The following is a 55,797-nucleotide window of genomic DNA, read 5'->3' on the forward strand; positions in this document are numbered from 1 at the left end:
CCTGCCGAAGCAGGCCGGGGTATCAACATATCTGGCGTTGACTTTTGGCACGCTGTTGAGTTCTCAAGGAACGGACGCTTCCTTTGTACTCACCCTCTCGGGCTTTCCTCCGGGCGCTTCCCTTCGGTCTTGCGTTTTCGAATCTATCAGACTCTTTCGTGTCCGATTCCCGGTCGAAGCGGGTCTTTCTTTTTGCCTTTCGGCGGTTTCAACCTTACCAGACTCATTTCGTTCCGTTTCCGGTTCGAATTTGATTCCGGCGGCCGTTGAAGTGGCCTTGCCTTTCGGCTGATTCGACTTTATCAGAAGCGTTTCGGCCGAACCTAATCGGCTTCAACTTCAGAAGGTGGGAATCGAATGGCTCTACGGAAATTCAATTTCCGGTGAGAGCGAGACAGATATTAACTGGCTGAACCCGAACTTGTCCAGTTCGAGGCAACCGTTTAAATCTACCTCCCCCACGTCACCGTGTCAACGGTTTTTTGGGGCGAAGAGGAGACTAGCAGGCCAAGGACGCCGGATGCACATCAGGCAGCGATCGGCAGCTCGGCGCTTCGTTCGACCGCATCCAGGTCGCCCACCTCGCCGGCGCGGGCCGCACGGCCGCCGAGCACGTAGACGTACAGGAGGAACAGCAGCTCGGCGGCAGTGCCCAGTGCGATGCGGGCCCATGTCGGCAGGCCGGACGGGGTCACGAAGGCTTCGATCACCCCGGAAACGAGCAGCACCAGCGCCAGGCCCATAGCCATGCCGAGCGCGGCGCGTCCCCGTTCTGCCAAGGCCGCGCGGCGGGTCTGCGGGCCCGGGTCGATGACGGTCCAGCCGAGGCGCAGACCGGTCCCGGCGGCGACGAACACGGCCGTCAGCTCCAGCAGTCCGTGCGGAAGGATCAGGCCCAGGAACGTGTCGAGGCGGCCCGCCGAGGACATCAGGCCGATGCCGACCGCCAGGTTGACCACGTTCATGAAGAGGACCCACAGCACCGGTACGCAGAGGAAGGCTCCCAGGACCAGGCACATGGCGGCGGCCTGCGCGTTGTTCGTCCAGACCTGCGCGGCGAAGGAGGTCGCGGGGTGACTGGAGTAGTACGTCTCGTACTCGCCGCCCGGGACGGTCATGCGGCGCAGGTCCTCGGGGGCCGCGATGGTCGACTGGACCTCCGGATGCGTGCCGATCCACCAGCCCATGAGCGCGACCAGGAGCGTCGAGAGGACAGCGGTCGGTATCCACCAGTGCCTGGAGCGGTAGACCGCGGCGGGGAAGCCGGCCGTGAGGAAACGCGTGACGTCGCGCCAGGACGCACGGCGCGTGCCGGTCACCAGGGACCGGGCACGCGCGACCAGCTGTGTGAGCCGCGCGACGAGCAGGGCGTCCGGAGTACTGGACTGGATGAGGGAGAGATGGGTCGCCGTGCGCTGGTAGAGGTCGACCAGTTCGTCGGCTTCCGCGCCCGTCAGCCGGCGCCCTCGGCGCAGGAGGTGGTCCAGCCGGTCCCACTCGACGCGGTGGGTGTGGACGAAGACATCGAGGTCCATGGTCGGCTGCTGCTCCAGGCATGGGTGCGTACCGGGTCGGACGACTGTGGCGTCGCGGGTCAGCTTGGCAGACTGTGGGGCCGCCGGGCAGGGGCCTGCGGACAAGGGGTGGGGCGATGAGTGAACTCGTGACCGGGGACGCGGTCGTACTGGGGCTCCGGCCGGCGAAGCTGCCGAGCCGTGCGCTGGCTCTGGCCATCGATCTGGTCGTGGCTGGAACGGTCTTCGGTCTGGTGGTGCTGGGGCTCGCCCTCGTCAGTGGCTCCTTGGACGACGCCGCCTGGGCCGCCGTGTCCGTCGCCGCCTTTCTGCTGGTCCCGGTGGGTGGTCCGATAGCGGTCGAAACGCTGAGCCACGGCCGTTCGCTGGGGAAGCTGGCGTGCGGCCTGCGGGTCGTACGGGACGACGGAGGGCCCATCAGGTTCCGTCACGCGCTCGTGCGTGGCGCGATGGGGGTCGTGGAGGTCCTGATGACGTTCGGGGTCGTCGCCGTCGTCGCGTCGCTGGTCTCGGCGCGCGGCCGACGGCTCGGGGACGTCTTCGCGGGAACGCTCGTCGTACGGGAACGGGTGCCGGCGGGACGGGCCGCGGCCGTTCCGCCGCCTCCGCCGTGGCTGGTCGGGCGGTTCGCCGGGCTGGATCTGTCGGCGGTTCCGGATGAGCTGTGGCTCGCGGTACGGCAGTACTTGACGCGGATGCATCAGCTCGACGCCTCCGTGGGCACGGCCATGGCGGAACGGCTCGGCGGGGAGCTCGCCGCGCGCACCGGGGCCCCGCCCCCGCCGGGCGTCCCGGCCGCTGCCTACTTGGCCGCCGTGGTGCAGGAACGACAGGTACGGGACGCGCACAGGGCGTGGCAGGGAGCCCATGCCGGTGCGGGTCCGGGGCGGATCGCGCAGGAGCCCCAGGTCGGCGCACGAACGGCGGAGGATGCCGTGCGCCCTGGTGCCGGCACCTCCGACGAGGCGAGGGGGCGTCCGCCTGCCACCGGGTTCGTGCCACCCGTCTGAGGGCTGGGACCGTTCATTCGGGTCGGCGGCCCACGAGCCCGGCATGGTCCGAACGAAAGGCCCTAGCGGTCGGAGGGTGGGGATTCCAGGTCTTCGAGTTCGATGCCGGGGGCGGACAGGACCACGTCGCCGGCGAGGTGGATCGTGTGCCGTTCGCCCGTGTCCAGGGCGCTGACCTGGTATTCGTCCACGGTCAGGGGGCCGTTGTCAGTGGGGTGCGCTTCACTGTTCACCAGGGCCCAGGACTGGTCGAGGGTACGGGGGGCGAGGACCGGGTCCGTGAAGGTGACGACCCGGACGCGGGTCTCGGGGGACGCGGGGGTGAGGCGCAGCAGGCGAGCGGTCGCGACGAGAAAGGCGGGGGACGTGCCGCTGAAGGCGTGGGCACGGACATTGCCTTCGGTGGCGTGGGTGCCCGTCGGATCGGTACGGACCCAGGTGAGGCCCTCCAGGGCGGCGCCGCGGACCTGCCAGTCGGCGGAATGGAGTTCGAGTCGGAGGGGGCGGCCGAGTTCATCGAGGGTGAGGTCGACGGATCCCAGGTGACTGCCGGACGGGGCGGTCGTTTGGGAGATGTAGCGCCAACCGGACGGGCCGGGCGCGCAGTGGAAGTGTTCTTCGCCGAGAGGGGTGTGGTCGTGGACATCGTGGAGCGAATATCGGCCGCGGGGCATGGGGTCCTTCGAGTCCTCGGCTCGTGCGGGTGCGGTACGGCGCAGGCCCCCGACACGGGGGTGCGGGGGCCTGCGTTCGTCGCTGCTGCTGGTCGGCCCGGGCCGCGCTGAGCGCCCGGTGCCGGACCGGATCGGCCGGACCGTTCGAGGTCCGGCCGGTTCCGGGCCGGCAGGGGATCAGTAGCGGTAGTGGTCGGGCTTGTACGGGCCCTCGACCTCGACACCGATGTACGCCGCCTGCTCCGGGCGCAGGGTCGTGAGCTTGACGCCGAGGGCGTCGAGGTGGAGGCGGGCGACCTTCTCGTCGAGGTGCTTGGGCAGCACGTAGACGTCGGTCGGGTAGTCCTCGGGCTTGGTGAACAGCTCGATCTGGGCCAGGGTCTGGTCCGCGAACGAGTTCGACATCACGAAGGAGGGGTGCCCGGTCGCGTTGCCCAGGTTCAGCAGACGGCCCTCGGAGAGCACGATGAGGACCTTGCCGTCGGGGAACGTCCAGGTGTGGACCTGGGGCTTGACCTCGTCCTTGACGATGCCGTCGATCCTCGCCAGACCGGCCATGTCGATCTCGTTGTCGAAGTGACCGATGTTCCCCACGATGGCCTGGTGCTTCATCCGGGCCATGTCCGAGGCCATGATGATGTCCTTGTTGCCCGTCGTCGTGACGAAGATGTCCGCCTGCTCCACCACGTCATCCAGAGTGGCGACCTGGTAGCCGTCCATCGCCGCCTGCAACGCGCAGATCGGGTCGATCTCGGTGATGATCACCCGGGCGCCCTGGCCCCGCAGCGACTCCGCACAGCCCTTGCCCACGTCGCCGTAACCGCAGACGACGGCGGTCTTCCCGCCGATCAGGACGTCGGTGGCGCGGTTGATGCCATCGATCAGCGAGTGCCGGCAGCCGTACTTGTTGTCGAACTTCGACTTCGTCACCGCGTCGTTCACATTGATCGCGGGGAACAGAAGGCTGCCGTCACGGTGCATCTCGTACAGGCGGTGCACACCCGTCGTGGTCTCCTCCGTCACACCACGGATCTCGGAAGCCAGCTGCGTCCACTTCTGCGGGGACTCGCCGAGCGTGCGGTTGAGGAGCGTGAGGATGTGCGCGTACTCCTCGCTGTCCGCCGTCGCCGGGTCCGGGGCCGCGCCCGCCTTCTCGAACTCGACGCCCTTGTGGACCAGCAGGGTGGCGTCACCGCCGTCGTCCAGAATCATGTTCGGACCACCGGTCGGCGTGTTCGGCCAGGTCAGCGCCTGCTCCGTGCACCACCAGTACTCCTCCAGCGTCTCGCCCTTCCAGGCGAAGACGGGGACGCCGGCGGGCGCCTCGGGGGTGCCGTTCGGGCCGACCGCGATCGCCGCGGCCGCGTGGTCCTGCGTGGAGAAGATGTTGCAGGAAGCCCAGCGGACCTCGGCGCCGAGGGCGACCAGGGTCTCGATCAGCACGGCGGTCTGCACGGTCATGTGCAGCGAGCCGGTGATGCGAGCACCCGCCAGCGGCTGCGCGGCGGCGTACTCCTTGCGGATCGACATCAGACCGGGCATCTCATGCTCGGCAAGCGTGATCTCCTTCCGCCCGAAAGCGGCGAGAGAGAGGTCGGCGACCTTGAAGTCCTGTCGATTGGCGACCGTCGTCATAACGGGCTGCTCCTCGTTGTGGAGTCGAGGGTGGGTAGGGCGGCTCTGCGGCGGCGGGCACACGAATGCCCGGGCGCTCGCAGCGCAGTCCGTCGGAGGCCCTCTCTCCCTCGGCCGGTCCGGTGTACGGACCGATCGACCGCCATCAGCAGCGACGTCTGACACTGCCGTCGAATCTACACCGAACGGCGCAGCCGCTCCCAGTCCACCGGGGCGGGTCCGGGGCGGGAGCGGCTGGTTCGGGTGCGCGATGGCGGGTCCGGTGCGGTCAGTGACCGGATTCCGCCGGGCCGGTGTCCTCCGTGCCCGCCGGGGTGTCGGCCGCCCCGGAGCCGGGCTCGGCGGCTCCCGGTTCGGGGGCTTCCGGGCCCGGGGTTTCCTCGCCGGGGACGGTGTGGGCGCCGCCCGGGGCCTTGGCGGGGTTGGTGCCGGCCGCTGCCGCCGCCGCGTTGTAGATGTCCGGCTCCAGGTAGATCACCCGGGCGATCGGGACGGCGGCTCGGATGCGGGACTCGGCGGCGTTGATGGCGTTGGCGACCTCGTCGGCGGTGTCGTCGTGCTGGACCGCGATCTTGGCGGCGACCAGCAGTTCTTCCGGGCCGAGGTGGAGCGTGCGCATGTGGATGATCTTGGTGACGGTGTCGCCGTCGACCACCGCGGCCTTGATCTTCTCGACCTGGTCGGTGCCGGCGGCCTCGCCGAGCAGCAGGGACTTGGTCTCGGCGGCCAGCACGATCGCGATGGCGATCAGCAGGATGCCGATGCAGAGGGTGCCGATGCCGTCCCAGACGCCGTTGCCCGTGCCGAGGGCCAGGCCGACGCCGCCGAGGGCAAGGATCAGACCGATGAGAGCGCCGAAGTCCTCAAGGAGCACGACGGGCAGTTCAGGGGCCTTGGCGCGGCGGATGAAGTCCGTCCAGCTGAGCGAGCCCCGGGTCTCGTTGGACTCCTTGATCGCCGTGCGGAAGGAGAAGCCCTCGGCGATGATCGCGAAGACCAGGACGCCGACCGGCCAGTACCAGGCCTCCAGCTCGTGGGGGTGCCGGATCTTCTCGTAGCCCTCGTACACCGCGAACATGCCGCCGACGGAGAACAGGACGATGGAGACGAGGAAGGCGTAGATGTAGCGCTCGCGGCCGTAGCCGAAGGGGTGCTGCGGGGTGGCCTCGCGCTGGGCCCGCTTGCCGCCGAGGAGCAGCAGGCCCTGGTTGCCGGAGTCGGCGAGCGAGTGGACGCTCTCCGCGAGCATCGACGAGGAGCCGCTGAACAGGAACGCCACGAATTTGGCCACTGCGATCGCGAGGTTGGCGCCGAGTGCCGCCACGATCGCCTTGGTTCCGCCTGACGCACTCATGGGTTTCCTGGTGTCCCTTCTTCGGTCTGCGGCTCCGGCGGCCGCGGTGTGGCGGCATATTGTTGCAGCCGCCGTCGCGGACGGTGCGTCAGGCCACCACTGTCGCACGGAACAGCGTGCCCGCTCCGGACGCGTGTACCCGCTCGCCCGCCGGTACGAAGACCGATTCGCCGGGCGCGAGTGCGAGGTCGCCGGCGCTCGGGGCGCCCGCCGTGCACAGCAGGATCTGCGGTGTGGGCGCGGTCAGGTCGGTGGGGGCGGCGCCGGGTGACAGGTCGAAGCGGGAGAGGCGGAACTCGTCCACCGGCGTCTCGTACAGCTCCTCGCCCGACGGGGACGCCTCCGGGCGCAGGACGCCCGGGTCGGTCGCCTCGAAGCGGACGATGCGCAGGAGTTCGGGGACGTCGATGTGCTTGGGCGTCAGGCCGCAGCGCAGCACGTTGTCCGAGTTGGCCATGATCTCGACGCCGAGGCCGTCGAGGTACGCGTGCGGGACGCCCGCGCCGAGGAAGAGCGCCTCGCCGGGCTGGAGCCGTACGTAGTTGAGCAGCATGGCCGCGATGACGCCCGCGTCACCGGGGAAGTGGTGGGCGATGCGGGCGTACGGGGCGTAGGAGCCGCCGATCCGCTCGGCGGCGGCCGCTGCGGCGGTCACCGTCTCGGCCATCTCGTCGGGGTCCGCGGTGAGGATCGCCGTCAGCACCTCGCGCAGGGCGGCCTCCTCGGGCTGGGCGCGGAGCAGGTCCGCGTACGGCTTGAGGGAGTCGACGCCCAGGCCCTCCATCGCCTCGGCCGCCTCCAGGGGCCGGCGGAATCCGCACAGGCCGTCGAAGGGGGTGAGCGCGCAGATCAGCTCGGGCTTGTGGTTGGCGTCCTTGTACGTGCGGTGGGGTGCGTCGATCGGGACGGACCGGCGCTCCTCGTCCGCGTAACCCGCCCTGGCCTGGTCCAGGTTCGGGTGCACCTGGAGGGAGAGGGGGGCGCCCGCGGCGAGCAGCTTGAGGAGGAAGGGCAGGCGGGGGCCGAACTTCTCGACGGTCGCCGTGCCGAGTTCGCGGGCGGGGTCGGCGTCGATGACGTCGGTGAGGGACTGTTCGGCGGCGGCGCCGGATGCGGTGCGGGCGATCCGGGAAGGGGCGCCCGGGTGGGCGCCCATCCACATCTCCGCCTGCGGTTCGCCGGTGGGGGCGACGCCCAGCAGGGCGGGGATCGCGGTGGTCGAGCCCCAGGCATACGGGCGCACGGTGTTGGAGAGCCGGTCCATGGATCAGTCCTTGTGTTGCTGTGCTGTCTTGGCGGGGTGCGGGTGTGTCTCAGGCGCCGGGGGCCGAGGCGAGCGACAGGTAGACCGCGGCGAAGTCGGTGACGGCGAGCAGTTCCGCGAGGGATTCGAGGGTGCTGCCCTCCTCCGGTTCGAGCTCGCTGATCGCGGTGTCGTGGCCGAGGGCCAGTTCGCGGGCGGCCGGGGCGGCGCTCAGGCCGCCGGTCGGGCGGTCGCGGAGCAGCACCACCCGGGCGTGCAGGGGCTCCGACTCCTCGACGCGGTCCCGGAAGAAGTCGTCGGGGTCCGCGCCCGCGGCGAAGGCGCCCGCCAGCAGGCCGCCGTGTGCCGGAAGCGCCTCCGGGAGTGCGGCCGCGAGGGCCGGGCGGCCCGAGAGCTCCGCCAGGACCGCGGCGAACCGGCGTCCGACGGGGCCGGCCGCTTCGCCCTCCGTCCAGATCAGCGGAAGGGTGTCCGCGAGTTCGGCGGCGAGGGTCTTGGCCGGGTTGCTGTACGTGGCGGTGGCCGGGCCGCAGCGCTCCGCCGTGCGGTCCAGGCGGTCCGCGACGCTCTGGAGCGCTTCGGCGGGGGCGGTGACCAGGCCGACGCGGTCGAGGAGGGCGAGGAGCGGGGTGAGCAGGGCCCAGAGCGTGCCGGGGCCGGCGGCCGATGTCTCGGCGTCGTACTCGCCGTGCGGGGCGGAGGCCATCGGGACGACGACGCCGTGCACCCCGTGCACCGCCTCCCGCAGCGGGGAGCGGAGCGGGGCGACGGCGACGACCGTGCAGCCGCGGCGGTACGCCTGTTCCGCGAGGAGGGCGAGGCCCGGTTCGGAGCCGTCCGCCGTGGCGATGAGCAGCAGGTCCACGGAGCCGGCCCAGCCGGGCAGGGTCCAGCGGAGCGCGCCGGGGGCGGGGGCGACGCCGGTCGGGGGGATGCGGGTGACCGGGGCGGAGGCGCCGGCGAGGGCGGCGATGAGGTCCGCGACACCGGTGGCGGCGGTGCCGGGGCCCGCGACGAGGACGGCGCGCGGGCGGCCCTCCGGCTTCAGCTCGGTGATCCCGGCCTCCGCCGCGTGCCGGGCGGCGGTGCGGACCCGGGCCCCGGCCTCGGCGGCGCCGCGGAGCAGGTCGCGGCGGTCGGCTCGGGCCAGGGCGTCGGGGGCGTCGAGCAACGACTCGTCGAGCATGGGGCGGTCCTCCGGTGCGGGTGCGGTGCGGCCGCTTCGGGCCGGTTACGCCGGTCGAGCCGGTTACGCCGGGCGGCGGGCCTCGTCGACGAGGAGTACGGGGATGCCGTCCCGGACCGGGTAGGCGAGGCCGCAGTCGGTGCCGGTGCAGATGAGTTCCGGGGTGTCGGCTGCCGTCTGGTCGTCCAGGGGGGCGTGGCAGGCGGGGCAGGCCAGGATCTCCAGGAGGCCGGCTTCGAGCGGCATGGGGTGTCCCTTCGGGCGGTCTGTTGTCGGAGCCCTTTGGGGGGCGGGGTCAGCCTACCGCTGGGGTGGGGTGGGGTGCGTGTCGTGGGGGCGGGGGGGCGGGTGCGGGTGCGTTGCGCCTGCGGCGGGCCCTTGTCCCCTACCCGCCCCTTCCCGAAACCGGGGCGCTGCCCCGGACCCCGCGCCTCAAGCGCCGGCGGGGCTGGCGGGGGAAACGCCGGAGGGGGTGGAAGGGCTGGATCGGATCAGGGTCAGGACCTCGTCCCGTACTCGCCTCATCGTCTCCTCGTCCTTCGCCTCCACGTTCAGGCGCAGCAGCGGTTCCGTGTTGGAGGGGCGGAGGTTGAACCACCAGGTGGGGGTGGTCACCGTGAGGCCGTCCAGGGTGTCCGTGGTGGCGTCCTCCTGGTGGGCGTAGGCGGAAGCGGCCTTCGCCGTGCTGGCCTTCTGGTCGTCGACCGTGGAGTTGATCTCGCCGGAGGCGGCGTAGCGGTCGTACTGGGCGACCAGGTCCGAGAGAGGGCCCGCCTGGCCGCCGAGGGCGGCGAGTACGTGGAGGGCGGCGAGCATGCCCGTGTCGGCGTTCCAGAAGTCGCGGAAGTAGTAGTGGGCCGAGTGCTCGCCGCCGAAGATCGCGCCGTGGGCGGCCATCTCGGCCTTGATGAAGGAGTGGCCGACCCTGGTGCGGACGGGGGTGCCGCCGTGCTCGCGTACGACCTCGGGGACGGAGTGGGAGGTGATCAGGTTGTGGATGATCGTGCCCCGGCCGCCGTTGCGGGCCAGTTCGCGGGCCGCGACCAGGGCGGTGATGGCCGACGGGGAGACGCCTTCGCCCCGTTCGTCCACCACGAAGCAGCGGTCCGCGTCGCCGTCGAAGGCCAGGCCCAGGTCGGCGCCCTCGGCCACCACGCGGGCCTGGAGGTCCGTGATGTTCTTCGGGTCCAGGGGGTTGGCCTCGTGGTTCGGGAAGGTGCCGTCCAGCTCGAAGTACATCGGGACCAGGTCCACGGGCAGCCCGGCGAAGACCGTGGGGACGGTGTGGCCGCCCATGCCGTTGCCCGCGTCCACGACGACCTTGAGGGGGCGGATCTCCGTCAGGTCGACCAGGGAGAGCAGGTGCGCGGCGTAGTCCGTGAGCGTGTCGCGCTCGGTGAGCGTCCCCGGGGTCGCGACCGGCTCGGGGGCGCCCTTCCCGGACCACTCCTCCACCAGCGCGCGGATCTCGCCCAGGCCCGTGTCCTGGCCCACCGGGGCCGCGCCCGCCCGGCACATCTTGATGCCGTTGTACTGCGCGGGGTTGTGCGAGGCGGTGAACATCGCGCCGGGCAGGTCCAGCGCCCCGGACGCGTAGTAGAGCTGGTCCGTCGAGCAGAGGCCGATCATCGTGACATCGGCACCGCGCTCCGCCGCGCCGCGGGCGAACGCCCCGGACAGGACCGGGGAGGTGGGGCGCATGTCGTGGCCGATGACGATCGCGTCCGCGCCGGTCACCTCGGCGAAGGCCGCCCCGAAGAGTCCGGCCAGCTCCTCGTCCCACTGGTCGGGCACGACTCCGCGCACGTCGTACGCCTTCACGAGCTGCGACAGGTCTGCGGTCACGGGCCGGTCCTCCAGGGGGTTGCTTCGGACCGCCAAACTACCCGGCGACCGGCGGTTCCTCAGGAGTCGGGTGAGCGCAGGACGCGGAGGTGGCCCCTGCGGGCGACCTCCATCGGGTCGGCGGTCCGGCGGCCGCCTCCCTGGGTGCCGTCGCCCCGCTCCTGCGGACGCGCGGCTTCCCGTACGGCGTTGGCCAGTGCTTCCAGGTCGTCGCCGCTGGGACGGCTGGGCGCGGAGGGGTCGGAGAGCCGGACGACCTCCCAGCCCCGTGGCGCGGTCAGCCGCTCGCTGTGCTCGGCACAGAGGTCGTAGCAGTGGGGCTCGGCGTAGGTGGCGAGCGGGCCGAGGACCGCAGTCGAGTCGGCATAGACGTACGTCAGTGTCGCGACGGCAGGGCGGCCGCACGCGGTGCGCGAACAGCGACGTACAGGGCTCACGATGTTGGACGGTACCGCACTCTTGAGCGGGCTGCGACGACTCTCCCCCGGCTCACCCCTCCGTGTCGCCCTGTGACATCCGGCACACGCGCCCCCCGGGCAACTCCCCTGACCTGCGCGGAAGGAGAAGGCGAGGGCTTTGGCGGCGATGGTTCCGGTCACCGCCGTGCCGCGAACCTTTCACAAGGCGTCGGCCCGGCGGTCGCGAGCGGGGCTGGAAACGGGCTCCGGTGTGGCCGGATCGCTCAAGAGCGGACAGGGCGGCGTGGGCCCGCTCACCCTCCGGCCGGGCGGGCCGTCGGGGGTTAGGCTGCGTCGGTGATGGACAGTTCCGTACCGCCCAGCCCGTCCGAGCCGCGTCCGCGGCGCCGGGACCGACACGGCCGAGGCATGCGCGGGCCCGTCGCGCCGCCGCAGGTGCCGCTGTCGACGAGCCGCGCGGACAGCTTCCGCGATCTCGTCCAGGACTCGGTGGAGCGGCTGGAGCGGCGCTGGCCGCAGCTGGCGGAGGTCGACTTCGTCGTCCTGGAGGTGCCGGACACGGCGGAGGAGACGGTTCCGCTCGGCGCCGCGGTCTCCGCCGAGAAGGGGCGGCCCGCCCGCATCACCGTCTACCGGCGCCCCGTCGAGCTGCGCACCAAGAGCCGTGACGAGCGCGCCCTGCTCGTCCACGAGATCGTGGTCGAGCAGGTCGCCGAGCTCCTGGGCCTGGCGCCCGAGTCCGTCGATCCGCGGTACGGCCAGGAGTAGGGCCGCTCACTCGTCCAGCACCGACAGGTCCTGACGGGCCGCCGGGACCTCCACCGTGCCCCGGTCGTCCGGCAGCGTCTGGACCGTGAACATCTGGATGCCGTTCACCGTCTCGGTGAGCGTGCGCGCGGCGTGCACCGGGCCACCCGACTGCGACTCGACAGTCAGGGCGTAGGTGCCCTTGAGGCCGGTCGGCACGGGCGGGGTGACCGCCGCGGTCGTGCCCGCCGCGATCTTGTACGTCTTGCTGACCGGCGTGCCGCCGCCGCTGCCGGCCGACGCCGTGACCTTGACCGTCGCGGCGGCGCCGGGGGCGGTGAGGGAGAGGACCGAGCCCTTGGACCGGTTGTCGGCGACGGTCGCGCGCGCGCCGACCGGGGCGGTCGCCGGGATGTAGGCGACCTCCTGCTTGTCGCCCTTGCCCCGGACCACGCGCAGGGCGGCGACGACCGGGGTGGCCCTGCCCTTCTCGGAGGGCACCAGCATCAGCGAGCCCGCCTCGCCGCGGGTGATGTCCTTGAGGTCCATTCCGGCGGTCATGTGCGACTTGACGTGCAGCTCCTCGTGGCCCGCCGGGGTGACCGCGCCGGTCTTGCCGAGCAGCTTCAGGCCGAGGTCGGCGTCGTCGTCGCCGGGGGCGAAGGCCACCAGGCGGACGGAGGTCGCGTCGGCCGGGATGCCGGGCAGCACGACCGTGCCGGCCGGTTCGGCGGAGGCCGTGAGCCAGTCGCTGCCGGTCGTGTCGTCCGCTGTCCTGACGGCCGCGCCGACCCTGCCCGTACGCGTCGTGACGTGGACGGTGACGTCGTCGGCGGCCTTGCTCGTGAGCGTCGAGATCAGGACCCGCACGCCGGAGCCCGCCGGGACCGTGATGCCCTCGCCGACGTCGGACTTGAGGGAGCCGTCCGGGCCGTACAGCTCGATGTCGGCGACGGCCGCGGTGTCGTCCGGGTTGGTGAGGTGGACGTAGTCCTCGCGGGTCTTGGCGGTGCTCGCCGCCGGGAACCAGAAGTCGGTGTCGGGCGCGGTGCAGCTGATGCCGAGCAGGCCGCGGCCGTCGCCCGCCTCGATGGTGGTGGTCTGCTGGGCGGTCCAGCCGGGGGCGAACCGGCCGGTCGCGGTGCCGACGAGGGCGGGCGAGTCCGCGCCCGACGCCTCTCCGGTCGCGGGCTTGCCGGGCTCCTTGAGGGAGACCACCGGCTTGTCCGCCTTGTCCTTCTTGTCCTTGCCCTTGTCCTTCTTGTCCTTGTCGTCGGACTTGCCGTCGGCCGTCGCCTCGTCGTCCTTCGCGGAGGACAGGAGCTCGGCGGTGCCGGCTGTGGCTGAGCCGCCGCTTCCGCCGGACGGGGTGAAGGCCGTGTACGCCGTCTCCGAGAGGTCGGAGAGGCCGGGCGCCGGGCAGAGCAGGCTGGTGCGTTCGACGGGCAGCCGTGCGGCCGTCCCCGCTTCGGCCGTACTGCCGCCGGACGGTTCGTTGAGCGCGGCGAATCCGGTGACGGCCGCCAGGGCGACCGCTCCGGCGATGAGGGACAGGGCGCTGGTGGACTTCACTCGGACTCGCCTCGCGATGCGTTACCGGTCGGCCACGGGTTCTGGCCCGGGGCGGGGTTCTCGGGGTTCTGCGGGTCGTACGGGTGCTGCTCGCCGTACTGCCCGGCCTCGGGGCCGTACCCGTTCGGGTCATAGGACTGCGGGTCGTACGCGGGCGGGTCGTAGGGGCCCGCGTACTGGCCGTCCTGGTACTGGCCCTCCTGGTACTGCGGATAGCCGTACGGGTCGTAGCCGCCGGTGCCCGTCTGCTGCTGCCCCTCGGCGTACTGCGGGTCCTGGTATGGAGCACCGTCCTGGTACTGCGGGTAGGCCGGGTCCTGGTACTGGCCCTGGCCGTTGTCCCAGTCGCCGTACTGCTGCTGCGGCACGAAGACGTTGTCGTCGTCCTCCGCGCCCGTGACGTCGGTTCCGGCGCTCTGCTGGGCGGGAACGTACGCGGGCTGCTCGCCGGTCCCGTCCAGGTCCGGGACGCCCTCCGCATCCTGCTGCCCGGGGGCCCCGGCGGCCTCCGCGGCCTCGCTCTCGGCCAGCGCGGCGGCACGCAGCCTGCGGGCGCGGCGGCCCTCGCCCGCGACCGGTTCGGCGGCGACCGCCTCGGCCTCCTCCGGCAGGTCGTCGTCGATCTCGCGGCGGCGGCCGGGCAGGGCCATGACCACGAGGACCACGGCGAGCGCGATCTGTGCCCAGATCCACACGGTGTGGGTGAAGGGCTCCTCGTACGTGAGGTCCAGGGTGCCGCCCTCGGCGGGCAGTTCGAAGCCCTGGGCCCAGCCGTCGACGGTCTTGGCGGTCAGCGCGCGCCCGTTGAGCGTGGCCTGCCAGCCGGGGTCGGCCGCGTCGGCGATCCGCAGCACCCGGCCGTTGCCGCCCGCCGGGATCCTGGTGTGCGCCTCGACGGGCTGCGAGCCCACGGGAAGCGGCTCGTCGCCCGCGGCGGACGGGACGATCATGATCCGGGCGACCTGCCGGTCCACCCGCCACAGGGCGCTGCCGTCGAGCTGGCTGAGCCGGCTCAGGCCCGGCGTGGCGTCGAGCACCCGGCTCATCTGCTTGGGTGCCCCGTCGCGCACGAGGACGTAACGGATCGCGAAGCCGCTGAGCTGGCTGCCCTGGTCGGCGCCGGAGCCGGCGACCAGGTTGGCGACGACCTTGTCGAGGTGGCTGTTGCCGTCCTGGGCCTCGGCCAGCTCCGCGTCGCCGAGCCTGGCGCCCGAGCCGCGGACGAGGGTGTAGTCGACGGAGGCGGACGAGGTGCCGCCCAGGACCAGGGTGCGCGGCTGGTCGCGGGTGCCGCTCTCCTCCGCGACGAACGCGGGCACCTGGACCGGGTCGCGGCGTTCCAGCGGGCCCGCCGCGCCACCGATCATCCAGCCGGCGGCGGCCAGCACGGGGGCCACGCCCGCCGCGAGGGCGATCAGGGCGGCGACCGGCTGGCGCCAGCCGAAGCTCAGTTCGGCGACGCGGATGCGGGCGCCGTCCGCGCCGACGAGCGCGGCGGCGATGAGGGCCGCGCCGTAGACCAGGGTCGCGGGCCCGGCCCAGCCGGAGCCGTTGGCGAGCCCGGCGAACGCGAGGGAGACCAGCGCGGCCACCCAGGCGGTCCGGACGGCGAACTGCCGCTCCCCGCGCAGCAGGGCTGCCAGCGCGGCGAGGACGATGCCGAGGAGCAGGACGCCGCCCGCCGCCTTGGGCCCGCCGGGGCTGATGCCCAGGAGGTTCAGGGCCGAGGCGGAGCCCGTACCGGTCTCAAGGCCGGCTTCCTTCAGGAACGCGGACGGGCTGCTCAGCAGCGAGAGCGACCAGGGCGCGAGGACCAGGACCGGGGTGCCGACGGCGGCGAGGAAGCGCAGCGCGTACGCCGTGATGTCGCCGCGCCGCAGGACCAGGACGCCGAGGCCGAGGACCACGGCGAGCGGCCACACGACCGGCGTGAACGCCATGGCGAGGGTGAGGAGCAGGGTGTACGCCCAGGTGGCGCGCCAGCTGCCGCGGGCGTCGCCGGAGGCGCGCATGCCGTGCGCGGAGACGGCGGTGCGCGCGATCAGCGGCAGCAGGACGGCCAGGACGGCGGTGCCGAGGCGGCCGGTCGCCAGGGCGCCGGTCGCCGCGGGCAGGAAGGCGTACGCGACGCTCGCCCAGGCCCGCAGCAGCCGCGAGGGCAGCAGCGGGCGGGTCACGAAGTACGCGGTGAGCCCGGCGAGCGGGACCGAGCAGACCAGCAGCAGGGTGAGCGCGAAGCCGGTGGAGCCGAGGAAGAGCGCCGACAGGGCGGAGATGACGGCGAGGTAGGGCGGGGCGGTCTGGGTGCCGCCGGTGCCGACGGTGTGCCAGCCGTCCGCGTAACGCGCCCACAGGTCGGAGACGTCGCCGGGGGCGGGCAGCAGGGCGCCGCCCGCCAGCGCGCCGCCGCCGATGAGGTCGCGGCAGGCGACGAGGGAGACCAGGAGGAGCAGCGCGAAGAGGACCGGTCCGGGCTTGCGGCCGACCTTCTTCAGCCGGGCGAACTGGTCGATCTCCAGATAGTCGGCGTCGTCACCGCCCGGTCCGGACTCGACGGCGCCGTGCCGGGAGCCGCCGGAGTCGGCGTCGGAGCCGCCGCCGAAGTTTCCGGCGACCTGTTCGACGGTGGCGCGGACGGTGGCGCCGGGTGCGGGGAAGAGGCCGCGCAGTTCGGCGGCGTCGACGGCGCCCTTCCCCCGGGCGCGGCGGGCGGCCAGGATGCGGCCGGGGCGCAGCAGGGTGCTCAGGAGTCCGGTGACCTCGTCGAGGGCCTGGCCCGGGACCTTGCCGACGAGGTAGGCGAGGGTGCGCAGCAGGGTGCCGAGGACGAGCCGGAGCATGACCCAGGGCAGCTTCTTGCCGCGGGCGTTGACGAGCATCGTGTAGACGGCGCCCGCCTTGTCCACGCGGTGCGGGCTGGCGACACTGCGGCCGGCGCAGTCGATGGGGCGGCGTTCCCGCGCGGACGCCTCGGCGTGCCGCAGGACGGCGTCGGGGGCGACGAGCACCCGGTGGCCGGCCATGTGGGCGCGCCAGCACAGGTCGACGTCGTCACGCATGAGCGGGAGCCTGCGGTCGAAGCCGCCCAGCTCCTCCCAGACGTCGCGCCGGACGAGCATGCCCGCGGTGGAGACGGAGAGGACGGTACGGACCTGGTCGTGCTGGCCCTGGTCCTGCTCGCGGCGGTCGAGGCCGGTCCAGCGGCGGCCGCTGTTGGCGATGGAGACGCCGACTTCGAGGAGCTGGCGGCGGTCGTACCAGCCGCGCAGCTTGGGCCCGACGATCGCTGCGTGCCGGTCGTTGTCCACGACGCGCAGCATCTCGGCGAGGGCGTCGGGCGCGGGTGCGCAGTCGTCGTGGAGCAGCCAGAGCCACTGCACCGGCTCGCCGTGCGGCAGCTCCGGCATCTCGTACGCCTCGTCGCGCCAGGTCCGGGTGACCGGGTCCCAGCCGCTGGGCCGCTTCAGGTAGGGCAGGTCGTCCGGGGTGAGGACGCCGGCCGTGCGGCTCGCCTCGTCCACGGCGGTGCCGAAGCTCGTACGCCGTGCCAGGTGCAGGACGCGGTCGGCGCCGAGGGCCTCGGTGACCAGGCGCGCGGAATCGTCGGCGCTGCCCGTGTCGGCGGCGATGACGTTCTGTACGGGGCGTTCCTGGCCGAGCAGTCCGGCGAGCGCGTCGGGCAGCCAGCGTGCGCCGTCGTGGGAGACGAGCACGGCGGTGACGACATGCCGGGGGAACTCGGGGGCGGCGGCGGCCGCGTACGGCGCCGTTGATTGGCTGTGCACGGACATCGAGGTACGGGCCCTCCGGCCGGGTCCGGGGGAGGTCCCCCCGGGGGCTGCATCGGTGTACACGCGCGCTCTGTCGGGTCGTTGGCGCGTCTCGGACGGGGCCCCACACTAACGGTAGGGCCAACCGGGGTGGCGCGGAGCGGTTGAACGAGGGCGCGCGAGGGTACGGGCCGGCGCGGATTCCGGGTGTGGCCGTGGCGCTTGCCGGGTACGGCGACGGCCCGCCGCCTGCGGGTGCAGGCGGCGGGCCGCGGTGTTCGTGTTGCGGTGGGCCGGGCCGGCCGGCCCGGTCAGACCGCAGCCTTCTTCAGGCGTCGGCGTTCGCGCTCGGAGAGACCGCCCCAGATGCCGAACCGCTCGTCCTTCGAGAGGGCGTACTCCAGGCACTCGGACCGGACTTCACAGGCGAGACAGACCTTCTTCGCCTCGCGGGTCGATCCACCCTTCTCGGGGAAGAAGGACTCGGGGTCGGTCTGGGCGCACAGCGCGCGCTCCTGCCAGCCGAGCTCTTCGTCCGCGTCCTCGACCAGCAGTTGCTGGAACAGCTCGGTCATGTGCGCCCCTCGTCTGTCTCTTGCGTCCCGTGATGCGGCCGTTACCGAATCGGCCGAACGACACGGGTGAAATTACAAGCGTGTAGCTCTGGCTGGTCAAGCCCGGATCTGCTATTGGCCCCGGTATTCACCCTGCGGCACCAACCGTATGCGTTAAGTGTTCAAATCACCAAAAACCTGACATATGCCATGGGCGCTAACGGGTACCCGTCCGCCATGGAGACAAACTGCTGCGGACGCGGACACGTTTCGATTCGATCACTGAAGCGACCAAGATCACATTCGGGTCACGGTGCCGCGCCCACGTTTGGCAGCGCGGTTGTTGCGCCACCTGTCCCCGTCATCGGCCGCTAAAACCTTTCTCCGCGCGGAGTAACCGGATGAGGTGAAACATTGCCGCCAAACCGGGCATTGGGTTGACACCGGGCGGCTCTTTGGTTCTCCTTGATGGCATGCCAGTGACCTCAGCGACGCACGCGACCCGCGCCCGTGGGTTCCGCAGCGCTGTCCAGGCTCGCTGTTGCTGTTCCAGCTGTCTCAGCTGTTGATGCCGCCGACGCCGTCGTAGCCCTTCCGCTCCGGCCCGGCACCGCTCGTCCCGCACCTTCCCCCGCGCCGCCCTCCGGTCTCCCGGCCCCCGGCGTCCATGGACCTCGCGACGAGCCCCGCACCGTATGCCGCACTCGCCCCCCGCCGAGGAACCACCGCTCCCATGAACAGCAGCGACAGCGACCTCCAGATCGCCGGCGACCTCCTCGAGGTCCAGCACCTACTTCGCCCCGCCCCCGAACACCCCGCCACCGTCGCGGAGTTCGTCGGCCTCGCCCGTACCATCGCGGCCGACCGCGACCGGTGGGCCCCGCTCGTCCGGTACGACGCCACCACCCGCTGGTACCACCGCCTGCACACAGTTCCCCAAGGTCTCGGCTCCGCTCGACCAGGGGAGACCCCACTCGGCTACGAGGTCTGGCTGCTGAGCTGGGTGCCCGGGCAGGGCAGCGGGCTGCACGACCACGGACCGTCCTCCGGCGTCCTGACCGTGCTCGACGGTGAACTGACGGAACGTACGGACCGGGTCAAGCGGGCGCTGGGCGCGGGCGCGCAGCGCGTGTTCGCGCCCGGCTACGTCCACGAGGTCGTCAACGACTCCCTGGAACCGGCCGTCAGCCTCCACATCTACTACCCGGGCCTCACCGACATGCCGATGCACGCCGCGCAGTGCGCCCCGGCGGCCGCGACTGCCTGACCGGCCCCCCGGCGAGGATCAGGCCGCACCTGACAAACTGTTTGCATGCGCATTGTGGTTCTGGCCGGCGGTATCGGTGGTGCTCGGTTCCTGCGGGGTCTCAAGGAGGCCTCGCCCGACGCGGACATCACGGTCATCGGCAACACCGGTGACGACATCCATCTGTTCGGGCTCAAGGTCTGTCCCGACCTCGACACCGTGATGTACACCCTCGGCGGGGGCATCAACGAGGAGCAGGGCTGGGGCCGTACCGACGAGACGTTCCGCGTCAAGGAGGAGCTCGCCGCCTACGGCGTGGGCCCCGAGTGGTTCGGGCTCGGCGACCGCGACTTCGCGACGCACATCGTCCGTACGCAGATGCTCGGCGCGGGCTACCCGCTCAGCGCCGTCACCGAGGCGCTCTGCGCCCGCTGGAAGCCGGGCGTCCGGCTGCTGCCCATGTCCGACGACCGCGTCGAGACGCACGTGGCGATCGAGGAGGACGGCGAGAGCAGGGCCGTGCACTTCCAGGAGTACTGGGTGAAGTTGCGGGCGGCCGTGCCGGCGCGGGCGATCGTGCCCGTCGGCGCGGAGCAGGCGAAGCCGGCGCCCGGGGTCCTGGAGGCCATCGCCGGGGCCGACGTCATCCTCTTCCCGCCGTCCAACCCGGTCGTGTCCGTCGGCACGATCCTCGCCGTGCCCGGCATCCGCGAGGCCATCGCCGAGGCCGGGGTGCCGGTCGTCGGCCTCTCCCCCATCGTCGGCGACGCGCCGGTGCGCGGAATGGCCGACAAGGTCCTCGCGGCCGTGGGCGTCGAGTCGACCGCCGCCGCCGTCGCCGAGCACTACGGGTCCGGGCTGCTCGACGGCTGGCTCGTCGACACCGTCGACGCGGGGGCGGTCGGACGGGTGGAGTCGGCGGGCATCCGCTGCCGGTCCGTGCCGCTGATGATGACCGATGTCGCCGCCACCGCCGAGATGGCGCGGCAGGCGCTGGCCCTCGCAGAGGAGGTCCGCGCGTGAGCGCCGCCGACGCCCCCTCCTACCGGGTGTGGGCCCTGCCCGGGATGCCCGAGGTGCGCCCCGGGGACGACCTCGCGAAGCTGATCGCGGCGTGCGACCCGGGGCTCGTGGACGGCGACGTCCTGCTCGTCACCTCGAAGATCGTCTCCAAGGCGGAGGGCCGGATCGTCGAGGCCACCGACCGGGAAGCGGCCATAGACGCCGAGACGGTACGGGTGGTGGCGCGGCGCGGTCCGCTGCGGATCGTGGAGAACCGGCAGGGCCTGGTCATGGCCGCCGCCGGCGTCGACGCCTCGAACACCCCCGCCGGGACGGTCCTGCTGCTCCCGGAGGACTCCGACGCCTCGGCCCGGGCGATCCGGGACGGACTGCGGGCGGCGCTCGGCGTGGAGGTCGGCGTCCTCGTCACGGACACCTTCGGGCGGCCCTGGCGCAACGGGCTGACCGATGTCGCCATCGGGGCGGCGGGGGTGCGGGTGCTGGACGACCTGCGGGGCGGGCGGGACGCGCACGGCAATCCGTTGAGCGCGACCGTGATCGCCACCGCCGACGAGCTGGCCGCCGCGGGTGACCTGGTCAAGGGCAAGACGGACGGGCTGCCCGTCGCCGTCGTGCGCGGGCTCGGGCATGTCGTGGACGCGGCGGACGAGCAGGGCGCCCGGGCGATGGTGCGGGTCGCGGCCGACGACATGTTCCGGCTGGGGACCTCGGAGGCGGTCCGGGAGGCGGTGACGCAGCGGCGTACGGTGCGCGAGTTCACGGACGAGCCGGTGGACCCGGGGGCGGTACGGCGGGCGGTCGCGGCCGCGGTGACCGCACCGGCGCCGCACCACACGACGCCGTGGCGCTTCGTCCTGCTGGAGTCCCCGGAGTCGCGGACCCGGCTGCTCGACGCGATGCGGGACGCGTGGGTCGCGGATCTGCGGCGCGACGGCAAGAGCGAGGAGTCGATCGCCAAGCGGGTGCGGCGGGGCGAGGTGCTGCGCCGGGCGCCGTATCTGGTGGTGCCGTGCATGGTGATGGACGGTTCGCACACGTACGGGGACGAGCGGCGGGACGGCGCGGAGCGCGAGATGTTCGTGGTCGCGGCGGGGGCGGGAATCCAGAACTTCCTGGTGGCGCTGGCCGGGGAGCGGCTGGGGTCCGCGTGGGTGTCCTCGACGATGTTCTGCCGGGATGTGGTGCGGTCCGTTCTGGGGCTGCCCGAGTCCTGGGACCCATTGGGCGCGGTCGCGGTGGGGCACGCGGTGGCGGCTCCCGGGCCGCGGGTGGATCGGTCCGCGTCGGACTTCGTCGTGGTGCGGTGAGCTTGACGTGGCCGCGGGGGGTTTCGGGGCTCTGCCCCGGGCCCCGGTCCTCAATCGCCGGACGGGCTTGACCTGCCCGGCCCGGTTCTCACAGCCGTGCGATGTCCCTCGGCTGGAAGCGCGGGGCTCTCCGCGGCGGTGTCGCGCCCGAGAGCAGGATCAGGCGGGTCGCCCGGTGGCGCTGGCCCTCGTACGGGGCGAGGAGGGTCAGCATCTCTTCGTCGTCCGCGTGGCGGTTGCCCGCCAGGGCGTGGCCGACGATGCCGGGGAGGTGGAAGTCTCCGACCGTCACCGCGTCCGGCGCGCCGTTGGAGCGCTGCAGGGTTTCCGCCGCCGTCCAGGGGCCGATGCCCGGGACGGCCTGGAGGCGGGTCAGCGCGTCGGGTAGGTCCATCGCGGCCGCCTCCTCCATGCGGCGGGCCACCCGGACCGTGCGCAGGATCGTCGCCGAGCGCTTGCTGTCGACGCCCGCGCGGTGCCAGTCCCAGGACGGGATCAGGGACCAGGTGCGGGCGTCCGGCATGACGTAGAGGCCGTACTCCTGCGGGCCGGGCGCGGGCTCCCCGTACTGGCGGACCAGGAGGCGCCAGGCGCGGTACGCCTCGTCCGTCGTGACCTTCTGCTCCAGGACCGACGGGATCAGCGACTCCAGCACCAGGCCCGTGCGCAGCAGCCGCAGTCCGGGGCGGCGGTGCTGGGTCTGGGCGAGGAGGCGGTGGCGCGGGGTGAAGGCCGCCGGGTCGTCGCCCTCGCCGAGCAGCGTGGGCAGCTGGTCCAGCAGCCAGGCCGCGCCGGGCCCCCAGGCGGACGCCTCGATCCGGCCGTCGCGGGTGACGACGTGGAGCGTGCCGGGGCCCTCGGGGGTGCGGCTGGACCGGCGGACGGAGCCGTCGGCGACCATCCGGAACGTGGGGTCGGCGGGACCACGGCGCAGGGGGCCGAGGACGAGGCGCAGGTCGAGCGGGCCCGGCGGGGTCCAGACACGGGTCTGGGGCGCCGGTACGGGCCCGGCCGCCGCCTGGTGCGGGACGGGCGCGCGCCGGGCGTTGCGGGGAGCGAATCGTCCTGCCACGGAAGAGGTCCTCGGTCGTCGGGGCTGCCTGTCGAGGGTACGGCGATTTCCGGCCACCCGGTCCGCGTACGGGCCGGGGCCGCCGGGTCGCTCACTCGTCCGAGGAGAACCGCACCGACGCGTCCGGCAGGCGCGCCCCGCACCAGACGCGTACGCCCTCGCGGAGCTCGTTGTCGGCGCCCACCTCCGCACCGTCGCCGACGACCGCTCCGGCCAGCACCGTACGGCTGCCGATCCGCGCACCTTCGCCGACCAGGGAGTCCGTGATCACCGCGCCGGGTTCCACGACCGCGCCCGCGAGCACGGTGGAGCCGTCGATCCGGGCGCCCGAGCCGATCACCGCGCCGTCGCCGATGACCGTGCCGCCGGAGAGCTTGGCGTCGGAGGCGACCGAGGCGGTCGGCAGGACGAGGCTGTCGCCGCAGCGGCCGGGCACCGCCGGGGAGGGCGCGCGGCCGAGCACCAGGTCGGCGGAGCCCCTGACGAACGCCTGCGGGGTGCCGAGATCCAGCCAGTACGTCGAGTCGACCATGCCCTGGAGGTGGGCGCCGTCGGCGAGGAGGCCGGGGAAGGTCTCGCGCTCGACGGAGACGGGGCGGCCGGCCGGGATGGTGTCGATGACCGAGCGGCGGAAGATGTACGCGCCCGCGTTGATCTGGTCGGTGACGATCTCCTCGGGCGTCTGCGGCTTCTCCAGGAAGGCGGTGACGCGGCCGGTGCCGTCGGTCGGCACGAGGCCGAAGGCGCGCGGGTCCTCGACCCGGGTCAGGTGGAGGGAGACGTCGGCGCCGGAGTCGGCGTGCGAGGTGACCAGGGCCCGGATGTCGAGCCCGGTGAGGATGTCGCCGTTGAAGATGAGGACCGGTTCGTCCGGGCCCGACGCGAGGCGGTGGGCGACGTTCCGGATGGCGCCGCCGGTGCCGAGCGGTTCGCGCTCGGTGACGTACTCGATGTGCAGGCCGAGCGAGGAGCCGTCCCCGAAGTACGGCTCGAAGACCTCGGCGAGGTACGAGGTGGCGAGGACGATGTGCTCGACCCCGGCGGCCCGGGCACGCGCCAGCTGGTGCGTGAGGAAGGGGACGCCCGCCGCCGGAACCATGGGCTTGGGCGTGTGCACCGTGAGGGGGCGCAGCCGGGTTCCCTTGCCGCCGACCAGGAGGATCGCTTCTTTTGCCTCTGTCACAGCACTGTCTTCGCTTCCTGCTGGGGCCGGGCGTGTTACGGCTGGCCAGTGTATGCAGCCGCAGGGGACGCCACCCGACGGCGGGGCTCAACGGCCTTGCGGGGACGACGGCGTTCTGAAGGCCCCGGTTCTTTGTAGAGACGCGCTCCCCGGCAATCGGTTGCGCGGCCGGCCGGCCGGTGTACGCGGCTGTCGCCGGGCCCGCCGCCCGCCGGCCCGGCCGCGTACGCTTCCGCCCATGAACGCCAGCGACCGCACCCCTGCCGACCTGCTGCGTTCCGCGCTCGCCGCGGACCCGGCCCGCCCTCTGGTCACCTTCTACGACGACGCCACCGGGGAACGCGTCGAGCTGTCGGTGGCCACCTTCGCGAACTGGGTGGCCAAGACGGCCAACCTGCTCCAGGGCGATCTGGCGGCCGAGCCCGGCGACCGGCTCGCGGTGCTGCTCCCCGCGCACTGGCAGTCCGCGGTCTGGCTGCTGGCGTGCGCCTCGGTCGGCGTGGTCGCCGAGGTGGGGGGCGACCCGGCCGCCGCCGACCTGGTCGTCTCCGGCCCGGACACGCTGGACGCGGCGCGGGCCTGCCGGGGCGAGCGGATCGCCCTGGCGCTGCGCCCGTTGGGCGGGCGGTTCCCCCAGGCGCCCGAGGGTTTCGCGGACTACGCGGTGGAGGTGCCGGGCCAGGGCGACCGGTTCGCGCCGTTCGCCCCGGTGGACCCGGACGCGCCGGCGCTGACGGTGGGCGGGGCCTCGTTCACGGCGGCGGAGCTGGTGGCGCGGGGCCGCGAGGACGGGGCGGCGCTGGGCCTGGGTGCCGGTTCACGGCTGCTGACGGGGCGTACGTACGACACCTGGGACGGGCTCGCCGCCGGGCTCTACGCGCCGCTCGCCACCGGGGGCTCCGTGGTCCTGTGCCGCCATCTCGACCGGCTGGGCGCGGAAGCCCTGGCGCAGCGGGTGGAGAGCGAGCGGGTCACGGTGACGGTGTGACAGCGGCCGGGACCGGTATGACAAGAGGCACGAGGGGGGCACCCGTCCGGCCCATCGTGGGCCGAGTCCCCCGTGTCGGCGCTCAACTCCGGTACATGATCTGCCGTACAGACCAGCCGAGGCACAACCAAGCGTGAGGTTCAGCCGTCTACTTCTGCGACCGGCGGCCCAGCGCGCCGCCGAACGTGAAGGATGGACGCAGACGTGACCGAAAGCGCCGGCACTCCGGGCGATCCCGACGACTCGGCCGCGGGCGAGGACCGGACACCGGACGCACCACCGCCCGGCAAGGAGAGCGAGCCGGGCGCGGCGGACAGCTCCGGTGAGGAGCGCACGCCCGGCGCGGCGGGCGCCCCCGGCGGTGAGACCCGCAGCGGGTCCGGCAGCGGTCCCGGGCCTGCCCCTGAGGGGCCGCCGGAAGGCGGGGGCCTCGACATCACCGTCAGGCGCAAGCGCCACTGGCTGCGCTGGACCGCGCTCGGTGCCTCGTTCGTCGTGCTCGTCGCGGCGGGCGTCGGCTGGTGGCTGTACAAGAAGCTGGACGGCAACATCCGGACGGACACCTCGGCGGCGGCCGAGCTGAAGGCGTACGAGAAGGAACGGCCGGTCTCCGTCGTGCACGACGCGGAGAACATCCTGCTGATCGGCTCGGACAGCCGGGCCGGCGACAACCGCAAGTACGGCCGCGACGACGGCGGCAGCCAGCGCTCGGACACGACGATCCTGCTGCACCTGGCGGCGGACCGGAAGAGCGCGACCGCGATGTCGATCCCGCGCGACCTGATGGTGAACATCCCGGCCTGCCACAAGGCCGACAAGACCGCCACGAGGGCGCAGTTCGCGCAGTTCAACTGGGCCTTCGAGATGGGCGGGACCGCCTGCACCATCCGGACCGTCGAGAAGATGACGGGCATCCGCATCGACCACCACATGGTCATCGACTTCAACGGCTTCAAGGACATGGTCGAGGCGGTGAACGGCGTGGAGATCTGCCTCAAGGAGCCGGTCGACGACAAGGACGCCCATCTCAAGCTCACGGCGGGCCGCCACAAGCTCAACGGGGAGCAGGCGCTCGGCTACGTACGGGCCAGGAAGTCGCTGGGCAACGGGAGCGACACCGACCGCATGGACCGCCAGCAGCAGTTCCTGGGGGCGCTGGTGAACAAGGTGCAGAGCAACGGCGTCCTGCTCAACCCGACGCGGCTCTACCCGGTGCTCGACGCGGCCACGAAGGCGCTGACCACCGACCCGGGCCTGGACAGCCTGAAGGACCTCTACGACCTGGTGCGGGGCATGCGTGACGTCCCCACCGAGAAGGTGCAGTTCCTGACGGTGCCCCGGCAGCCGTACCACCTGAACAGGAACCGGGACGAACTGGTGCAGCCCGCCGCGAACAAGCTGTTCAAGCAGCTCCGCGACGACAAGCCGGTCGCCGTGGTGCCCGCCGACAAGCTCAAGGGCGACGACAAGAATCCGGACTCGGCCGACGCCTCGGGGCCGTCGCCCACACCCACGTATTCGGGGAACAATGCCGCGACCGACCTGTGCAAGCAGTAAAGCAATGGCCAAGCAGATGCCAACATTCCGCGCGCAATGGGAAGAATGCCCGGTTGTAAGGGCCGTGGAATGTGTCACGCGCGTCGCTGGACGCCGAATGAGACGGATAGTGTGACGCGATCCGGTGCTACCGGCCGTTGGGCCGCGCACTTCTGGAGAGAAAAACTGAGCGCCTTTTTCGGGGGAGGCGCCTCGCGTGGCACCGACGGAGGACTTGAGCAACCGTGGATGCGCAAAGCCGTGGGCGGGCGGAAGACATGGATCCCGCAGACCAGTGGGTTCTCAACCCGGACACCGGCGATTACGAACTGCGACTGAACCACTCCGGAGGGAACATCCCCCGGTCCTCCGCCCCGCCGGCGCAGCGCGGCCCGTCGAGCACCCCTCGCCGTGCCCCCGCAGGTGACTCCGCGCGGCGCGCCACCGAGGTGCCGCGCCAGGGCGGCCGCCGGTCGGCGAACGGTCCGCGCGGCCAGCAGCGCCCCGCGCCCGGCGACGACGGTCCCGGGCGCCGTAAGCGCAAGGCCCCCAAGTCGCGCAAGAAGAAGGCGCTGCTGTGGACGGGCGGCGCGATGGCGTTCGTGCTCGTGGGTGTCTCGGCCGGCGGCTACTGGCTCTACCAGCGCCTCAACGGCAACATCAACACCGTGGACATCGGCGACGCCGGCAACAAGGACGTCGTCACCGCCAACGCCCCGATCAACATATTGATCATCGGTACGGACAAGCGCACCGGCAAGGGCAACGAGGGCTACGGCGACAAGGGCAGCGTCGGCCACGCGGACACGAACATCCTCTTCCACGTCTCCGAGGACCGCACCAACGCCACGGCGATGAGCATCCCGCGCGACCTCATCACCGACATCCCGGACTGCACCTCCGTGCAGGAGGACGGCTCGAAGAAGAACATCGCGGGCATCCAGCACGTCCGCTTCAACCGGAGCCTCGGCGAGGCCGGCCGCGACCCCGGCTGCACGATGAAGACGGTCACGGAGCTGACCGGGGTGAAGATCGACCACTTCATGATGGTCGACTTCAACGCGGTGAAGACCCTGTCCACGGCGGTCGGCGGCGTCAACATCTGCCTCGACCACGCCATCGACGACCCGAAGTCCCACCTCAAGCTGCCCGCCGGACCGAACAAGGTCCAGGGCGAGGACGCGCTGGCGTTCGTACGGACCCGGCACGCCTACTCCAACGAGAGCGACCTCGACCGGATCAAGGGCCAGCAGCAGTTCATGGGCTCGATGATCAAGCAGGCCAAGTCGGACGACACGCTGACCAGCCCGACGAAGCTGTTCAAGGTGGCGGACGCCGCGACCAAGGCCCTGACGGTCGACAAGGCCATCGGCGACGTGAAGAAGCTCAGCACGCTCGCCAAGGAGATCACCAAGACGGACACGAAGAACATCACGTTCGTCACCATGCCGGTGATCGACAACCCCGACGAGCCCAAGCCCGTCACGGTCGTCCCGCACCCGACGCAGGCGGAGCAGCTGTTCTCGATGCTGCGCGACGACACCTCGCTCACCGAGGTGGCCGCGCAGAAGAAGAAGGCGAAGAGCAAGCAGGACGCGCTCCTCAAGGGAACCAAGGCCGCACCCGCCGACGTCCGCGTCGATGTGTACAACGGCGGCGAGGTCCCCGGCGGTGCTCAGCAGACGGTCACCTGGCTGCAGAACACCAAGGGCGTCCTGAAGTCCACGAACAAGGCCAACGCGCCCGAGAAGATCGCCAAGACGACGCTGGAGTACGCCCCGAACCAGGCGGACCAGGCCCGTGCCCTCGCCGAGATGATGGGCCTGCCCGGCTCGGCGATGAAGCCGGGCACCACGGACGCCGAGGGGCTCCAGGCGATGGTGCTGACGCTGGGCAAGGACTTCCAGGCGGCCGGTACGCCGATCACGGCGCCGAAGAAGATCGACATTCCGAAGTCCAGCGCCGAATCCGCGGGGTGCTCCAAGTGACACCACGTCACCGCACCATAAGAGTCTGAGCAGCAGGGGGGTCCTGGTGGGACGGAGCAGCACGTCGGGGGAGGGGACGCGGTCGCGGACGCACTCCCGCCGGAAGGGCGGGGACGAGGGCGTCGGCGACCGTGACGGCGCGCGTCCCGGTGACGCCGGGCCGGGCGACGCCGACGGCGGCCGGGCGAGCCACCGGCGCGGCAAGTCGCGCAAACGGGCGGCGAAGAAGTCCCGGAAAAGCCGTGTGTTCAAGTGGATGGCCATATCCCTGGCGGTGCTCGTCCTGGGCACCGCCACCGCCGGATACCTCTACTACCAGCACCTCAACAACAACATCCGCAGCAGCGCTCGCAGCGGCGGCGAGAGCGGTGTGAAGAAGGCCGCGCCGAACGCCCAGGGCGACACCCCGCTCAACGTCCTGCTGATCGGCTCGGACAGCCGGAACAGCGCGGAGAACGTGAAACTCGGCGGCAGCAAGGACACGGTCGGGGACAAGCCCCGGGCCGACGTGCAGATGCTGTTGCACATCTCGGCGGACCGGAAGAACTCCTCACTGGTCAGCATCCCGCGCGACACGATCCTCCCGATCCCCGAGTGCACGGACTCCGAGACCGGTCAGACCTACCCCGCGACGGACAACAGGCCGATCAACGAGTCCCTCCAGCGCGGTGGCCCCGGCTGCACGCTGACCACCTGGGAGAAGCTGACCGGCGTCTACATCGACCACTGGATCATGCTCGACTTCGCGGGCGTGGTGGCGATGGCGGACGCGATCGGCGGTGTGGAGGTCTGCGTGAAAACGGGTGTGTGGGACAAGCCCACCCGCCTCGTTCCCGGCGGCTCCGGTCTCAAGCTGCCGGCGGGGAAGAACACGGTGCAGGGCAAGCAGGCGCTTCAGTGGCTGCGTACCCGGCACGCCTTCGGCAATGACCAGAACCGTGCCAAGGCGCAGCACATGTACATGAACTCCATGCTGCGCACACTCAAGAAGCAGAACCTCTGGTCGGACGCGGGCCGGCTGATGAACCTCGCGGAGACGGCCACCAACGCCCTCCAGGTCTCCGACGAGATCCGTTCGGTCAAGAAGCTCTACGACCTGTCGATGCAGCTCAAGAGCGTGCCGATCGACCGCATCACCATGGCGACGATGCCGACGGCCGAGTGGTCCCAGGACCGGAACAAGCTCGTTCCCGTCGAGAAGTCGGCGGACGCCCTGTGGCGTCTGCTCCGTGAGGACGTCGCGTTCGACAAGAACGGCAAGGAGAAGAAGAAGCCCTCCGCGCCCCCTTCCGGGCCTCCGGCGGCGGATCCGGCGACCCTCGGCATCTCGGTGGTGAACGGCACGGGCGTCGGCCAGGCGCCCAAGGACGGGCGGGCCACCGAGGTCGCCGACATCCTGCACGGCAAGGGCTTCGCCGCCGCCGAGACCTCGCAGAACCCCGAGCCGCTCAAGGACACGGTGGTGCGGTACGCGAAGGAGGACGGCGACCAGGGCAAGTCGGACGCGCTGTCCGTGGCCACGGCGCTGGGGCTCCCGACGACCTCGGTCAAGGCCGACCCGCAGGCCGGCGGGCTGACCGTCGTCGTCGGTGCGGACTGGCGCGAGGGCACGGCGTACAAGGCCCCGAAGGCCGAGGCGGGTGACCTTCCGGACGGCGCGGACGACATCAACGCCGCGGACAAGGACCAGTGCATGGACATCTACTCCGTCTACAAGTGGGACGGAAAGAGCTGACGGACGGTACGCGAGAGGGGGCGCCCGGTCCGGCCGGGCGCCCCCTCTCGTTGTCTGTCCGCGCAGGTCAGGCCACCGGCGCGCCCGGTTCGGCGATGGCCGGGCGACGGCTGGCGATGACCTTCTTCGCCAGCGAGCGGGGGCTCGTCAGGAAGCCGTAGCCCCAGGACATGTGCATGGTCGCGAGCGCGACCGGGATCTGCGCGCGGGCCTTCAGCGACAGGCCCTTGCCGGCCGGGAGGGAGCCCGCGACGATCGCCGCGACGTACCCGCCGGGGACGATCAGCGCCCACGGGGTGACCGCCGCGCCCACCACGAGGCCGGCCGCGATGGCGACGACGGCGGTCGGGGGCGCCAGGTAGCGCAGGTTGATGGAGCCGGAGTGGTAGCGGGCGACGACGTGGCGCCAGCGGCCGTAGTCCTTGTACTGCTTGGCGAGCGCCCGGACGGAGGGGCGCGGGCGGTACTGGACGCGCAGCTCGGGCGAGAACCAGATCAGGCCGCCGGATTCGCGGATGCGGAAGTTCAGCTCCCAGTCCTGGGCGCGGATGAACTCGACGTTGTACCCGTCGGCCTTCTCCAGCGCCTCCCGGCGGAACACGCCCAGGTAGACGGTCTCGGCGGGGCCCGCCTGGCCGCCGGTGTGGAAGGCGGCGTTGCCGACGCCGATCTTCGAGGTCATGGCCGCCGCGACGGCGTCCTCCCAGGCGTTCTCGCCCTCGGCGTGCATGATCCCGCCGACGTTCTGCGCACCCGTCTCCTCCAGGAGCCGGACGGCGGTCGCGATGTAGTTCGGCGAGAGCATGCCGTGGCCGTCGACGCGGACGACTATCGGGTGGCTCGACGCCTTGATCGCGGCGTTGAGGGCGGCCGGGGTGCGTCCGGTGGGGTTCGGCACGGTGTGGACGCGGGGGTCCTCCGCGACCAGCTCGGCGGCGATCTCGTCCGTACGGTCCGTGGACGGGCCGAGCGCGATCACGACCTCCATCTCGCCCGCGTACTCCTGCTCCAGGATGTGGCGTACGGAGTTACGGAGATGGCGCTCCTCGTTGAGCACCGGCATGATCACGGAGACGGCGGGAGGCTGCGCGGCAGACATGTGGTCCTCGGGTGGTCCTCGGGGGCGCCGGGGGCTCGTACCCCACCAGGCGGTATTCGGCCGCCACGTTACCGCGAATGGGGGACAGCGGCGCGCGCCGCCCGGGCGGCCTCCCGGGATGAGGATCGTATGGGCCTACCGTCTGAACGGTCCCCCTCGCACCGCGGAGGTGTCCCCCCGTGTCCACGCCGCACCGCTCCCCCCGTCCCGCACGGCCCCGCCCCGCGCCCGCGCGGCGCCGGCGGCCGAGAAGGCGGGACGAGCGGCCGCGCTGGGGCATGCGGGTGGCGACCGGGCTCTCGGTCCTGGTGCTAGGGGCGGGCGGGATCGGGCACGCGGTCGTGACGAACCTGGAGAGCGGGATCGACCGCGTCGACCCCTTCAAGGACATGAAGAACCGGCCCGCGGGCGGACGCGGCATGAATCTGCTGCTGGTCGGCACCGACGGCCGCGAGAAGATCGGCAAGGACGAGAAGCGGAAGTACCGGCTGGGCGGTGAGCCCTGCCACTGCACGGACACGATCATGCTCGTGCACCTGTCGTCCGACGAGGAGCGCGCCAGCGTCGTGAGCCTGCCGCGCGACAGTTACGCGGAGATCCCCGCCCACCGGGACCGTACGACCGGCGAGGAGCACGCGGCGCACCCGGTGAAGCTGAACGCGGCGTACGCGGAGGGCGGGCCGGGCCTCACCGTGAGCACCGTGGAGCACATGACCGGCGTCAAGATCGACCACTATCTGGAGGTCGACTTCACCAGCTTCATGACCACGGTCGACACCCTCGGCGGTGTGAAGATCTGCACGGCCCGCCCGCTGAAGGACTCCTACACCGGACTGGACCTCGCGCCCGGCACCCACACGCTCGACGGCGGCCAGGCGCTCCAGTACGTGCGTTCCCGGCACATCGACGGGGCCGCCGATCTGGGCCGGATGCAGCGCCAGCAGAGGTTCATGGCCGCGCTGATCAAGCAGGCGACGAGCAGCGGGGTGCTGCTGAACCCGGTGAAGTTCCGCGAGGTCGCCTCGACGATGCTGAAGTCCGTCCGGGCCGACCGGGGCTTCGACACGGAGCAGATGCTCTCCCTCGGCCAGGCGATGCGGGGCTTCTCCCCCGCGTCGTCCGAATTCGCCTCGGTGCCGATGGGGGATGTGGCGTACCAGGTCAAGGGCATCGGTTCCACGGTGAAGTGGGACCCGGTGAAGTCGAAGCAGCTGTTCACCGCGCTGCGCGAGGACAAACCCCTGACCACCGCCCGGCCCGCCGAGAAGGCCCCCGCGAAGAAGGTGGACGTGCCGCCGCGGCAGATCCGCGTCCAGGTCTACAACGGCACCGCGAAGGACGGCCTGGGCTCCAAGGTCGACGACGCGCTGCACGCCACCGGCTTCGACACGACCCGGGCCCCGCTCACCGCACCGCAGCACGATCTGAAGCACACCCTGATCACGTTCGACCCGCGCTGGGACCGGTCCGCGAAGACCCTGGCGGCGGCGCTGCCGGGGGCGGAGCTGCGGCCGGTGCCGGGGCAGGGGGCGACGATGCGGGTGACGGCGGGCGAGGACTACAGCAAGGTCGAGCGGGTCCACGCGGAGGAGCCGGAGCCGGGGAGGTTCGGGGCGGTGAAGGGGGACGAGGTGGTGTGCCCGTGAGGCGGCCGGGCGATCCCAGCCCGTCCGGCGCTTGACGTCACCGGGCGAACCCAGCCCGTCCGGCGCTTGAGGACGGAACCGGTCAGGGGTGGACCCCGCGCCCCTCGGTCAGCCCGCGCCCTCAGTCCTCGATGCCGTCGGCCAGCCGCTTCTCGCGCAGCTCCCTGATCGCGCGGCGCCGCGCCAGGCGGTGCGTGCGGCGGATCTGGGCCTCCTGGTAGCGCCGCTTGTCGCGCTCCGTCTCCGGGACCACCTGCGGTACGGGGCGGGGCCGGCCGTCCGCGTCGACCGCGGCGAACACCAGGTACGCGCTGCCGACCTGGGTCGCGGGCGTCGACTCGTTCCAGCGCTCGGCCATGACCCGGACGCCGACCTCCATGGAGGAGCGGCCGGTCCAGTTGACCTGGGCGCGTACGTGCACGAGGTCGCCGACGCGGACCGGCTCCAGGAAGACCATCTCGTCCATCGAGGCCGTGACGGCGGGGCCGCCGGAGTGCCGGCCTGCCACCGCGCCCGCAGCGTCGTCCACCAGCTTCATGATCACGCCGCCGTGCACGGTCCCCAGCAGATTGGTGTCGCTGCCGGTCATGATGTGGCTGAGGGTGGTCCGGGAGGCCGCGGTGGGCTTGGCCGGAATGTCGCTCTCCGGGCGCGGAGCCTGATCTGTCATGCCGTCCACCTTATGCGGGGGCCGGAACGCCGTCGCATTGCATCAGCTTCGCAACAGCCCCGGTGCGATTTTCCTCCCACCCTGTAAGAGGGGCGTCCCCGGACTGCACACTGGTCCGTATGAACGATTGGCCCGACGGCTGGACCGACGACAACCGCAGCGGCAACCGCTACGGGCAGGGCAGCGCGAGCGAGCGGCCCGAGAGCGCCCGCTCGATGCCGCACGTCCAGCGCCGCCCGGCCCCGCCGCCGCAGCGCCCCGCGCCGCCGAGGCAGCGCCCGGTGCCGCAGCAGCCCTCGGGCTACGACGACGGTAACCCGCAGTACGACAGCGGTTACAACACCGGCCAGGTGTACGGCGGCGGGCACGGCGGCCGTGGCGCGGGTCACGGCGGCGGCGACCGGGGCCCCGCCCAGGGCCGTCCCCGCCCCGCTCCCAACTGGGGCCGCCGGATCAGGATCGGCGCGCTGGTCCTGGTCGTCGCGCTGCTCGCCGTCTCCGTGGGCACGTACTTCTGGGCCGACTCCAAGCTGAACCGCGCCGTCGACCTGTCGAAGGTCATCGAGCGGCCGGAGGCGGGCAAGGGGACGAACTACCTGATCGTGGGCTCGGACAGCCGCGAGGGCATGACGTCCGAGGACAAGAAGCGGCTCCACACGGGCTCGGCCGACGGCAAGCGGACCGACTCGATGATGATCCTGCACACCGGTGACAACGGCCCGACGCTGGTCTCGCTGCCGCGTGACTCGAACGTCGAGATCCCGTCGTTCATCGGCTCCGAGTCGGGCAAGAAGTACCCGGCCACGGGCAAGACGACGAAGCTGAACGCCGCGTACGCCACGGACGGACCTGAACTGCTGGTCCGTACGGTCGAGTTCAACACCGGTCTGCACATCGACCACTACGTCGAGATCGGCTTCGGCGGCTTCGCCAAGATCGTGGACGCGATCGGCGGGGTCGAGCTGGACATCCCGAAGGCGTTCAAGGACAAGTGGTCGGGCGCCGACTTCCCGGCGGGCAAGCAGACCCTCGACGGCCAGCAGGCCCTGGCCTTCGTCCGCACCCGCCACGCCTTCACCTCGGACCTGGACCGTACGAAGAACCAGCAGAAGTTCCTCGCGGCCCTGGCCAGCCAGACGGCGACCTTCTCCACGATCGCCAACCCGTTCAAGCTGTACCCGACGATGGGCGCGGGCCTGGACACGCTGATCGTGGACAAGGACATGTCGCTCTGGTCGCTCGGCAAGATGTTCTTCGCGATGAAGGGCGTCACCGGCGGCGACGGCACGTCGATGAACATCCCGATCGCGGGCAATGTGGGCTCCAACCTCGCCTGGGACAAGGCGAAGGTGAAGCAGCTGGTCGAGCAGCTGAAGAACGACGAGAAGGTCACGGTCACGGAGAACTGAGAGGGCGCGTCCCCGCGCCTCCTCCCCTGCTGCGGAGCCGCCATGCCTGTCCGGATCGTGTACGAGTCGCACGCCACGACCACCGACAACGAGGCGGGCATCGCCACGGGATGGCTGCCGGGGCGGCTCTCCCCGACCGGGCGCCGCCAGGCCGCCGAACTGGGCGACCGGCGGCGCGGCACCGGGCTCGACGCCGTCTACACCTCGGACCTGGCCCGCGCCGTGGAGACGGCCCGCATCGCGTTCGCGGGCACGGGGACCCCGGTCCTCCGACAGGACGCGCGGCTGCGGGAATGCGACTACGGGGAGCTGAACGGCGCCCCGACCGCCGTCCTGCACCCCCTGCGCACCCGCCACATCGACCGCCCGTGGCCCGGCGGCGGCCAGAGCTACCGGGACGTGGTCGAGGCGACGGCCGCGTTCCTGCGGGACCTGGCGGCCGAGTGGGACGGGGGCCAGGTGCTCGTGATCGCGCACTCCGCGAACCGCTGGGCCCTGGACTGCCTGCTCGCGGGCGCCCGGCTGGATAGCGTCGTCGCAGACCCGCCGCTCTGGCAGCCGGGTACCTTCTACACCCTGCCCTGAGCCAGCACCGCCGCGTGCGGCAGCGACAGCAGCCCGTCCTCCGCGAGGAATTCGCGGCACAGCGCGTCGTACTCGCGCTTGGCCGCCGCCACGCCCTCCGGGCCGGCGCCGGCGAGCAGGGTGCCGGTCGCGCCGATTCCGGCGGCGGGGCCCGCCCACCAGTCGTCCGGGGCCACGCGGTGGTCCCAGGTGTGCGTGGTGCTCCGTACGTCTCGGAGGCCGGCGGCGGTGAGCAGCGCGGTGAGGCCGTCCGGGGTGCGCGCGAAGTCGTGTTCCTCGTCCACCGTGGCCATCCAGCCCGGCCGGGTGAGCCCGGCGGCCTGGGCGGCGCGGCCGGCCAGCGTCTGGCCCGGAGCGCCCGGCAGCTGCCAGATGGTGACCGCGATCGTGCCCCCGGGGCGGGTGACCCGGCGCATCTCGACCAGGGCCTCCAGGGGGCGGCCGACGTGGTTGACCACGAAGTTGGCGACGACCGCGTCGAACTCCCCGTCGGCGTACGGCAGCTGGGGCAGCACCCCGGAGCGCACCTCGGCCCCGGGCGCCGCCCGCCGGGTCGCCTCGACCATGCCGGGCTCGGCATCCACGGCCCGGACGGCCGCGCCGCGTGCGAGGGCGGCGGCCGTCACGTTGCCGCTGCCGCACCCCACGTCGAGCAGGCGGGTCCCGGCCGCGACTCCCGCGGCGTCCAGCAGGGCGGGCACGGTGTGGACGCAGAGCCGGGCGGCGGTGCGGGCGTAGGCGTCGGCCCGCCCGCCCCACATGCGCCGCTCCATCACGTCGAACGCGGTCATCCGGTGTCTCCTCCGGTAGGGCTGGTCGGGGTCTGCGGTTCCGTCTCGTTCAGGCACGGCTCGTCGGGGTCTGCGGTTCCGCCCCGTTGGAGGTACGTACGGTCGGGGTCTGCGGTTCCGTCTCGTTCAGGTCCTCGTGCAGGGCGCCGAGGGCGCGCCCGGTGGGTTCGCCGCGCGCGGACAGCTCTGCGAGGGCCCACCCGGGCAGCCGCCCCGCCACCTCGTCCGGTTCGTCGCCGCGTTCCGGGTCGCCCAGCCCCTGGAGCAGGGCGAACACGGTCTCCCTGGCCACCTCGCGGGCGATCTCGCCCAGCTCGTCGGCGGTGAGCCCGAGGCTCACGGCGCGCTCGACGGCACCACCGGCCGCGCCCGCTCGGCGATAGGCGGCGACCCACTCGGAGGCGGTGGTGCTCCAGGCGTCGATGTCCTGCCACACCATCCGCAGGAACCGGAACCGGGCGAGCTGCGGCAGCCCCTCCTCGGCCTCGGACTCGGCCCACCCCTCGGCGTCCTCGGCCCCGAGCGCGTCGAAGAGCCGGGCGAGCCGCGCTATGTCCTCAGGCACTGCGGAAGTTCCGGGACAGCCAGGGGCTGAGCATGGCGCGCGGCACCAGCTCCTTGTACGTCTCGTCCCCCGGCAACGGCACGACGAGCCACTGCCCCGGCGGGAAGAGCCGGCCCTTCACATAGGCCATCCCGCCGTACACGGACCGCAGGAACGCGGGCACCGAGTCCCGGGGCACGTCGTCGAACACCACCCCGTCGACGGTGATCCGGGCGTCGTCCTCCGGGAACACCTGCACGGCGACGGCCGGGACCCCGCCCAGCTCGATGAACGCCTCGTGCGGCAGCGACCCGTCCGCGTCCACCACGGCGAACGCCCCCGCTGACTCCCGCCGGGAGGTCCGGTCGGCCCCGATGTCGTCGGTGACCGTCACCTCCAGGTTGTACGCCCGTGCGACTTCCCGTACGGCGGTGACGGCGGCCTCGGTGGTGGGCAGGTGGGGGTCCGTCATGCGGGTCGGGCCGCGTGGGGGGCGTGGGCGAGGTGGAAATCACTTCGGGTTCGCATGTCTCCAACCTCCAGCAATGGTTCGGGTTCCCGCTGCCACTCCATTCTGCCTGTCTCGTCGTTGGCGTTCATCCGTCCACCGGGTCGCGGGTTTCCGCGACCCGGTGCGCCAGGTCGCGGAGGCCCGCGTCGCGGTGCGCCACGACGTCACATGCTTTGAAGGAACCTCGGGAAAGAACCCAACCCAACCCACCCGAACCCCGTCCGAACGCCAATCACTCGCGCGGGTGACAAATGCCAACTGAGCTGGATTTGGGGTCGGTTGTCGGGCATATGCTCGCGGCACCAACCCCAGACACGAGTCGGCCCCGACCGGGACAGCGAATCCCGGACGGGGCCTGACCACCGAGGAAGAAGTGAGCTTCCCGATGACTGCCCAGCAGGCTATCGCGCCCCCGTGCGCTCCGCCCGGTTCCCCCGGCTCTCCTCCCGACGTCACACCGACCTCCGGTGTCATCCACGTCAACTCCCGCCACACGTCCGGCTTCACGGTCATCGGCAACCACCTCGCCCAGCACGGCGCGCTCTCCCTCCTCGCGATCGGGCTGGCCGTCCACATCCAGTCACTGCCCGAGGGCGCGAAGGTCGGCGTCAAGGTACTCGCCGCGCGCTTCCCGGAGAGCGAGATGCGGATCGCCGCCGCGCTGCGCGAGTTGGAGGCGGCGGGCTACCTCCGCCGCATCCGCGTACGCCTGCGGGACGGCCGCGTACGCACGCGCACGGAGTCGCACAACCGGCCGTACGCCGCGCTCCCGGCGCCCCCGAAGCCGTACGCCGCGCCGCGCGCCACGACTCCGCCGCCCGCCGCACCAGCACCCCCGCCCCGGCAGCAGCACCCCGCCCCGAAGCCGCTCCCCCGGCCCACCGGCCTCCACCGGACCGCCGCCCTGCTCCTCGCGGACCTCCGCCGCCACGCGCCCGTGTTGACGCTCTCCGAGGCGGACATCACCGCCCTCGCACCGGGGGTCGCCGCCTGGCTCGAACGCGACGCGCACCCCGAGGCCATCCGCCGGGCCCTCACCACGGACCTCCCGGCGCCCCTCGCCCACCCGGCGCGCCTCCTCCGCCACCGGATCACGGCCCTCCTGCCGCCCCCGCTCCCGGCCCCGGCCGCGCCGCCCACGGTCATCCCCCTCCAGAACTGCGACGACTGCAACCGAGCCTTCCGCGCCCCGGAACCGGGCCCCTGCCGCGACTGCCGTGAGTCCTGAAACATCCGAACTACCGATCGGACCCGCATGGTCAGCTCGCCCCACGAGGCGATGCACCGCATCTTCCAGGAGTACCCGGGGCTGTTCTCCCGGGTGTCGGAGGTACTCGGTGTCGACATTCCACCGCCCGTCTCAGCCACCGTCCTGCCCACCGACCTCTCGCGGCCATCACACATGCCGACAATCCCGACGTCGGTGCCATACTGAAAACGCTCTCCGCAGCACTGCGGGACGCGCCCGAGAACATCACCGACCCCATCGTCGAACTCACCGCTCAGGGCCTGGGCAGTCGTCCGGTCGCACAACAGTGGAGGAACCTGGTGGCCGTGGACACCTCTTTCTACAAGTCCGCCATGTCGGAGGAGATCCGGGACGAGGGCAGAGCGGAAGGCCGGGCCGAAGGTCTCCTGCTGCTTCTCGGTGTACGTGGCATCGCCCTCACCGACGCGGACCGCGCGAAGATCACCACCTGTACCGATCCCCAGCTCCTGCACCGGTGGCTTCAGCGCGCCGCGACAGCCTCCTCCGCCGAGGAGGTCTTCCGCGCCTCATGACAGAAGCAACCGTCGCCGACGTCCTCGCGGAGCTCGCCGCCCTCGACGACCCCAAGGCCCGTGCCGTCAACGCTCGGCACGGGGACGACCACGGGGTGAACCTCACCAAGCTGCGCGCCCTGGCCAAGCGGCTGGGGAAGCGGCAGGAGCTGGCCGTCGAGCTGTGGGGGACCGACGACACCGCCGCGCGGCTCGTCGCGTTGCTGGTCTGCCGGCCGAAGGCGTACACGAGGGACGAGCTGGACCGCATGCTGCGCGAGGCGCGGGCGCCCAAGGTGCACGACTGGCTCGTGGGCTACGTGGTGAAGAAGAGCCCGCACGCGGAGGAGCTGCGCCTCGCCTGGACGGAGGACGCCGATCCGGTCGTCGCGAGCGCCGGATGGGCGCTGACCGCCGACCGGGTCGTGAAGCGGCCCGACGGGCTCGACCTGGACGCGCTGCTCGACGTCATTGAGGCCGGGATGCAGAGCGCCCCCGACCGCCTCCAGTGGGCCATGAACACCTGCCTCGCCCAGATCGGCATCGAACACCCGGAACACCGCTCCCGCGCGCTGGACATCGGGGAGCGGCTGGGTGTGCTCAAGGACTACCCGACGCCGAAGGGCTGCACATCGCCGTACGCGCCGCTGTGGATCGGGGAGATGGTGCGGCGCAAGGGCGAGGCGTAGGGAACGCTAGGCCGCGTTGCGCCAGACCGTCAGGTCGCCCATGAGGAAGGCGAGTTCCGGTATCGCGGTCGACTTCGTCGCGATCACGAACAACGCGATGTCCCCCGAGGCATTCATGACGCATATCTCGCTCCCGTTCGCCGAGGCGGCCAGCGGAAGGTTGTGGATCTTACTGTGCGGAAGAAACAGGCGGCACTCGTCGAGCGTGGCGCCCGGCTTTCCGGACATCGGCATGAAGACGGCCGTGTCGCTCTTCAGTTCACAACCGGCCGACTCGCAGCTGAAGCGGATGTCGCCCGTGCGGCCATCCAGCTTCTTACGCGGATCCGAGAGATTCAGTGAGCGCTTCGCGTCCACCGTGACCAAGGCGTACGGCTCCGCCTTCGGCTCCCGGGGCGTGGGTGACGTGCTCGGCTCGGTCAGCGGGTCGGCGACCTTGTCCGCCGAGGCGGATCCCTCCGGCTCCGGCTTGTTCTTGCGCACCCCGGACGACGGAGTGACCGATGCCGACGCACCCGCGTCGGCCCGGTGCTCTCCCCCGCCCATCGGCCCCATCGCACGCCAGGCCAGGCCGAGGACCAGCAGCGCGCTCACCACACCGACGGCCGACACCAGCGCGACGCGACGCCTGCGTACCCCGCGGTCGACCGGTGCGGGCGGAGGCGCCGCCCAGGGGTCCGACCGCACCGGGGTGGACTCGGGCACCGGGGCCGGAACCGCGACTTCCGGACCGCCGATCTCCCGCCACACGGCGGGCGCCCCGTCCGCCCCGGACTCCGCGCCCAGACGCCGGCGGCACCACTCCACGATCTCCGCGGGGGTGGGCCGCTCGGCCGGGTCGACGGCCAGGCAGCGGGCGAACAGCGGGCGCAGGGACTCGGGCAGCAGGGTCAGGTCGGGCTCGGAGTGAATGATGCGGTACAGCACGTAGACGCCCGGGCCGTCCCCGTAGAGCGGCTTGCCCAGCGCCGCGTACGCCGCCGTCTGGGCGAGGGCGAAGACGTCGCTCGCCGCCGTCGCCCCCTCCCCGGAGGCCTGCTCGGGGGCCATGTACGCCGGGGTGCCGATCGGATGCCCGGTCGTGGTGTACGAGGTTCCGTCGGTGGCCAGCGCGATGCCGAAGTCGATCACGCGGGGCCCGTCGGAGGCGAGCAGCACGTTGGACGGCTTCAGGTCGCGGTGCACGATGCCCTCGGCGTGGATGGCCTGGAGCGCCTCGGCCATTCCCGCCATCAGCCACAGCAGGGCGGGGACCGGCAACGGGCCCTGCCGGGCCACGGCCTGGGTGAGGGAGGGGCCGGGGACGTACAGCGTGGCCAGCCAGGGCGTCGCGGCCTCGGCGTCGGCGTCGATCAGCTCGGCCGTGTAAGCCCCGCGCACCCGCCGGGCCGCCCGGACCTCGCGGCCGAACCGCCCACGGAAGTCCGGGTCGTCCGCCAGCTCCGGGCGTACGACCTTGATGGCCACGGCCCGGCCGCCCCCGGTGTGCGAGAGGTAGACCCGGCCCATGCCGCCCGCGCCGAGCCGGGCGGCGAGCCGGTAGCCGGCCACCTCGGCCGGGTCGGTCGCCTGAAGCGGCTCGAAAACATCCGTCACGTCCATCGGCCCGCTCCCCCACTGTGATGCACCGGCCAACGCCCGCAGCCTAGCAACGGCGTCACGCGGAGTTGATCACCGCAGGCATGCGACAGCCCCCGGCATCGCGGCCGGGGGCTGTGCGCCAGTAAAACGTCCCGCTACGGCAGGTTGCGCGCCATCACGATGCGCTGGACCTGGTTCGTGCCCTCGTAGATCTGGGTGATCTTGGCGTCGCGCATCATCCGCTCCACCGGGTAGTCCCGCGTGTAGCCGTAGCCGCCGAGGAGCTGGACCGCGTCCGTGGTGATCTCCATCGCGACGTCGGAGGCGAAGCACTTGGCGGCGGCGCCGAAGAACGTGAGGTCGCCGTCGACGCGCTCGGACTTGGCGGCGGCCGAGTACGTCAGCTGACGGGCGGCCTCCAGCTTCATGGCCATGTCGGCGAGCATGAACTGGACGCCCTGGAAGTCCGCGATCGGCTTCCCGAACTGCTTGCGCTCCTGGACGTAGCCCTTGGCGTAGTCCAGCGCGCCCTGGGCGACGCCGAGGGCCTGGGCCGCGATGGTGATGCGGGTGTGGTCCAGGGTCTTCATCGCGGTGGCGAAGCCGGTGCCCTCCTCGCCGATCATGCGGTCGGCGGGGATGCGGACGTTGTCGAAGTAGACCTCGCGGGTCGGGGAGCCCTTGATGCCGAGCTTCTTCTCGGGTGCGCCGAAGGAGACGCCCTCGTCGGACTTCTCCACGACGAAGGCCGAGATGCCCTTGGAGCGCTTCTCCGGGTCGGTGACGGCCATGACCGTGTAGTACTCGGAGACGCCCGCGTTGGTGATCCAGCGCTTCACGCCGTTGAGGACCCAGAAGTCGCCGTCGCGCACGGCGCGCGTCTTCATGCCCGCCGCGTCGGAACCGGCGTCCGGCTCGGAGAGGGCGTACGAGAACATGCCCTCGCCCTTGGCCAGCGGGCCCAGGTACTTCTTCTTGAGGGCCTCGGAGCCGGAGAGGATCACCGGGAGCGAACCGAGCTTGTTGACGGCCGGGATCAGGGAGGAGGACACGCAGGCGCGGGCCACCTCCTCGATCACGATGACCGTGGCGAGCGCGTCGGCCCCGGCGCCGCCGTACTCCTCCGGTACGTGGACGGCGTGCAGATCGGCGGCGGTGAGGGCGTCCAGCGCCTCCTGCGGGAAGCGGGCCTCCTCGTCGACCGCGGCCGCGAACGGGGCGATCTTCGCCTCGGCGAGCGCACGCACCGTCTCACGGAGCATCTCGTGCTCCTCAGCCGGACGGTACAGGTCGAAATCGGTCGAACCCGCCAAGACGCTCACTCCCCAGGGTGCTAACTACCGTTAAGTAACCCAATTTTAGGTGTTCGACCCTCCCCCGGCATACGCGCTCGGGCCGTGAGCTGCGCGACAGCCGGAAATAGGAGGTTTCGCGGGCGGGACTATGCTCGTGCACCGCATCTCTGTCCGCATCTCACAGGAGCACTTCATGGCCCTCAGGATCACCGTGATCGGCACCGGCTATCTGGGCGCCACACACGCCGCGGCCATGGCCGAGCTCGGCTTCGAGGTACTGGGCCTCGACGTCGTGCCGGAGAAGATCGAGATGCTGTCGGCGGGCCGGGTCCCGATGTACGAGCCGGGCCTGGAGGAGATGCTCCAGCGGCACGTCGCGGGCATCGAGGGGGCCACCGGGCGGCTGCGGTTCACCACCTCCTGGGAGGAGGTGGCGGACTTCGGCGACGTGCACTTCGTCTGCACCAACACTCCGCAGAAGCACGGCGAGTACGCCTGTGACATGTCGTACGTCGAGAGCGCCTTCGACTCGCTGGCGCCGCTCCTCACCCGCCCCGCCCTGGTCGTCGGCAAGTCCACCGTGCCCGTCGGCTCCGCCGCCCGCCTCGCCGCCCGCCTCGCGGAGCTGGCCCCCGCGGGCGCCGACGCGGAGCTGGCCTGGAATCCGGAGTTCCTGCGCGAGGGCTTCGCGGTGGACGACACCCTGCACCCGGACCGGATCGTCGTCGGCGTGACGAGCGAGCGGGCCGAGAAGGTGCTGCGCGAGGTGTACGCCGTCCCGGTCGCCGAGGGCTCCCCGTTCGTCGTGACGGACTACCCGACCGCCGAACTGGTGAAGACGGCCGCCAACTCCTTCCTGGCCACCAAGATCTCCTTCATCAACGCGATGGCCGAGATCTGCGAGGCCGCCGGCGGCGACGTGGCGAAACTGGCCGAGGCGATCGGCCACGACGAGCGCATCGGCAAGAAGTTCCTGCGGGCCGGCATCGGCTTCGGCGGCGGCTGCCTGCCCAAGGACATCCGGGCGTTCATGGCCCGCGCCGGCGAGCTGGGCGTCGACCAGGCGCTGACCTTCCTGCGCGAGGTCGACTCGATCAACATGCGCCGCCGGGGCCACATGGTCGAGCTGGCCCGGGAGGCCGTGGGCGGCGGCTCCTTCCTCGGCAAGCGGGTCGCGGTGCTCGGCGCCACGTTCAAGCCGGACTCGGACGACGTACGCGACTCGCCCGCGCTCAACGTGGCCGGCCAGATCCACCTCCAGGGCGGCCAGGTCACCGTCTTCGACCCGAAGGGCATGGAGAACGCCCGCCGCGTCTTCCCCACCCTCGGTTACGCGGAGAGCGCGCTCGACGCGGTGCGCGGCGCGGACGTCGTGCTGCACCTGACGGAGTGGCGTGAGTTCCGCGATCTGGACGCGGAGGCGCTGGGCGCGGTCGCGGGCCACCGGATCATCCTCGACGGGCGCAACGCGCTCGACCCGGTCGCGTGGCGCGAGGCCGGCTGGACCTACCGCGCGATGGGCCGCCCGACGGCCTGATCCCGGCGCACACTGGTACGGCCTGTCCGTACTCTGCCCGAGGAGGAAGCAACATGGCTCTGGCCGCAGTGGGTGCCGTCGTCCTGGACTGCCCCGATCCCGTCGCCCTGGCGAAGTTCTACGCGGCGCTGATCGGCGGGAAGGTCGAGCAGCAGGAGGACTGGGTGGAGCTGAACGGGGGTGCGGGCGCCCCGCTCGCCTTCCAGGCCGCGCCCGGCTTCGTACCGCCGAAGTGGCCGAGCGCCGACGCCTCTCAGCAGTTCCACCTGGACCTGACCGTGGACGATCTGGACGCGGCGGAGCGGGAGGTGCTGGCGCTGGGCGCGACGGTGCTGGAGGCGGACGACCGGGAGCGCACCTTCCGGGTCTACGCGGACCCGGCGGGGCACCCCTTCTGTCTCTGCGCCTGTTGAAAGCCTGCTGCGAAGGCGCCCCGGTGGCTCAGGCCGCCGGGGCGTCCAGCTGTTCGATCGTGGCGTGCGACGGGCCGCGCCGGGCGCGCAGGTCCCGCGCCACGTCCTCCGCGTCGCGCAGCACCCGTACGGCGTTCTGCCAGGTGAGCTTGGCCAGGTCGGCGGCGGACCAGCCCCGGCCGAGCAGCTCCGCGATCAGGTTCGGGTAGCCGGCGACGCTCTCCAGGCCCTGCGGGAGGAACGCGGTGCCGTCGTAGTCGCCGCCGATGCCGATGTGGTCGACGCCCGCGACCTCGCGCATGTGGTCGAGGTGGTCGGCGATGGTGGCCACGGTGGCGGCCGGGCGCGGGTTCGCCGCCTCGAACGCGGCGTGCAGTTTCATCGCGCGCTCGGTGGTGTCCAGGTGGTGCAGCCCGTGGGCGCGCAGGTTCTCGTCGGCGGCCTGGGTCCAGGCGACGGCCTCCGGCAGGACGAACTTCGGCACGAAGGTGGCCATGGCGATGCCGCCGTTGGCCGGGAGCTGCGCCAGCACGTCGTCGGGGATGTTGCGCGGGTGGTCGCAGACGGCACGCGACGAGGAGTGCGAGAACATCACCGGCGCGACGGAGGTGGCCAGCGCGTCCCGCATGGTCGTCGCCGCGACGTGCGAGAGGTCGACCAGCATGCCGGTGCGGTTCATCTCGCGGACGACCTCGTGGCCGAACGGCGAGAGGCCGCCCACGCCGGGCTCGTCGGTCGCGGAGTCCGCCCAGGCGATGTTGTCGTTGTGCGTGAGCGTCATGTAGCGGACGCCCAGCGCGTGCAGTCCGCGCAGGGTGCCCAGCGAGTTCGCGATGGAGTGGCCGCCCTCGGCACCCATCAGGGAGGCGATCCGGCCCTCGGCGCGGGCGGCCTCCATGTCGTCGGCGGTCAGGGCGCGCCGGAGGTCGGCCGGGTAGCGCTCCAGGAGTTCGGCGACGACGTCGATCTGTTCCAGCGTCGCGCTGACGGCGGCGTCGCCCGCGAGGTCGGAGCGCACGTAGACGGACCAGAACTGGGCACCGACGCCCCCGGCGCGGAGCCGGGGGATGTCGGTGTGCAGATGGGCCGACTGGTCGGTGGCGATGTCGCGTGCGGCCAGGTCGTAGCCGACCTGTTCGCGCAGCGCCCACGGCAGGTCGTTGTGGCCGTCGACCACGGGGTACTCGGCGAGGAGTTCCCGGGCCAGGTCCAGTCGGTCCGTCATGGTGCCTACTTCCCGAAGCCGAAGGACTCCGCGCCCGCCGCCTTCTGGCGCAGCCGCTTGCCCTTCTCGGTCGCCTGGTCGTTGAGGTCGCCCAGGAATTCCGTCATCCGGTCCTGGAGCCCGGGGTCGGCCGCGGCCAGGATGCGGACGGCCAGCAGACCGGCGTTGCGCGCGCCGGCGACGGAGACCGTGGCGACGGGGATACCGGCGGGCATCTGGACGATGGACATCAGGCTGTCCATGCCGTCCAGGTACTTCAGCGGGACCGGTACGCCGATGACGGGCAGCGGGGTGACGGAGGCGAGCATGCCGGGCAGGTGGGCGGCGCCGCCCGCGCCCGCGATGATCGCCTTGAGGCCACGGCCGGCCGCGTTCTCGCCGTAGGCGATCATCTCGCGGGGCATGCGGTGGGCGGACACGACGTCGACCTCGTACGGGATGCCGAACTCGCCCAGGGCCTTGGCCGCCGCTTCCATCACGGGCCAGTCGGAGTCCGAGCCCATGACGATGCCGACGACCGGCGCGGTGGAGGCGGGGGAAGTCATTCGGTGATCGTTCCTCGCAGGTAGTCGGCCGCGTGCCGGGCGCGCTCGCGCACGTCCGCCAGGTCGTCGCCGTAGGTGTTGACGTGGCCGACCTTGCGGCCGGGCTTCACGTCCTTTCCGTACATGTGGATCTTGAGCTGCGGGTCGCGCGCCATGCAGTGCAGGTAGCCCTGGTACATGTCCGGGTAGTCGCCGCCGAGGACGTTGCACATGACCGTCCAGGGGGCGCGGGGGCGCGGGTCGCCGAGGGGGAGGTCGAGGACCGCCCGGACGTGGTTGGCGAACTGCGACGTGATCGCGCCGTCCATGGTCCAGTGGCCGGAGTTGTGCGGGCGCATGGCCAGCTCGTTGACGAGGATGCGGCCGTCACGGGTCTCGAACAGCTCGACCGCGAGGTGCCCGACGACGCCCAGCTCGGAGGCGATGCGCAGCGCGAGCTGCTGGGCCTCGCCCGCCAGTGCCTCGTCCAGCTCCGGGGCCGGGGCGATGACCGTGTCGCAGACGCCGTCGACCTGGATGGACTCGACGACCGGGTAAGCCACGGCCTGGCCGTGCGGGGAGCGGACGATGTTGGCCGCCAGCTCCCGTACGAAGTCGACCTTCTCCTCCGCGAGCACCGGGACACCGGCCCGAAACGGCTCGGCTGCGTCCGCCTCGGAGCGGACCACCCAGACGCCCTTGCCGTCGTAGCCGCCGCGCACGGTCTTGAGGACGACCGGGAAGCCACCGCCCTCCTCGGCGAAGGCCACGACGTCGGCCGGGTCCGTCACGATGCGGTGGCGGGGGCAGGGCGCGCCGATCTCGGTGAGCTTCGCGCGCATCACCCCCTTGTCCTGGGCGTGCACCAGGGCGTCGGGGCCGGGGCGCACGGGGATGCCGTCCGCCTCCAGGGCCCGCAGATGCTCGGTGGGCACGTGCTCGTGATCGAAGGTGATCACGTCACAGCCACGCGCGAAGGCCCGCAGCGTCTCCAGGTCGCGGTAGTCGCCTACGACGACCTCACCCGCCACCTGGGCCGCGGAGTCCTGAGCGGTGTCGCTGAGGAGCTTGAACTTGATGCCGAGGGGGATGCCCGCCTCGTGGGTCATACGGGCGAGCTGACCGCCACCGACCATGCCGACTACCGGGAACGTCACGCTCCCAGGGTATCCGCACCGCCTGCCCACGCCCGTGGGCGGGGGCGGGGGCCTGCCACACGCGTTCCCTTGCGCACAGGCGTCCGGCGGGTGTCCTGGTTAGCATGGCCGGGTTGACGGAACACGGAGCGGGACCTACGGACGGACTAGCGATCACATGAGCGAGCGAGGCGCACTGCGGGCCCGGCTGGAGCTGCTGGCCCGGGAGGTCGCCAAGTTCGGCGTGGTCGGCGCGGTCGGCCTGGTCGTGAACATCGCCGTGTCCAACCTGCTGTGGCGCTACACGGAGATCCCGACCGTGCGGGCCGGGCTGCTCGCCACGTTCGTCGCGATCCTCTGCAATTACGTCGGCTTCCGCTACTGGACGTACCGCGACCGCGACAAGACCGGCCGCACCCGTGAGCTGACCCTGTTCCTGCTGTTCAGCGCGGTGGGCGCGGTGATCGAGACCGGCGTGCTGTACGTGGCGACGTACGGGTTCGGCTGGGACACCCCGGTCCAGAGCAACGTCTTCAAGATCGTCGGGATCGGCGTCGCGACGCTGTTCCGCTTCTGGTCGTACCGGACGTGGGTCTTCAAGGCGCTTCCCGCGCCGGTCACCGAGGAGCCGGAGGCCGCTGCCGACAAAGAGGCTCTGGTGACGGTGCCGGCGCCCGCGGCGCGGGTCGAGGCGGATCCGGCGCGTCGCTGAGCCCGCAGCGCTACCGCACCGGGCGTTCCGGTTCTTCTCTCGACTGGGTCGTGCGGCTCAGGAAGAGGGCGAAGACCGGGGGCTGCTGCTGGAGGAGCTCCAGGCGGCCGCCGTCCGCCTCGGCGAGATCGCGGGCGACCGCGAGGCCGATGCCCGTGGAGTTGCGGCCGCTGATGGTCCGCTCGAAGATCCGGGCGCCCAGGTCCGCCGGGACGCCGGGGCCCTCGTCCGTGACCTCGATGACCGCCTGGTTGCCGGTCACCCTCGTGCGCAGCGCGACCGTACCGCCGCCATGCATGAGCGAGTTCTCGATCAGCGCGGCCAGGACCTGGGCGACCGCGCCCGGGGTACCGACCGCGCTCAGGCCGTGCTTGCCGGAGCAGACGATGGCGCGCCCCTCGCCCCGGTAGGCCGGGCGCCACTCCTCGATCTGCTGCTTGACGACCTCGTCCAGGTCGAAGACGACCGCCGAGCCGGTCCGGGGGTCCCGGGCGTTGGTCAGCAGCCGCTCCACCACGTCCGTGAGCCGTTCGACCTGGGCGAGGGCGATGTGCGCCTCCTCCTTCACGGTCTCCGGGTCGTCGGTCAGCGAGATCTCCTCGATCCGCATGGACAGGGCCGTGAGGGGCGTGCGCAGCTGGTGGGAGGCGTCGGCGGCGAGCCGGCGTTCGGCGGTGAGCATCCGGCCGATCCGCTCGGCCGAGGAGTCCAGGACGTCGGCGACGCGGTCCAGCTCGGGCACCCCGTACCTCTTGTGGCGCGGGCGGGGGTCGCCGGAGCCCAGGCGTTCCGCGGTCTCCGCGAGGTCGGTGAGCGGCGAGGCCAGCTTGTTGGCCTGGCGTACGGCGAGGAGGACGGCGGAGACGATGGCGAGCAGCGCCACCGCGCCGATGATCATCAGCGTGCGCCCGACCTCGCGGGTGACGGCGGAGCGGGACTCCTCGACGGTGACCGTCTCGCCGTGCTCGCCCGTCTCCGTGGCGGTGATCACACGGCCGGCGGGGCGCCTGCCGACCTCGATGGGGGCGCGTCCGGGCATCTTGACGAGGGCGTAGCGCTTGTCGTCGATCTGCTCGGCCAGCACCGCGGGGTTGATCCGCTCGGAGCCCAGGAGCCGGCTCTCGATGACGCTGATCAGCCGCAGGGCCTCGGAGTCGACGCTCTCCTGGGCGCTGCTGCTGATGGTGCGGGTCTCGACAATGACGAGGGAGACGCCGAAGACGGCGATCACCACGAGCACGACGGCGAGGGTCGAATTGATCAGTCGTCGGCGCATGCCTGCTTCTGTACGTCAGTCGGCTCGGGCGATCGGTCGGATGGCAGGGACGCTACCGGACCTAGCTCTTCTCGAAGCGGAAGCCGACGCCCCGGACCGTGGCGATGTAGCGCGGGTTGGCCGCGTCGTCGCCGAGCTTCTTGCGGAGCCAGGAGATGTGCATGTCGAGCGTCTTGGTGGACGACCACCACGTGGTGTCCCAGACCTCGCGCATCAGCTGGTCGCGGGTGACGACCCGGCCGGCGTCCCGGACGAGGACCCGCAGGAGGTCGAACTCCTTCGCGGTGAGCTGCAATTCCTCCTCGCCCATCCAGGCCCGGTGCGACTCGACGTCGATGCGGACGCCGTGCGTGGCGGGCTGGGGGGCGGGCTCGGTGGCGCCGCGCCGCAGCAGGGCCCGGACCCGGGCGAGGAGCTCGGCGAGGCGGAAGGGCTTGGTGACGTAGTCGTCGGCGCCCGCGTCGAGCCCGACGACCGTGTCCACCTCGTCCGCGCGGGCGGTGAGGACCAGGACCGGCACGGTGTGACCCTCGGCACGCAGCCGGCGGGCGACTTCGAGGCCGTCCATCCCGGGCAGCCCGAGGTCGAGTACGACCAGGTCGATGCCGCCCTGGAGTCCGGCGTCGAGCGCGGTCGGTCCGTCTTCCCGCACCTCGACCTCGTAACCCTCCCGCCGCAGGGCGCGGGCCAGCGGCTCCGAGATGGATGCGTCGTCCTCGGCGAGCAGTACACGGGTCATGCACTGATGGTAGTCCGCGCGGCGGACAGCCAGGGAGGCGATCCGGAAGCCCTGCGGGACTGGGTGCCGTTACGGGGAAGACCTTCGAATATGCGAGTGTGGTTGCACCTGGACCTGTGATCCATGTCTCAAGTCGTTTCATATCGGGCTCTGTCGTGTCGTATGGTGTCTCAACGCCTATTGCACTACTCAAGGACCCTTGGGCAGCTCTGAGCACCGAGGGTCTCTTTTGTGTGCGGGGCCGGTACCCGCCGGCCCGGAAGTTCAGTGAATGACCTGTGGGCCGGGCCCGGACCGCCGATGACGGCGCTCCGGGTGTGGATCCCGTCGCGGAAGGGCGTACCCGCGGCGGTGCCGGCCTCCCCCCACCGGGCGCGTACCCGCCTCCACGAGGCGTCGCGTCCCGAGCACACAAGGATCGATCATGGCGTCCAGCCTGACGAAGGACCCGTCGAGCACCGCTGGTGGCGAGAAGACCTTCTTCGGCCACCCCCGGGGCCTGGCCACGCTCTTCATGACCGAGATGTGGGAGCGTTACAGCTTCTACGGCATGAAGGCGCTGCTCCCGCTGTACCTGATCGCGCCCGGCGGCATGCACATGAATGCCACCACGGCGACGGCGATCTACTCGGTCTACATGGCGATGGTCTACCTGCTCGCCATGCCCGGCGGCTGGATGGCCGACCGCTTCTGGGGGCCGCGCAAGACGGTCGCCATCGGCGGCGCCGTCGTCATCCTCGGCCACATCACGCTCGCGGTGCCGAACTCGGTGACCTTCTTCGCGGGCCTGGTGCTCGTGGCACTCGGTTCCGGGCTGCTGAAGGCGAACATCTCCACGATGGTCGGCCACCTCTACGACGGCCCGGAGGACCCGCGCCGCGACGGTGGCTTCACGCTCTTCTACATCGGCATCAACGTGGGCGCCTTCCTCGCCCCGCTGACCATCGGCACCGTCGGCGAGAACGTCAACTGGCACTTCGGCTTCGCGCTCGCGGCGCTCGGCATGGCCCTGGGCCTCGCCCAGTTCATGCTCGGCACCCGCCACCTGAGCCCGCAGAGCGACGTCGTCTCGACGCCCGCCACCGAGCAGGAGAAGCGGTCCGCCCTGCGCAAGGGCCTGATCTGGCTGGCGGTCGCGGCCGTCGTGTACGGCCTGATGGCCGTCACGGGCAACTTCGCCGACTGGGCCACGGTGCCGCTGAGCATCGCCGGTCTGGTCATTCCGGTCGCGGTCCTGGTGCGCATGAAGCGCGACAAGGAGCTGACGTCGACCGAGCAGTCCAAGCTGTCGGGCTACATCTGGTTCTTCGTGGTCGCCGCCGTCTTCTGGATGATCTACGACCAGAACGGCTCGACCCTGTCGATCTTCGGCGAGAACTCGACCACGAACCACCTGCTGGGCTTCGACTTCCCGACATCCTGGTACCAGTCGCTGAACCCGATCTTCATCATGGCGATCGCCCCCGTGGTCGCCTCGGGCTGGCTGTGGCTGAACAAGCGCGGCAAGGAGCCGAGCACCGCCGTCAAGTTCGCCTCCAGCCTCGTGCTGATCGGCATCTCGTTCGTCGTCTTCCTGATCCCGCTGATCGACACCGCCAACAACGGCGGCCGGGTCAGCCCCATGTGGCTCGTGGCGATCTACTTCATCCAGACCGTCGCGGAGCTGTGCCTCTCGCCGGTCGGCCTGTCGGTGACCACGAAGATGGCCCCGGCGAAGTACAGCTCGCAGATGATGGGCGTGTGGTTCCTCGCGGTCACCGCCGGCGACTCCCTGACCGGTCTGCTGACGGCCCCGGCGATCGGGGTCGACCTGGACACCACGGGAGCGGTCGCCTTCGAGGCGGTCCTCGCGGTCATCGCCGGTGTGGGCATCTGGATGTACCGCAAGAAGGTCTCCCAGAACATGGGCGCCGTGCGCTGATCCCGTAGCCCGTACGGAAACACGGAAGGGGCCGCCGCACCGACGAATCGGTGCGGCGGCCCCTTCCGTTTGCCTGGTGGCCCGGGACGCCGTTACGCCGGAGCGGCCAGCTCCGCCCACACGGTCTTGCCGGGCTCGCCCGGCACCCGTACGACTCCCCAGTCCAGGCAGAGCCGCTGCACGATGAACATGCCGTGGCCGCCGGGCCGCCCGGCCCGGTGCGGGGTGCGTGGCGCGGGCTGGCCCGCACCGCCGTCGGCGACCTCCACGCGGAGCGCCTTGGCGCTGCGGGCGATCCTGAGCTCGTCGGGACCGCCCGCGTGCAGGCACGCGTTGGTGACCAGCTCGGAGACGACCAGCAGGACGTCCTCCGCGGCGGCGCGGCGGTCGGCACTCGACGCGGGGAGCCAGCCCCAGTCCTGGAGCGCCTGGCGGGCGAAATCACGGGCCGTCGGCACGATGCCGGTGGCCTCCCGCAACGACAGCGTGCGCCACTGCCGCTCGGCGCCCTCGGCCGGCCGGACGGGCTCGGCGGAGGAAACGCCCGCGCCCTCCGGCTCGCGGCCGAGGTCGCCCGGCGGATGCTGCCGGGTGGTGCTCATCAGCGCTTCACCTCACCGATTCACCATGTCGCCCTTGGACGGACACGAACCATTGAACAGATACGACTACACAGATCGATACGCATACCGGTACGGACACTGATACAGGAACCGCACAGGCCCGGAGGCCCGGACCGCCCGGGCTCGCCGGAAGATCTCCTGCCCGGCCGAACCGCGACGACACCCCTTACCGCTTCGCGGATCGCGTAACCCACGCGGCGGCGGAGGAGCCGGAGCGCGGCGGGGTCAGGTCTCCAGGGCCTCGGCGAGGGAGGCGTGGACGGTGAATACCGCCTCGGCCCCCGTGATCTCGAAGACCCGCGCCACCACGGGCTGCATCGCGGCCAAATGAACCCCTCCCCCGGCTGCCTCCGCCTTCAGGCGGGCACCGAGCAGCACGTTCAGCCCGGTGGAATCACAGAAGTCGAGTCGCGAGCAGTCGACCACCAGGCGCGCACGCCCCTGTTCGACCGCGCTCTCCAGCGGCTCGCGCAGCAGATCCGCCGTGTGGTGATCGAGCTCACCCACGGGCGTCACCACCTCGCTGCGCCCCTCGGTCCGGACCTCGACCTGAAGCCGACCCCGGTTCGCACTGCCGACCGTCCCGCGGTCCATGCCCGTCCCTCTTCACCGCTCGTCACTGTCCGCATCACCGCACGTGCGGATGCGTGCACAGCTGTCACTGATGTTCTTGAAACAGTACGCGTTCCGTGCGCCACGCGGTAGCCAGAGACCTCAACAAAGCGGACATAGGTGGGCAATTGGAGGTTGTACCGAGTCATGACGAGCGGGTAAGGGTAGGGGGACCCCAAAAAACGCGACCGGCTTCGGAGGCGCCGCTTCACCGCAGGAACACGTATGGGCATCGGCAGCCATATGCCGAGAACGATGGAGGAGACCACATGTCACCCCGGCTCGACGTACCGCGTACCCACAACGCGCCGTCGGCATGTCCTCAGGGACTGACCGAATCACACACCGAAGAACTCGACGGACTCGAAGGACTTCCCGAGATCCCGCCCTACACCGAGGTGGGGGCGCTGGACGCCAGGGCCCTGTCGAAGACGCTCTTCGCCCGGCTGGAGACCCTCGAAGAGGGCACGCCGGAATACTCCTACGTACGCAACACCCTCGTCGAGCTGAACCTGGCCCTGGTCAAGTTCGCCGCGTCCCGCTTCCGCTCCCGCAGCGAGCCGATGGAGGACATCGTCCAGGTCGGCACGATCGGCCTGATCAAGGCGATCGACCGCTTCGAGCTCAGCCGGGGCGTCGAGTTCCCGACCTTCGCGATGCCGACCATCGTCGGCGAGATCAAGCGCTTCTTCCGCGACACCAGCTGGTCCGTGCGCGTACCGCGCCGCCTGCAGGAGCTGCGGCTCGACCTGGCCAAGGCGGGCGACGAGCTCGCCCAGCAGCTCGACAGGGCGCCCACCGTGGGCGAGCTCGCCGACCGCCTCGGCCTCAGCCGTGACGAGGTCGTGGAGGGCATGGCCGCGAGCAACGCGTACACCGCGAGCTCGCTCGACGCCAAGCCCGAGGAGGAGGAGCACGAGGGCGCGCTGGCCGACCGGATCGGCTACGAGGACCACGGGCTCGAAGGCATCGAGTACATCGAGTCCCTGAAGCCGCTCATCGCCTCGCTGCCCGGCCGCGACCGGCAGATCCTCTCGCTCCGCTTCGTCGCCAACATGACGCAGTCGGAGATCGGCGAGGAGCTGGGCATCTCCCAGATGCACGTGTCGAGACTGCTCTCGCGCACCCTGGTCAAGCTCCGCAAGGGCCTGACGCTGGACGAGTGAGACGCTTCCCGCGCCGTGTGCGCGGACAGCCGGAAAGGACCTGCCCCGGGACGGGGCAGGTCCTTCCGCGTTCCGGGGCGCTCTCCGGGGTCAGACCACGCGTGCGCCCGCTCGCCACACCTCGTGTACGAGCGGCACGCCCGGCCGGTACGCGAGGTGGACGTGGCTGGGCGCGTCCAGGATCACCAGGTCGGCGCGGGCCTCCGGGGCGAGGCGGCCGATGTCGTCGCGCCGCAGGGCCGCCGCACCGCCCGCCGTGGCGGCCCGGAGGGCCTCGTCCGGGGTCATGCCCATGTCCCGCACGGCGAGGGCGATGCAGAACGGCAGGGACGAGGTGAACGAGGAGCCCGGGTTGCAGTCCGTGGACAGGGCGACGGTGGCGCCCGCGTCGAGCAGTCGGCGGGCGTCCGGCCAGGTGGCGCGGGTGGAGAACTCGGCGCCGGGCAGCAGCGTCGCGACGGTGTCCGACTGGGCCAGGGCGTCGACGTCCGCGTCGGTGAGGTGGGTGCAGTGGTCGGCGGACGCGGCGTCGAGCTCCACGGCCAGCTGGACGCCGGGCCCGTGGCCGAGCTGGTTGGCGTGGACCCGGGGGTGCAGGCCCCGGGCGCGGCCCGCGGTGAGGATCGCCCGCGCCTGGTCGCCGTCGAAGGCGCCGCGCTCGCAGAAGACGTCGATCCAGCGGGCGTACGGGGCGCAGGCGTCGAGCATCGGCCCGGTGACCAGGTCCACGTATCCGGCGGGGTCGTCGGCGTAGTCCGGGGAGACGATGTGGGCGCCGAGGAAGGTGACCTCGTCGGTGTGGCGGGCGGCGATGCGCAGGGCGCGGGCCTCGTCCTCGACGGTGAGGCCGTAGCCGGACTTGGTCTCGAAGGTGGTGGTGCCCTGACGCAGCGCCTCGGCGAGGTAGCGGGCGACGTTGGCGGAGAGCTCCTCGTCGGTGGCGGCACGGGTGGCGGCGACAGTGGTGCGGATGCCGCCCGCGCTGTAGGGGCGGCCGGACATCCGGGCGTTGAACTCCTGGGTGCGGTCGCCCGCGAAGACCAGGTGGGAGTGGGAGTCCACGAAGCCGGGAATCACGGCCCGGCCGCCCGCGTCGACGGCGTTGTCAGTGGCGGGTGCTTTGCTGGAAGCACCGGTCCACACGACGCGGTCGCCCTCGATGACGACGGCGGCGTCCTGGATCAGCCCGAGGGGGGACTCGTCGCCGAGGGAGGGGTCGTTGGTGACCAGTGCGGAGATGTGGGTGATGGCGGTCGTCGTCATCGGGGGACTGCTCTCCTTGCGTGGGAGCCGGGGGGTGTTCGCCGGGATGCCGCTGGGGGGCGCCCTGGTGATCGGCAAGGCACCTCTCAGGGCCGCAGCGCGCCGATGGCCTGCGCGAGTGCTTGCGGGACGTCGTCCACCAGCGTGTGCCGCCCGTCGCGTACGAGGTGGCGCCCCGCTACCACGGTGTGGCGGACGTCCGCCGCGGAGGCGGCGAATACGGCGGTCTCCGCTGCCAGCCGCGGCACTGGGCCCGCTGTTCTGACGGAGTCGAGCGCGATCGTCACCAGGTCGGCCGGAGCGCCGGGTTCGAGGACGCCCGCTCCGGGCCGGCCGAGCGCGGCATGGCCGTCGACGGAGGCGGCGCGCAGCAGGGCGGCGGCCGTCCAGTGGCCGCGCCTGCGGGTGCGCAGGCGCTCGTTGAGC

50 protein-coding genes and 1 pseudogene (1 of these 51 only partly in view) are annotated in these 55,797 nt (G+C 71.8%); 21 read left to right on the top strand and 30 right to left on the bottom strand.

Going from position 1 to position 55,797, the window contains the following annotated elements:
• Positions 1-292 (top strand): hypothetical protein (locus ACZ6C6_RS20515; RefSeq protein WP_469204706.1); only part of this gene is annotated, 292 nt, incomplete at its 5' end.
• A gap of 235 nt (positions 293-527) precedes the next feature.
• On the opposite strand, the gene ACZ6C6_RS20520 is transcribed toward ACZ6C6_RS20515, so the two are convergent.
• Positions 528-1,535, bottom strand: a complete 1,008-nt coding sequence (locus tag ACZ6C6_RS20520; RefSeq protein ID WP_469204707.1) for a stage II sporulation protein M — start codon at positions 1,533-1,535, stop codon at positions 528-530.
• A 116-nt stretch (positions 1,536-1,651) separates the two neighbouring features.
• On the opposite strand from ACZ6C6_RS20520, the gene ACZ6C6_RS20525 reads away from it, so the two are divergent.
• Positions 1,652-2,545, top strand: a complete 894-nt coding sequence (locus tag ACZ6C6_RS20525) for an RDD family protein (protein ID WP_469204708.1) — start codon at positions 1,652-1,654, stop codon at positions 2,543-2,545.
• Between the two features lie 62 nt (positions 2,546-2,607).
• On the opposite strand, the gene ACZ6C6_RS20530 is transcribed toward ACZ6C6_RS20525, so the two are convergent.
• The 8 genes from ACZ6C6_RS20530 to ACZ6C6_RS20565 form a co-directional block, all read right to left on the bottom strand.
• Positions 2,608-3,219 (bottom strand): hypothetical protein, encoded by a 612-nt coding sequence (locus ACZ6C6_RS20530; RefSeq protein ID WP_469204709.1) that lies wholly within the window; start codon positions 3,217-3,219, stop codon positions 2,608-2,610.
• A 177-nt stretch (positions 3,220-3,396) separates the two neighbouring features.
• Positions 3,397-4,854, bottom strand: a complete 1,458-nt coding sequence (gene ahcY, locus ACZ6C6_RS20535) for an adenosylhomocysteinase (protein WP_469204710.1) — start codon at positions 4,852-4,854, stop codon at positions 3,397-3,399.
• 268 nt (positions 4,855-5,122) lie between these two features.
• Positions 5,123-6,208, bottom strand: a complete 1,086-nt coding sequence (locus ACZ6C6_RS20540; RefSeq protein ID WP_469204711.1) for a cation diffusion facilitator family transporter — start codon at positions 6,206-6,208, stop codon at positions 5,123-5,125.
• A gap of 88 nt (positions 6,209-6,296) precedes the next feature.
• Positions 6,297-7,472, bottom strand: coding sequence for a mannose-6-phosphate isomerase, class I (gene manA, locus ACZ6C6_RS20545; protein WP_469204712.1), 1,176 nt, complete (start codon positions 7,470-7,472; stop codon positions 6,297-6,299).
• Positions 7,473-7,521: 49 nt separating this feature from the next.
• Positions 7,522-8,658, bottom strand: a complete 1,137-nt coding sequence (locus tag ACZ6C6_RS20550; RefSeq protein ID WP_469204713.1) for an SIS domain-containing protein — start codon at positions 8,656-8,658, stop codon at positions 7,522-7,524.
• Between the two features lie 63 nt (positions 8,659-8,721).
• Positions 8,722-8,904 carry a Trm112 family protein gene (locus ACZ6C6_RS20555; RefSeq protein ID WP_018103989.1) on the bottom strand — a complete coding sequence of 61 codons (183 nt, stop codon included), beginning with the start codon at positions 8,902-8,904 and terminating at the stop codon, positions 8,722-8,724.
• A 186-nt stretch (positions 8,905-9,090) separates the two neighbouring features.
• Positions 9,091-10,503 (bottom strand): phosphomannomutase/phosphoglucomutase, encoded by a 1,413-nt coding sequence (locus ACZ6C6_RS20560; protein WP_469204714.1) that lies wholly within the window; start codon positions 10,501-10,503, stop codon positions 9,091-9,093.
• 59 nt (positions 10,504-10,562) lie between these two features.
• Positions 10,563-10,940, bottom strand: a complete 378-nt coding sequence (locus tag ACZ6C6_RS20565) for a DUF3499 domain-containing protein (protein ID WP_018103991.1) — start codon at positions 10,938-10,940, stop codon at positions 10,563-10,565.
• 321 nt (positions 10,941-11,261) lie between these two features.
• On the opposite strand from ACZ6C6_RS20565, the gene ACZ6C6_RS20570 reads away from it, so the two are divergent.
• Entirely contained in the window at positions 11,262-11,690 is a 429-nt protein-coding gene (locus ACZ6C6_RS20570) for a metallopeptidase family protein (protein ID WP_469204715.1), read from the top strand.
• Between the two features lie 6 nt (positions 11,691-11,696).
• On the opposite strand, the gene ACZ6C6_RS20575 is transcribed toward ACZ6C6_RS20570, so the two are convergent.
• The 3 genes from ACZ6C6_RS20575 to ACZ6C6_RS20585 all read right to left on the bottom strand — a co-directional run bounded on the left by ACZ6C6_RS20575 (position 11,697) and on the right by ACZ6C6_RS20585 (position 17,586).
• Positions 11,697-13,241: a DUF5719 family protein gene (locus tag ACZ6C6_RS20575; protein WP_469204716.1), complete on the bottom strand. Its 1,545-nt coding sequence runs from the start codon at positions 13,239-13,241 to the stop codon at positions 11,697-11,699.
• Positions 13,238-17,032, bottom strand: coding sequence for a glycosyltransferase family 2 protein (locus tag ACZ6C6_RS20580; RefSeq protein ID WP_469204717.1), 3,795 nt, complete (start codon positions 17,030-17,032; stop codon positions 13,238-13,240). The genes ACZ6C6_RS20575 and ACZ6C6_RS20580 overlap by 4 nt, the downstream gene beginning before the upstream one ends.
• Before the next feature lie 290 nt (positions 17,033-17,322).
• Entirely contained in the window at positions 17,323-17,586 is a 264-nt protein-coding gene (locus ACZ6C6_RS20585; RefSeq protein ID WP_018103995.1) for a WhiB family transcriptional regulator, read from the bottom strand.
• A gap of 712 nt (positions 17,587-18,298) precedes the next feature.
• Here ACZ6C6_RS20585 and ACZ6C6_RS20590 point away from each other — a divergent pair.
• From ACZ6C6_RS20590 to ACZ6C6_RS20600, 3 genes are read left to right on the top strand one after another with little or no spacing between them, the layout of a single operon-like run.
• Entirely contained in the window at positions 18,299-18,832 is a 534-nt protein-coding gene (locus tag ACZ6C6_RS20590) for a cysteine dioxygenase (protein WP_469204718.1), read from the top strand.
• Positions 18,833-18,877: 45 nt separating this feature from the next.
• Positions 18,878-19,834: a 2-phospho-L-lactate transferase gene (gene cofD, locus ACZ6C6_RS20595; protein ID WP_469204719.1), complete on the top strand. Its 957-nt coding sequence runs from the start codon at positions 18,878-18,880 to the stop codon at positions 19,832-19,834.
• On the top strand, positions 19,831-21,141 hold the full coding sequence (locus ACZ6C6_RS20600; RefSeq protein WP_469204720.1) for a coenzyme F420-0:L-glutamate ligase: 1,311 nt from the start codon (positions 19,831-19,833) through the stop codon (positions 21,139-21,141). The genes cofD and ACZ6C6_RS20600 overlap by 4 nt, the downstream gene beginning before the upstream one ends.
• An 88-nt stretch (positions 21,142-21,229) precedes the next feature.
• On the opposite strand, the gene ACZ6C6_RS20605 is transcribed toward ACZ6C6_RS20600, so the two are convergent.
• Positions 21,230-22,213 carry a DNA-3-methyladenine glycosylase family protein gene (locus ACZ6C6_RS20605; RefSeq protein ID WP_469204721.1) on the bottom strand — a complete coding sequence of 328 codons (984 nt, stop codon included), beginning with the start codon at positions 22,211-22,213 and terminating at the stop codon, positions 21,230-21,232.
• 91 nt (positions 22,214-22,304) lie between these two features.
• Positions 22,305-23,396, bottom strand: coding sequence for a mannose-1-phosphate guanylyltransferase (manB, locus tag ACZ6C6_RS20610; protein WP_469204722.1), 1,092 nt, complete (start codon positions 23,394-23,396; stop codon positions 22,305-22,307).
• A gap of 238 nt (positions 23,397-23,634) precedes the next feature.
• Between manB and ACZ6C6_RS20615 the strand changes: the two genes are divergently transcribed.
• From ACZ6C6_RS20615 to ACZ6C6_RS20630, 4 genes are all read left to right on the top strand, one after another.
• Positions 23,635-24,384, top strand: coding sequence for a TIGR03089 family protein (locus tag ACZ6C6_RS20615; protein WP_469204723.1), 750 nt, complete (start codon positions 23,635-23,637; stop codon positions 24,382-24,384).
• A 204-nt stretch (positions 24,385-24,588) separates the two neighbouring features.
• Entirely contained in the window at positions 24,589-25,941 is a 1,353-nt protein-coding gene (locus ACZ6C6_RS20620; protein ID WP_469204724.1) for an LCP family protein, read from the top strand.
• A gap of 257 nt (positions 25,942-26,198) precedes the next feature.
• Positions 26,199-27,908 carry an LCP family protein gene (locus tag ACZ6C6_RS20625; protein ID WP_469204725.1) on the top strand — a complete coding sequence of 570 codons (1,710 nt, stop codon included), beginning with the start codon at positions 26,199-26,201 and terminating at the stop codon, positions 27,906-27,908.
• 256 nt (positions 27,909-28,164) lie between these two features.
• Entirely contained in the window at positions 28,165-29,643 is a 1,479-nt protein-coding gene (locus tag ACZ6C6_RS20630) for an LCP family protein (RefSeq protein ID WP_469205014.1), read from the top strand.
• A gap of 67 nt (positions 29,644-29,710) precedes the next feature.
• Here the strand turns inward: ACZ6C6_RS20630 and ACZ6C6_RS20635 are convergent, their stop codons facing one another.
• Positions 29,711-30,742, bottom strand: coding sequence for a glycosyltransferase family 2 protein (locus ACZ6C6_RS20635; RefSeq protein ID WP_469204726.1), 1,032 nt, complete (start codon positions 30,740-30,742; stop codon positions 29,711-29,713).
• 179 nt (positions 30,743-30,921) lie between these two features.
• Between ACZ6C6_RS20635 and ACZ6C6_RS20640 the strand changes: the two genes are divergently transcribed.
• Positions 30,922-32,388 carry an LCP family protein gene (locus ACZ6C6_RS20640; protein ID WP_469204727.1) on the top strand — a complete coding sequence of 489 codons (1,467 nt, stop codon included), beginning with the start codon at positions 30,922-30,924 and terminating at the stop codon, positions 32,386-32,388.
• A gap of 121 nt (positions 32,389-32,509) precedes the next feature.
• Here ACZ6C6_RS20640 and ACZ6C6_RS20645 read toward each other — a convergent pair whose 3' ends face one another.
• Complete coding sequence (locus ACZ6C6_RS20645) at positions 32,510-33,058, bottom strand: acyl-CoA thioesterase (protein WP_136318017.1); 549 nt, start codon at positions 33,056-33,058, stop codon at positions 32,510-32,512.
• Between the two features lie 119 nt (positions 33,059-33,177).
• Here ACZ6C6_RS20645 and ACZ6C6_RS20650 point away from each other — a divergent pair, with 119 nt between their 5' ends.
• The gene (locus tag ACZ6C6_RS20650) at positions 33,178-34,467 is read left to right on the top strand and encodes an LCP family protein (protein ID WP_469204728.1); all 1,290 of its coding nucleotides are present in this window, start codon (positions 33,178-33,180) and stop codon (positions 34,465-34,467) included.
• A 42-nt stretch (positions 34,468-34,509) separates the two neighbouring features.
• Positions 34,510-35,052 carry a histidine phosphatase family protein gene (locus tag ACZ6C6_RS20655; protein ID WP_469204729.1) on the top strand — a complete coding sequence of 181 codons (543 nt, stop codon included), beginning with the start codon at positions 34,510-34,512 and terminating at the stop codon, positions 35,050-35,052.
• On the opposite strand, the gene ACZ6C6_RS20660 is transcribed toward ACZ6C6_RS20655, so the two are convergent.
• From ACZ6C6_RS20660 to ACZ6C6_RS20670, 3 genes are read right to left on the bottom strand one after another with little or no spacing between them, the layout of a single operon-like run.
• Positions 35,037-35,843, bottom strand: coding sequence for a class I SAM-dependent methyltransferase (locus tag ACZ6C6_RS20660; RefSeq protein WP_469204730.1), 807 nt, complete (start codon positions 35,841-35,843; stop codon positions 35,037-35,039). The two genes, ACZ6C6_RS20655 and ACZ6C6_RS20660, sit on opposite strands and share 16 nt — an antisense overlap.
• A 49-nt stretch (positions 35,844-35,892) precedes the next feature.
• Positions 35,893-36,408, bottom strand: coding sequence for a hypothetical protein (locus ACZ6C6_RS20665; protein WP_469204731.1), 516 nt, complete (start codon positions 36,406-36,408; stop codon positions 35,893-35,895).
• A complete protein-coding gene (locus ACZ6C6_RS20670) occupies positions 36,401-36,859 on the bottom strand; it encodes a hypothetical protein (protein WP_469204732.1) in 459 nt (152 codons plus the stop codon). Before ACZ6C6_RS20670 ends, ACZ6C6_RS20665 begins: the two co-directional genes overlap by 8 nt.
• Before the next feature lie 424 nt (positions 36,860-37,283).
• Between ACZ6C6_RS20670 and ACZ6C6_RS20675 the strand changes: the two genes are divergently transcribed.
• The 3 genes and pseudogenes from ACZ6C6_RS20675 (at position 37,284) to ACZ6C6_RS20685 (ending at position 39,348) form a co-directional block, all read left to right on the top strand.
• Complete coding sequence (locus ACZ6C6_RS20675) at positions 37,284-38,126, top strand: helix-turn-helix domain-containing protein (protein WP_469204733.1); 843 nt, start codon at positions 37,284-37,286, stop codon at positions 38,124-38,126.
• 27 nt (positions 38,127-38,153) lie between these two features.
• Positions 38,154-38,680: pseudogene (locus tag ACZ6C6_RS20680) on the top strand (hypothetical protein).
• Positions 38,677-39,348 carry a DNA alkylation repair protein gene (locus tag ACZ6C6_RS20685; protein ID WP_469204734.1) on the top strand — a complete coding sequence of 224 codons (672 nt, stop codon included), beginning with the start codon at positions 38,677-38,679 and terminating at the stop codon, positions 39,346-39,348. The pseudogene ACZ6C6_RS20680 and the gene ACZ6C6_RS20685 overlap by 4 nt, the downstream one beginning before the upstream one ends.
• 6 nt (positions 39,349-39,354) lie before the next feature.
• Here ACZ6C6_RS20685 and ACZ6C6_RS20690 read toward each other — a convergent pair whose 3' ends face one another.
• Positions 39,355-40,950, bottom strand: coding sequence for a serine/threonine-protein kinase (locus ACZ6C6_RS20690; RefSeq protein ID WP_469204735.1), 1,596 nt, complete (start codon positions 40,948-40,950; stop codon positions 39,355-39,357).
• Positions 40,951-41,084: 134 nt separating this feature from the next.
• A complete protein-coding gene (locus ACZ6C6_RS20695; RefSeq protein ID WP_469204736.1) occupies positions 41,085-42,242 on the bottom strand; it encodes an acyl-CoA dehydrogenase family protein in 1,158 nt (385 codons plus the stop codon).
• Between the two features lie 175 nt (positions 42,243-42,417).
• On the opposite strand from ACZ6C6_RS20695, the gene ACZ6C6_RS20700 reads away from it, so the two are divergent.
• Complete coding sequence (locus ACZ6C6_RS20700; protein ID WP_469204737.1) at positions 42,418-43,761, top strand: UDP-glucose dehydrogenase family protein; 1,344 nt, start codon at positions 42,418-42,420, stop codon at positions 43,759-43,761.
• A 53-nt stretch (positions 43,762-43,814) separates the two neighbouring features.
• On the top strand, positions 43,815-44,174 hold the full coding sequence (locus ACZ6C6_RS20705; protein WP_469204738.1) for a VOC family protein: 360 nt from the start codon (positions 43,815-43,817) through the stop codon (positions 44,172-44,174).
• Positions 44,175-44,202: 28 nt separating this feature from the next.
• Here ACZ6C6_RS20705 and ACZ6C6_RS20710 read toward each other — a convergent pair whose 3' ends face one another.
• The 3 genes from ACZ6C6_RS20710 to ACZ6C6_RS20720 are packed head-to-tail and all read right to left on the bottom strand — an operon-like array spanning position 44,203 to position 47,080.
• Positions 44,203-45,399 (bottom strand): dipeptidase, encoded by a 1,197-nt coding sequence (locus ACZ6C6_RS20710; RefSeq protein ID WP_469204739.1) that lies wholly within the window; start codon positions 45,397-45,399, stop codon positions 44,203-44,205.
• A 5-nt stretch (positions 45,400-45,404) separates the two neighbouring features.
• Positions 45,405-45,944: a 5-(carboxyamino)imidazole ribonucleotide mutase gene (gene purE, locus ACZ6C6_RS20715; protein WP_469204740.1), complete on the bottom strand. Its 540-nt coding sequence runs from the start codon at positions 45,942-45,944 to the stop codon at positions 45,405-45,407.
• Complete coding sequence (locus ACZ6C6_RS20720; RefSeq protein ID WP_469204741.1) at positions 45,941-47,080, bottom strand: 5-(carboxyamino)imidazole ribonucleotide synthase; 1,140 nt, start codon at positions 47,078-47,080, stop codon at positions 45,941-45,943. The genes purE and ACZ6C6_RS20720 overlap by 4 nt, the downstream gene beginning before the upstream one ends.
• Positions 47,081-47,237: 157 nt before the next feature.
• Here ACZ6C6_RS20720 and ACZ6C6_RS20725 point away from each other — a divergent pair, with 157 nt between their 5' ends.
• Entirely contained in the window at positions 47,238-47,771 is a 534-nt protein-coding gene (locus ACZ6C6_RS20725) for a GtrA family protein (protein ID WP_469204742.1), read from the top strand.
• A gap of 10 nt (positions 47,772-47,781) precedes the next feature.
• Here the strand turns inward: ACZ6C6_RS20725 and ACZ6C6_RS20730 are convergent, their stop codons facing one another.
• Positions 47,782-49,047 (bottom strand): ATP-binding protein, encoded by a 1,266-nt coding sequence (locus ACZ6C6_RS20730; RefSeq protein WP_469204743.1) that lies wholly within the window; start codon positions 49,045-49,047, stop codon positions 47,782-47,784.
• A 61-nt stretch (positions 49,048-49,108) separates the two neighbouring features.
• On the bottom strand, positions 49,109-49,786 hold the full coding sequence (locus tag ACZ6C6_RS20735) for a response regulator transcription factor (RefSeq protein ID WP_018104033.1): 678 nt from the start codon (positions 49,784-49,786) through the stop codon (positions 49,109-49,111).
• A gap of 424 nt (positions 49,787-50,210) precedes the next feature.
• On the opposite strand from ACZ6C6_RS20735, the gene ACZ6C6_RS20740 reads away from it, so the two are divergent.
• A complete protein-coding gene (locus tag ACZ6C6_RS20740) occupies positions 50,211-51,707 on the top strand; it encodes a peptide MFS transporter (protein ID WP_469204744.1) in 1,497 nt (498 codons plus the stop codon).
• 92 nt (positions 51,708-51,799) lie between these two features.
• On the opposite strand, the gene ACZ6C6_RS20745 is transcribed toward ACZ6C6_RS20740, so the two are convergent.
• Together ACZ6C6_RS20745 and ACZ6C6_RS20750 are read right to left on the bottom strand one after the other, a co-directional pair.
• Positions 51,800-52,309, bottom strand: a complete 510-nt coding sequence (locus ACZ6C6_RS20745) for an ATP-binding protein (RefSeq protein ID WP_469204745.1) — start codon at positions 52,307-52,309, stop codon at positions 51,800-51,802.
• Positions 52,310-52,555: 246 nt separating this feature from the next.
• Positions 52,556-52,924 (bottom strand): STAS domain-containing protein, encoded by a 369-nt coding sequence (locus ACZ6C6_RS20750; protein WP_018104036.1) that lies wholly within the window; start codon positions 52,922-52,924, stop codon positions 52,556-52,558.
• Positions 52,925-53,211: 287 nt separating this feature from the next.
• On the opposite strand from ACZ6C6_RS20750, the gene ACZ6C6_RS20755 reads away from it, so the two are divergent.
• On the top strand, positions 53,212-54,108 hold the full coding sequence (locus ACZ6C6_RS20755) for an RNA polymerase sigma factor SigF (protein ID WP_469204746.1): 897 nt from the start codon (positions 53,212-53,214) through the stop codon (positions 54,106-54,108).
• 90 nt (positions 54,109-54,198) lie between these two features.
• On the opposite strand, the gene hutI is transcribed toward ACZ6C6_RS20755, so the two are convergent.
• Together hutI and ACZ6C6_RS20765 are read right to left on the bottom strand one after the other, a co-directional pair.
• Positions 54,199-55,371 carry an imidazolonepropionase gene (gene hutI / locus ACZ6C6_RS20760; RefSeq protein WP_469204747.1) on the bottom strand — a complete coding sequence of 391 codons (1,173 nt, stop codon included), beginning with the start codon at positions 55,369-55,371 and terminating at the stop codon, positions 54,199-54,201.
• A gap of 86 nt (positions 55,372-55,457) precedes the next feature.
• Positions 55,458-55,797: the final stretch of a formimidoylglutamate deiminase gene (locus ACZ6C6_RS20765; RefSeq protein ID WP_469204748.1), read on the bottom strand. It continues 1,046 nt past the right edge of the window; 340 of the gene's 1,386 nt are visible here — the last part of the coding sequence; the start codon falls outside the window, past its right edge; the stop codon is at positions 55,458-55,460.

Source organism: Streptomyces sp. NPDC041814, from assembly GCF_055590565.1.

Excerpts from the sequence above, each read along its gene's own strand:
- ACZ6C6_RS20685 (WP_469204734.1), top strand. The coding sequence starts at position 38,677 with ATGACAGAAGCAACCGTCGCCGACGTCCTCGCGGAGCTCGCCGCCCTC.
- ACZ6C6_RS20625 (WP_469204725.1), top strand. The coding sequence starts at position 26,199 with ATGGATCCCGCAGACCAGTGGGTTCTCAACCCGGACACCGGCGATTAC.
- ACZ6C6_RS20700 (WP_469204737.1), top strand. The coding sequence starts at position 42,418 with ATGGCCCTCAGGATCACCGTGATCGGCACCGGCTATCTGGGCGCCACA.
- ACZ6C6_RS20555 (WP_018103989.1), bottom strand. The coding sequence starts at position 8,904 with ATGCCGCTCGAAGCCGGCCTCCTGGAGATCCTGGCCTGCCCCGCCTGC.
- ACZ6C6_RS20520 (WP_469204707.1), bottom strand. The coding sequence starts at position 1,535 with ATGGACCTCGATGTCTTCGTCCACACCCACCGCGTCGAGTGGGACCGG.
- cofD (WP_469204719.1), top strand. The coding sequence starts at position 18,878 with ATGCGCATTGTGGTTCTGGCCGGCGGTATCGGTGGTGCTCGGTTCCTG.
- hutI (WP_469204747.1), bottom strand. The coding sequence starts at position 55,371 with ATGACGACGACCGCCATCACCCACATCTCCGCACTGGTCACCAACGAC.
- ACZ6C6_RS20645 (WP_136318017.1), bottom strand. The coding sequence starts at position 33,058 with ATGACAGATCAGGCTCCGCGCCCGGAGAGCGACATTCCGGCCAAGCCC.
- purE (WP_469204740.1), bottom strand. The coding sequence starts at position 45,944 with ATGACTTCCCCCGCCTCCACCGCGCCGGTCGTCGGCATCGTCATGGGC.
- ACZ6C6_RS20660 (WP_469204730.1), bottom strand. The coding sequence starts at position 35,843 with ATGACCGCGTTCGACGTGATGGAGCGGCGCATGTGGGGCGGGCGGGCC.
- ACZ6C6_RS20540 (WP_469204711.1), bottom strand. The coding sequence starts at position 6,208 with ATGAGTGCGTCAGGCGGAACCAAGGCGATCGTGGCGGCACTCGGCGCC.
- ACZ6C6_RS20570 (WP_469204715.1), top strand. The coding sequence starts at position 11,262 with ATGGACAGTTCCGTACCGCCCAGCCCGTCCGAGCCGCGTCCGCGGCGC.
- ACZ6C6_RS20630 (WP_469205014.1), top strand. The coding sequence starts at position 28,165 with ATGGCCATATCCCTGGCGGTGCTCGTCCTGGGCACCGCCACCGCCGGA.
- ACZ6C6_RS20525 (WP_469204708.1), top strand. The coding sequence starts at position 1,652 with ATGAGTGAACTCGTGACCGGGGACGCGGTCGTACTGGGGCTCCGGCCG.
- ACZ6C6_RS20585 (WP_018103995.1), bottom strand. The coding sequence starts at position 17,586 with ATGACCGAGCTGTTCCAGCAACTGCTGGTCGAGGACGCGGACGAAGAG.
- ACZ6C6_RS20590 (WP_469204718.1), top strand. The coding sequence starts at position 18,299 with ATGAACAGCAGCGACAGCGACCTCCAGATCGCCGGCGACCTCCTCGAG.
- ACZ6C6_RS20735 (WP_018104033.1), bottom strand. The coding sequence starts at position 49,786 with ATGACCCGTGTACTGCTCGCCGAGGACGACGCATCCATCTCGGAGCCG.
- ACZ6C6_RS20550 (WP_469204713.1), bottom strand. The coding sequence starts at position 8,658 with ATGCTCGACGAGTCGTTGCTCGACGCCCCCGACGCCCTGGCCCGAGCC.
- ACZ6C6_RS20530 (WP_469204709.1), bottom strand. The coding sequence starts at position 3,219 with ATGCCCCGCGGCCGATATTCGCTCCACGATGTCCACGACCACACCCCT.
- ACZ6C6_RS20635 (WP_469204726.1), bottom strand. The coding sequence starts at position 30,742 with ATGTCTGCCGCGCAGCCTCCCGCCGTCTCCGTGATCATGCCGGTGCTC.
- ACZ6C6_RS20725 (WP_469204742.1), top strand. The coding sequence starts at position 47,238 with ATGAGCGAGCGAGGCGCACTGCGGGCCCGGCTGGAGCTGCTGGCCCGG.
- ACZ6C6_RS20690 (WP_469204735.1), bottom strand. The coding sequence starts at position 40,950 with ATGGACGTGACGGATGTTTTCGAGCCGCTTCAGGCGACCGACCCGGCC.
- ACZ6C6_RS20740 (WP_469204744.1), top strand. The coding sequence starts at position 50,211 with ATGGCGTCCAGCCTGACGAAGGACCCGTCGAGCACCGCTGGTGGCGAG.
- manA (WP_469204712.1), bottom strand. The coding sequence starts at position 7,472 with ATGGACCGGCTCTCCAACACCGTGCGCCCGTATGCCTGGGGCTCGACC.
- ACZ6C6_RS20755 (WP_469204746.1), top strand. The coding sequence starts at position 53,212 with ATGTCACCCCGGCTCGACGTACCGCGTACCCACAACGCGCCGTCGGCA.
- ACZ6C6_RS20730 (WP_469204743.1), bottom strand. The coding sequence starts at position 49,047 with ATGCGCCGACGACTGATCAATTCGACCCTCGCCGTCGTGCTCGTGGTG.
- ACZ6C6_RS20750 (WP_018104036.1), bottom strand. The coding sequence starts at position 52,924 with ATGGACCGCGGGACGGTCGGCAGTGCGAACCGGGGTCGGCTTCAGGTC.
- ahcY (WP_469204710.1), bottom strand. The coding sequence starts at position 4,854 with ATGACGACGGTCGCCAATCGACAGGACTTCAAGGTCGCCGACCTCTCT.
- ACZ6C6_RS20580 (WP_469204717.1), bottom strand. The coding sequence starts at position 17,032 with ATGTCCGTGCACAGCCAATCAACGGCGCCGTACGCGGCCGCCGCCGCC.
- ACZ6C6_RS20745 (WP_469204745.1), bottom strand. The coding sequence starts at position 52,309 with ATGAGCACCACCCGGCAGCATCCGCCGGGCGACCTCGGCCGCGAGCCG.
- ACZ6C6_RS20710 (WP_469204739.1), bottom strand. The coding sequence starts at position 45,399 with ATGACGGACCGACTGGACCTGGCCCGGGAACTCCTCGCCGAGTACCCC.
- ACZ6C6_RS20675 (WP_469204733.1), top strand. The coding sequence starts at position 37,284 with ATGACTGCCCAGCAGGCTATCGCGCCCCCGTGCGCTCCGCCCGGTTCC.
- ACZ6C6_RS20655 (WP_469204729.1), top strand. The coding sequence starts at position 34,510 with ATGCCTGTCCGGATCGTGTACGAGTCGCACGCCACGACCACCGACAAC.
- ACZ6C6_RS20650 (WP_469204728.1), top strand. The coding sequence starts at position 33,178 with ATGAACGATTGGCCCGACGGCTGGACCGACGACAACCGCAGCGGCAAC.
- ACZ6C6_RS20615 (WP_469204723.1), top strand. The coding sequence starts at position 23,635 with ATGAACGCCAGCGACCGCACCCCTGCCGACCTGCTGCGTTCCGCGCTC.
- ACZ6C6_RS20705 (WP_469204738.1), top strand. The coding sequence starts at position 43,815 with ATGGCTCTGGCCGCAGTGGGTGCCGTCGTCCTGGACTGCCCCGATCCC.
- ACZ6C6_RS20670 (WP_469204732.1), bottom strand. The coding sequence starts at position 36,859 with ATGACGGACCCCCACCTGCCCACCACCGAGGCCGCCGTCACCGCCGTA.